Raw genomic sequence first — 57,671 nt, forward strand, 5'->3', positions numbered from 1 at the left:
ACATAATATTATATACTTTTCGAGAATAATGACACTTCAACCAAAATATCAAAGTTCAAAATATCTTAAAATGTTAAAGATAGTGAGATTTGAATTGCATCAATTTATAAGGGACACAGAAAATAGAATGAAGTCATTTTGAATCGATAAAATTGTTGAAGTTGTATAGGTTTAGACAAATGTTTACTATGGTTAGTTCGAAGAGTATTGGAAATCTATAAAGAAATCTAAATGAGTAAAAAAGTAACAATTATTAAGGATTGATGCTAGATAAAAAATTTTGATTGAAAATAAATATATAAAAGAGGATGTCAGTAATTACTTAATAATAAAAAAGGGTATAAGTATGAGTTTTAATACTGAAAACAGAACAATTAAGGATATATTTCAACGAGCAGCTGAATATAAAGTACCAAGATACCAAAGAACTTATGTATGGAAAGAAAATAATTGGTCAGAGCTTTTAACAGATGTTACTTTTACAATTAACACAGATTCTGACGCTAATTGGTCTCACTTTCTTGGAACAATAGTTTTAAATGATAAAAATAAAAATTTGGGAACAGCTAAGGATCCAGGGGTGGATTATTATGAGATTATTGATGGTCAACAACGTTTGACTACAATCTTTGTTATTTTTGCAGTTATTGTAAAACACTTAAATGATATGGATAATGAAGAAGCTGAAAACCGTGCTAAATTTATAAAAAATACTTATTTAACAACTTTAAAATCGACTAATGAAACAATTTCTAAAATTAACAATCCAGATCTTCATTCGTCACTCCTTTCAATCTTAGATTATATAAGCAAAGACTCAAAAGTAAAGCTAGAAAAGAGCAACAACACTCTGTATCATGTTTTTAACTACTTTGATGATTATATAAAAGAGAAAAGCTTTGAAGAAACAGACATGTTCTTAAACCAACTACTAAAGATTAATATTGTCGAAATTGTATCTGGAGAAGAAGAGGAAATTTATAACATTTTCGAAGTGTTAAATGCTAGGGGACAAAAGTTGAAACAAATGGAGTTACTAAAGAATCATATAATGAAATATGTCCACCCTAGAACGGATGATTTTATTGATCACTCAAAAAACAAGTGGAATGATTTAATAGAAATCACCAAAAATTTATCGGATATTGACAGTTTGATTAATCATTTTTCAAAATGCTATATAAAAAAAGAGCAGAAAATATAAACTCTGTATACAAATTAATAAAAGAAGAAGTTAGCATAGATAAACTTTCTGGTCTGTTAGATGATTTACATGAATTTGCAAAATCTTATATGGAAGTTAATAAGGTAGAAAAATCTAATACGGCAGTTGAATATTTTAATATCAAAAGAAATCAACAGATTCGTTCTCTTTTAGCAGCAATAAATCTTCTGAAGAATATAATAGATACAAAAAGTTATTGGAAGAGGTTGAAAAGTAAAATTAAAACCTGTATAAAACCTAAAATAATGAAAAAGAAACTAAGAGAGCCCTCAATGCACTGAGGCTCTCTTTTACATTTATTCAACTATATTTTAATCATTATAAGAATCACTAGTAGAGGTTAAAATGTTGGTCCTTTGGTTATTTCGATACGCCAGTCATTTCCTGTGCCAATATGATAGAGTTTAGAAAATGAATTTTGGTTGACCGCAACGCCTATATTAACGAGTGAGTTAATATAAACTAAAGGTTCACCAATGTTGACGTCCGCAAAAGAACGTACGAATTTCATGATGTTTTGATAGACTTTGTTTTCACGGTTATAAATGGTCACAATCAGGTTATCTCCATGATGAATATCATTCTCTTTAAAGTAGGAAAGTGGAATGTTGGTCCATAGAGAGCCGAAGCGGATATCTAAGACATCAATATAACCGATGAGTGTATCGCCTTCTTGTCTAGAATCGTTGATTGGAAGTTGTTTGATTGAGTCTAAATCAATAGACTGGCCTAAATCTTCAAATTCAATTTGACCGGCAGCTAAGCGTGCACCATTATAGGCATAAATATCACGACCATGGAAAGTATGGCTTTCTTCAGAATGCGGTAAACGACTTTTGACTTCATCTATCGCAATGACTGATTCAATGCCTTCATAATGCAGTATATGTGTCAGTGAACCGTTATCTGGTGTAATGATATAGTGACCTGTTTTGGTCAAGCAAGCAATACTTCTGCGATCACTGCCTACACCAGGATCAACGACAGAAACAAAGACTGTGCCTTTTGGCCAGTATTTCACAGTTTGATAGAGACGATAGGAAGCTACCCAAATATCATAAGGTGGAATGTCATGTGTTAAATCACTGATGAAGATATTGTCACTGACCATACGTGCAACACCTTTCATTGCGCTGACTGCACCGTCTTCTATACCAAAATCTGATTGTAAAATTAAGTTGTTACTCATCTTTATTCTCTCCTCTAATGTGTGATTCTTCAGATGACGGACTTATTATTTAAAAAATCTGAAAACTTTAAACGTATGCCTATATTATGCCCTTTTCATATGAAAGTCAATATCCTTTTAAAATACTAGGAATTCAATATAAAAATACGCTTAGTATTTAAATTTTCTCAGCTTTAAAACTGAGGAGGCGTTTAACTTTAATTGGTAATATTAATTTTAGTAGTATGTATAGGCTCAATAAAAAATCGATGAAAACACTTAAGGTTTTCACCGATCTTTTATTTGAGACTTGATTTATTACTTGTTTTTTAACTCGTTTACATATCGCCGATAGATAAATATTTCGTTTCTAAATATGGCTGAATACCTTCAATGCCACCTTCTCTGCCATAACCACTTTCTTTCATACCGCCGAATGGGGCATGTGCAGCAGAAGGGCCGCCATCGTTCCATCCAATAACACCATAATCTAAATTATTATAGATGTAGAAACCAGTTTTATAATTATTAGTAAAGAAATAAGCAGCTAAACCGAATTCAGTGTCATTCGCCATTTTGATTGCGTCATCTAAATCAGCATAAGCCATAACAGGCGCTACAGGACCAAATGTTTCTTTATGCATAATTTCCATATCTTGATTCGCATTTGAAATGACGACTGGTTTTAAGAAATTGCCGCCTAGTGATTCAATTTCATCCAATGAACGAGATAATTGTCCGCCTTTAGCTTCTGCATCTTTAATTTGATGAACGACTTTATCTACTCCATCTTGGTTAATTAATGGGCCAACGTCTACTCCTTTATCTAAACCGTTACCTACTTTTAATTCATGTACTTTTTGTATTAATTTATCTACATACGTATCGACAATATCCTCATGTACATAAATACGGTTGGCACAAATACATGTTTGACCAGCATTTCTGAATTTAGTTGCGATTGTTTGATCGACAGCATCATCAATATTTGCGTCTTTGTGCACAATTACGGGTGCTAGACCACCGAGTTCCATAGTGACATTCTTAACAGAACTAGCTGCGCCTTCAATCAATTTCTTGCCGACAGGTGTAGAACCTGTAAAGGTAATCTTTTGAATGATTGGACTTTCAGTAAAAATACGTCCAGCATCTTTACCAGATATAATAACGTATTGAATAGCGTCTTTTGGGATGCCTGCTTCATGTGCTAGTTCTACTAAACGGATTGTAGTCAGTGGTGTTTGTACTGCTGGTTTACATACAATCGTACAACCTGCAGCTAAAGCAGGTGCCATTTTACGAGTAATCATTGCTGCAGGGAAGTTCCAAGGTGTAATCGCACCGACCACTCCGACAGGGAAAGATTGAACAATGATCTTTTTTGAAGTGGAATTTGCTGGAATAGTACGTCCATATAGACGTTTTGCTTCTTCTGCATACCAATCAACGTAGGAACGTGCATAATCAACTTCACCTAGAGCTTCTTTTAAAGGTTTGCCGCCTTCTTTTGTAATCAGTTCAGCAAGTTCCTCTTTATGTTCATCAATTAATTTTGACCAAGCCCATAGTTTCTCAGAACGTGTATGGGCATCTACTTCACGCCAAGATAGAAAGGCATCATGTGCTTTTTCTATTTGCTTATTCATTGTAGCTTCATCCGTATACTCAAGTGTTTCAATCACTTCATTCGTTGCTGGGTTCAAAACTTCTAATTTTGTCATTTTCTATCACCTTATTTTTCCTTTTTTGTACATAATATAAAATCGCTGCAATTCCATACCAAACAAAGACAATTAGCCATTCAGAAGGCCATATTAATGAAGATGGCATTCCTGGCAAGTAAATAATGATGAACGATAAACTTAAAATAATTGCGATGACACCTATTGCTTTACCATTCTTGATTTTATAAGGTCGTTTTAAATCTGGTGCTGCTTTTCTTAACTTTAAGAAAGAGAGTGCAACCAATAAATAACCAATTACTACTCCAATACCCCCAGCGTCCACAATCCACACTAAAGCTGGACGACCAAGCAGGGGAGAAACAAATGCAAGTATTCCTAAGAAAATAATACCATGTGTAGGTGTTTTATATTTTGGATGGATATAAGCAAACCACTTTGGAATCATCCCATTATTCGCCATAGCATATAAAATACGGCTGCCTCCGATAATAAATGCATTCCAACTGGTAATAATACCGGCTACTCCTCCAAGTACAAGAAGGATACCAAAGCCGCTACTTCCAAATAAATTAACCATTGCATCAGCAGTAGCTAAACTACTCGTGTTTAATTCTTTAGGAGTTAACCCAGTTGCTACTCCAAATACGATAAGTAAGTAGAAAAACACAGATGCAATAATAGAGATAATTAATATTTTACCAATCTTTTGAGATGGCGCTTTAACTTCTTCAGCAATTTGCGGAATAACATCAAACCCTACAAATAAAAATGGAATCATTATCAAGATGGACATTGTGCCACCGAAGCCATCGACAAATAATGGCTTTAAGTTTTGAAAGTTACCGTTTACTCCAGCACCACCAACTAACAATAGACCTACTGCAACAATGAAAACAGTAAAAACTGTTTGTGTGATTGCAGCTGGTTTAATACCAAAATAATTAAGCGATGTTAAAACAACACTGCCAATTGATCCGATTAATACCCAAGTTAAATAGACGTCCCATCCTTGAATATTCCATAAGAAACCGGAATGTTTAAATGGTATGACATAGTCTATAACGGTTGGTAAAGCAACAGCTTCGAATGTAATAACAGATACATACCCAAATAATACAGACCAACCAGAAATAAAAGCGATACCTGGTGCAAAGGCCTTTTTAACAAATACAAATCCTCCGCCAGTTTCTGGAAAGGCTGACGCGAGTTCTGCATATGTGAGACCAATAAATATAACGAATAATCCTCCGATTAAAAATGCTACGATGCTGCCTAAAAACCCTGCTGTAGAAACCCATTCTCCTGATAGTACCACCCATCCCCATCCGAGCATGGCACCAATTGCTAAAAACAAAACATCCATTATACTCATGGATTTACTGAAATGTGATTTCATAACGCATACCCCATTTAATTATTTATCTATTTTTAAACGTTTCTGCAAACATCTTCTAAAATTTCTAACCCTTTGTTTAATTCATCATCCGTGATGACAAGTGGTGTTAAGAAGCGGATGACATTTCCTTTAAGTCCAGCCGATAATAAGAGTAATCCCTTTTTATTTGCTTGTTTTACAATTTCTGTAGTTTTCTCTTTATCTGGCTTTCCTGTGTCAGGATCTACAATTTCCACTGCCACCATTGCACCTAAGCCTCTAATATCTCCAATAAAATCAACTTTTTGCGATAAGCTGTTTAATTTTGCTTTAATAACAGTGCCCACTTTTTCTGACTTATCATTTAAATTCTCTTCATCAATAATTTCTATTACTTTTAAGGCTGCTTCGCAGGCGATCGGATTACCACAATACGTACCGCCTAATTCTCCAGGATTAGAACTGTCCATCATTTCCGCTTTACCAATTACACCACTGAGTGGGAATCCTGCAGCTAATGATTTAGATACAGTCACCAAGTCAGGTACAACATCGAAGTGTTCGATTGCGAACATCTTTCCAGTACGTGCAAACCCAGATTGGATCTCATCAGCAACAAATACAATGCCATGTTGATTACAAATCTCTCTTACAGCTTGAACAAATTTTTTATCTGGTATAATAAATCCGCCTTCGCCTTGAACAGGTTCCATTACGACGCAAGCTACTGTTTCAGGATCAACTGCAGAAATAAAGAAATCGTTTAATTGTTGAATGATATAATCTACGTATTCTTCATCGCTTAAGTTGTCAGGTTTTTCTGATAAATTAGGGTATGGTGCTTGATATACATCAGAAGCAAAAGGACCAAATCCTAATTTATACGGACGTACTTTACTTGTCATCGACATTGTTAAATTTGTTCGCCCATGAAAACCGCGTACAAACGATACAACACCTGTTCTTCCAGTATGCTTTCTAGCAATTTTCACTGCATTTTCTACAGCTTCGGCGCCAGAGTTTAATAATATTACTTTTTTATCAAAATCACCTGGCGTAAGGTGAGCGAGCTTTTCTGCAAGCTTCAAGTAGCTTTCATACATAATGACATTAAATCCTGGATGAATGAAGTTTTCTACTTTTTCTTGAATATGTTTTACAATCTTTGGATGGCTATGACCTACATTCAAAGTGCCGATGGCGGCTGCGAAATCAATATATTTATTATCTTCGATATCTGTAACTGTAGCACCCTGTGCATATTTTGCAACATTTAAGTTACCGTTGCCGACCCCACGTGCAACATATTGATTTCTCAAATCGATAAATGCCTCGTTACTTACTTCTCTATTTGCTTGGTTATCTCTTAATGTCATAATAATCCCCTCCAGTTTTGTTGATTAGAAGTATCATACGCTAAATATTGGTACAATGAAAAGAACCAGAACAATAAAAAGTATGGTACCAGAGGTGTAAAATATGACAAAAACAAAAGATTTTATATATAGAAGAATCTATAGACAACTGAAAAAAGATATCTTAGATCATAAGTATGAAAGTCATGAAAAGCTTCCGTCTAAAAGGGCTTTAGCGAAAGAAATGAATGTAAGTATTAACAGCGTAAAAACGGCATATGAACAATTGATTGCTGAGGGATATATTTACACCAAAGAAAGACAAGGTTATTTTATTGAATCATTGAACCAACTCATTATAGAATCTAATCAACAAATTGAAGGAAATGTATTTAAAGAGAAAAAAGAAGATAAAACAAAATATCATTTCACTTTGTCACATATGTCGACAAATTTATCAAAATTTCCTATTGATACATGGGGAAAATTGCAGAAACAAGTTTTTAAAGAGTCACGTTCGATTTTATCTGAAGTACCGTATATTAAAGGACCTATTCAATTAAGGCAATCTATTGCAAAGTTAGTTTCATTTAAGCGCGGTATTCACTGTGATACGGAGCAAATTATCATTGGTTCAGGTACAAATGCGTTACTGTTGTATATATTAAAGTTATTTAAACAATCGTCATTAATTGGAATTGAAAACCCTGGGTATTCTCGAATGCGTAATTTAATTCAACAGCAAAACTTCAAAATCTTAGATATTCCATTAGACAATAAAGGGGCATCTTTTCGTGCGATAAAAAAGAACAATCCACACCTCATGTTAACTACACCTTCTCACCAATTTCCAATTGGAACGATAATGCCAGTTTCTAGAAGGATTGAATTATTGAACTGGGCCACTCGAACGGAACATTTTATTATAGAAGACGATTATGACAGTGAATATAAATACGGTACTGACAATATCCCTTCTTTATTCAGTTTAGATAAAAATAATAGGGTGATTTATTTAGGAACATTTTCCAAAACGTTGCTACCAGGGTTAAGAATCAGTTATATGATTTTACCCAAACCAATTGTAGAAGTGTTTGATAACTATTTTAAAGACTCTGTTTCAGAAATCAGTACTTTAAATGCACTGACTTTATCCAAGTTTATAGATGAAGGTCACTATGAAAAATATATACGGAAGATGAGTCATATTTACGAAGAAAAAAGGAAGAAGCTTGTGCGTATATTAAAAAATAAATTGCGCGAAACTATTACTATAAAAAATATTAAAGCCGGCCTGCATTTTGTTATCTATGTAAATTCTCCCTACACTTATAAACAAATTGAAGAAAGAGCGAACTATTTTAAGCTTGAATTATACACATTGCGAAGATTCATAGCAGAGGATATTTCTCAACAACTTGCGGAAGTAATTATTATTGGATTCGCGAATATTGAAGATGAAAAAATGGAAGAGACAGTAGAAATATTAGATGAGGTCTTGTTTGGAAAACAATAGAATTTGTAATTACTCTTCAGAAAAGCCTTCAAATGATTAAAATTGAAGAATTCATATTCCAATATAAATAAAGTAAAGAAGCTATCAACTCGGAAAAGATGATAGCTTCTTCTTTGTTATTAAAAGAATTAGTAGTACCTCGATCTTGCACTAAAACTTTTAAAAGTTATTTTATTTGCGATGTAACATAGGCTTTGAAGTTTTCAGCTTCATCTTGTTTGAAATCAGTTAATTTAAATGTGCCAATTTCAAATGTCAGACTTAATGTGTTTTCTGTGAGTTCAATCGCTTTAATTTCATTGTATGCGATGTTGCGATAATAGAACTCTCCAGCCATATCTACGTTTAAAATCAAACGTTCATTCGTGGCGATGTAAGCTGCTTCAAAGATTTTAATTTCACCGTTCATTGGATAACCCATTTTGCCTAATACTGAAGCTTGTTGTGACTCGGTTGGAAATAGGTCATTTGGGTTCACTTTATCTAATATCATAAATAAGCTACCTCTTCTTTATATATTGCCTAGGAAATAATCGGCTTAGTCTTCAGCATTTAAATCAATACTGTTAATGTCGATACCCATTGCTTTTGCGACACCTTTACCATACTCAGGATCTGCTTTATAGCAATGACGGATATGACGTTCTTTTACTTCTAATGTTACGCCTTCCATTTCATTTGCTGTGTTTTGGAAGATGCGTTCTTGTTGTTCAGGAGTTTGTAATCTGAACAATTTACCTGGTTGTTCGAAGTAGTTGTCGTCATCTTCACGGTAGTCGTATTCATAAGCTGGACCATCTACGACATCCATTGGTGGACGTTTGTAACCTGGTTGGCTTTCCATTGCGCCTGTGCTGTTAGGGTAGTAATGTGTTTTACCGCCTTGGTTGCCGTCTAAGAAGCGACCTTGACCATCACGTGCGAATGGACATAAGTTTTCAACACCTACACCTTTAGGTTGGTTGACTGGGATTTGCCAGTGGTTAACACCTAAACGGTAACGTTGAGCATCTCCATAAGAGAATAAGCGGCCTTGCAACATTTTATCTGGTGAGAAGTCGATACCAGGTACAATATTAGTTGGTGCGAATGCTGCTTGTTCAACATCCATGAAGTAGTTGTCAGGGTTGCGGTTTAATTCGAACTCACCGACTTCAATTAATGGATATTCATCTTTAAACCAAACTTTAGTTAGGTCGAATGGATTGTCTTTGTGGTTACGTGCTTGTTCTTCTGTCATGACTTGAATGTACATTTTCCATTTAGGGAAGTTGCCTTCTTCGATAGCTTCGAATAAGTCACGTTGAGATGATTCACGATCTTTCGCAATCACTTGTTCTGCTTCTTCTGGTGAGAAGTTTTCAATACCTTGTTGTGTACGGAAGTGGAATTTCACCCATACACGTTCGTTATCTTTATTTAATAAAGAATAAGTATGTGAGCCGAAACCGTGCATGTGTCTATAGCCACGAGGAATACCACGGTCAGACATTAAGATTGTCACTTGATGTAATGCTTCAGGTAATGAAGTCCAGAAGTCCCAGTTGTTTTGTGCACTACGCATGTTTGTACGTGGGTCACGTTTAACTGCGTGGTTTAAACTTGGGAATAATTTAGGGTCTCTGAAGAAGAAGACAGGTGTATTGTTACCTACAAGGTCCCAGTTACCTTCATCTGTATAGAATTTTAATGCGAAGCCACGGATGTCACGTTCAGCATCAGCTGCACCGCGTTCACCAGCTACTGTAGAGAAACGTGCAAACATAGGTGTTTGTTTACCGACTTCTGCGAAGATGCTCGCATCTGTGTATTGTGTAATATCATTAGTTACTGTAAATGTCCCGAATGCACCTGAACCTTTAGCGTGCATACGTCGTTCAGGGATAACTTCACGATCGAAGTGTGCTAATAATTCTAAGAAATATACGTCTTGCATTAGCAATGGACCACGTGGACCTGCTGTTGCTGAGTTTTCACGATCTCCTACGGGGTGGCCGAAAAGACCTGTTAATTTTGATTTGTCTTTACTCATATTCAACTCTCCTTATTTAGAATGATTCTAATCTATCTATAATGATTGTAGCATGACGCATAAAAAAACTGTTAAAGAATAGCACTCGTTCTTTGAAAAAATTAATAACTGTTCTTGAAGAATTTGTGAACTCTTTATAAAAGTCGTTTCAATGAATTAAAACAGAGTACAATATAAATGTAAGCATTAAATCAAGGAGGGTTTTAAAATGACTTATAATTTTGAAGACCAAGGTAACAAACCAGTAGTAGATAATATCGAAGGTATGACATTGGAAAATCAAAACTATCGTACTACCATTTGGACTGGTTCAAATATTCAAGTTACATTAATGACAATTCAACCAGGAGATGACATCGGTTTAGAAATCCACCATGGTATTGAACAATTCCTACGTGTTGAACAAGGTAAAGGTTTATGCCAAATGGGTCCAACAGAAGACAATTTGAATTTCGAAAAAGAAGTCAATCCTGACGATGCGATTATCGTTCCTGCAGATACATGGCATAACGTCACAAACAAAGGTGACGAACCATTAAAACTTTACTCAATCTACGGTGGTCCAGACCATAAATTCGGTACTGTACACAAAACACACCAAGATGCAGAAAATGATCCGAACGAACATTAATAATACACATCATCATATATAGGGAAAACGACATTTCTTGAAAGAGGAGTGTCGCTTTTTAATTTGAATTTCGAGAATGAAAGAGAGTTTGATAGTATAAAGATAAATCTATTGTTATGTATTGAGGAGCTGCTGAAATGAAACAGAAAGTATTAAATCTCATGGGTACACGAATTACTTTACAGATTGAACACCCTAAAGCAGAAGTACTATTAAATCACGCTGAAGAGATGTTGAAAGACTATGAAAAACGCTTTAGCGCAAATGATGATAAATCAGATTTAATGCACGTAAATCAAAATGCGGGCATTAAACCTGTACAAGTAGATGAAGATTTATTTGAATTGATTGCACAGGCACATGCGGTCAGTCTGTCTTCTGATTCTAAGTTTAATCTGACGATTGGGCCATTAGTTAAATTATGGAAAATCGGCTTTAAAGATGCTCAATTACCAAATGAATCTGACATTCAAGAGCGTTTACAAAAAATCCGACCAGAAAATGTAGTATTAGATCATGAAGCGTATACGGTTTATTTAAAAGTATCTGGTATGGAAATTGATTTAGGAGCCATTGCGAAAGGTTACTTTGCGGATCGATTAAAAGATTACTTTGTCTCACAAGGTGTACAAACAGGCATTATTGATTTAGGTGGTAATGTCTTAACGATTGGCCGTCCGTTAGACAAGGATAAGTGGACAGTAGGAATTCAACAACCTGATTCTGAACGTGGAGGATTAGTAGGTGTTGTGGAAATCGCAGGTCAATCTGTAGTGACTTCTGGTATTTATGAACGATACTTCTATAAAAATGGCAAACTGTATCATCATATTTTAGATTCAAAAACAGGTTATTCAGTAGAAGGGGACATTGCTAGTATAACGATTGTTTCTGATCAATCTATTGATGGAGAGATTTGGACAACTGTATGTTTTGCGATGTCAATTGATCAAGCGATTACGGTGTTGAATGAAATTCCTGGTATTGAAGCAGTGATTATCAGTAAAGATGGTGAAGTCTTCACAACACAGCGTATGACGCATCTCACTTTGATTTGATTTTACATAGATATTAAATTATACCGAAATGTAAAAGGAAAGTTGAATATAATTTAATAAACATATAGAAGTGTGTTACTCATGTACATTATAATGAACACAAGAAAATAATTGTGAGGTAATTATAAACATGAAATATTGTACAAACTGTGGGAAACCTTTAGCACCAGATGAACACTATTGCACAAATTGCGGTAAAGAAAACAGAGATTATCATGAATTTTCACGTTCTGAAATTCTACACGAGCGTACATCAGTTTCACCTTGGAAAGTCATCGGTTGGAGTCTGTTAGGCTTAGTTATCTTAGCTTTAATCATAGGCGGCGCTTATCTTGCTTTTTATTTCTATAGCGGAGGTTCAGGAAACCACCAGCAAAGCGCAAATAATCATGAACAAGCAACGCATCATAACTTGCCAGACACAGATAAAATCTCAGTCAATGTGAATTCAACGGAGTTTAGTCAAAACTTTATGAAATCATCGAATACACATGGCTATAAAGGCTTTGAAATTGGTCAATCTAAATCAGATGTACAAAGTACGTTCGGCAAATCAGAAGGTACAAAAGAAGTTCGTGGAAACAAAGTTGAATTATATGACGATATGGGTGTCAGCTATGATAATGACAATAAAATTGACCATGTCTTTGTGATCCCATCTCATATGTCTGAAACTGAGTTTACAAGTTTTCATAACGCACCTGATATAAATCATGGAAGTATTTGGTATTACGATACGCTGAAAGATAATGGATTCAGTATTAAGGTATATACAAAAGACAATATGATTGAAGCCATTGAAAATATTCCGCAAATTTAATGAATCATAATTATTAATTTAACCGGGGGTGGGTTGATTGAGTCATTTAGTACAAAATACCTTATCAGCTTGGGCGCTCATTGAAACATTGCAACCAGGTGAAGTTGAGGGTATTGATGATTATTTAGATAAGAAAATTTTTGAAGCACAGTATAAACAAAAAGTGATGCATAACTTTGAAGTATTCAAGCCTATATGGGAATAAGATGATTATAAATTAAAAGAGTACGCAGCTAAACAAGGGCAATTACAATTTCAAATGTATCGCCATTGTTTTAAGTTTGCGGAAATTGAGAAAGCATTGCGTCAAATGTTTAAAGAGGAAGAAGTTTATAACGAAAGCCAAAAGGATTGCTATGGCTACACTTTCATGGTAGACAAACAAGGTAATGTCTTAACAGACACCATTTATGTTCCAATGCTTATGAGTGCAATGAAGGGTCTCAAAAAGAATCAAAATGCTGATATAGAATCAGAATATGAACATAATATGGAACGCTTTAGATTAGAGTGTGAAGGTATTTTAGGTGATAATCCATTAACAGAAGCACGTTTAAATAAAATGGACAAATTGTATACGAAGTATTTTGAGCGCTATGAAACGCAGTATTCTAGATTCTTTAAACATGCAATCGCAATCAGATATGTTACGCCAGAAGAAGAAATGGATGAATTAAACAGCTTTTTCTTAAGTGATATTGAAGCAGCTAAAGCTTCTCCAAACGCAACATTAACACAGTACATAGAAGGGGTTGCTGATACAGAGAAGACTGAAATAGATGAAAACAGAGCGTTGATTGAAGAAATATTACAGCCTAAATATTATCCTGACGGTAGATGGCCTTCTTTAGTTGAACACCGTCTCTCATTGATGCAACAAGTTGCGGTAAATCGTATCACAAGTGGTACTAGTAAGGTGAATTCAGTTAATGGACCACCAGGAACTGGAAAAACCACTTTGCTCAAAGATATTTTTGCACATAACATCGTGGAAAGAGCGAAAGAGATGATAAAGCTTTCTAGTCCATATAAAGCTTTTGATAAGCGAAAGATACATGAAACAGATAGATTTGATACGCACTTCCTTAATGAAAATATTGCTCAATTTAAAATGGTTGTGGCCTCAAGTAACAATGGTGCAGTAGAAAATATTACCAAAGACTTACCAAAAGTAGACGAGATAATTCGTAAAGACGGCGATTCTAAATTTCCAGAATATGAACGTGCTTATCAAGATGAAGCAGAAAAATTAGCAGGGTTCGCTAATATTGCTGAGAAAATCATCGAGGAACCTGCTTGGGGAATGTTCTCAGTTGCACTTGGTAAAAAGAAAAATATCGATCTTGCAAATAAGTATGCCGTCATCAGTAAAGAAGAGGGTTTAACCAGCTATTTAAGTGAACAAAAAGAAAACACTGACTATAAAGATTGGAAAGAAGCTAAAAAAGCATTTAAACAAACATTAGATAAAATTAATGAGCTAAAAACAGAGATTGAAAAAGGAGTTCAGTTAAATGCTCATTATCAAAATGCTGAATCCAAAGTTCGCCAATTAGAGAAAGAAAGTGTTCAAAATGCCAGAATTGTTGAAAAGTTAAATGAAGAACTTAATCGATTAAAAACTTTAAAAGTGGAAGTTGATAAAGAATTAGATGAAAGTTCGGATGAAATTAAATTGCTAAATCATACGATGGATCAAGAGAAAAACAAAGGGCTTTTCGGTAAAGTGGCACAATTGTTCAATGGTGACAATCAAACTTCTTCTAATCATAATTTAAGCGAAAAAGCGGCAAAGTTGATGGATGAGAGAGAACAACTTAAAGCCAAGCGTAAAGATATTAAAGAAAAAGAAACAGAGTTCGAAAAACATAAACGTGATGCAGAAGGACGTCTTAAGGAAGATGAGAAAACGTTAGAAAAATTAAAAGCTGACTTACAGAAATTTAGCGAATTCAAAAAACAACATGATAATGTTCAATTTTCGGATGATGCTTTCTGGGCAAAAACTAATTATGATGAGAGACAAGAGAAAGTATTGAATACGTCAGATGAACTCCAATTCTACAGAGGCCTCTTGTTTATACAAGCAATGGTACTGCATAAAATTTTGTTAATCTTGAACTATAAATCTGTACAGTCAGGGCTATGGGACTTTGTGAAACGTCATGAATATATTAAAGATAAGTATGAAAAAGTAGAGAATGCTTGGAATATATTACATTTAGTTTATCCAGTAGTGAGTACAACGTTTGCAAGCTTTAGAAATATGTATCGTGATATGTCGAAAGATTTTATTGATTATTTATATATCGATGAAGCAGGACAAGCTGTACCACAAGCGGCAGTCGGTGCCTTACAGCGTTCTCGAAAGGTTGTTGCAGTGGGAGATCCAATACAGATTGAACCTGTAGTTACGCTAGATCCGTATCTTATTAATTCTGTACGTAAAGCTTATAATGTACCAGAACGACTCGTGAGTGTGGAAGCTTCTGTTCAAAGTCTCGCAGATAATGCGAATGCTTATGGTTATTGGAAAGGTACTGACACTGATGAAAAAGAATGGATTGGTATTCCGTTGAGGGTACACAGAAGATGCTTAAATCCAATGTTTGATATTAGTAATATTATCGCTTATGAAGAAAAAATGGTGTTGCCGCCTTATATTAAGAAAAAACCAGGACAAGCTGCTTGGTTAGATATCAAGGGTAAAGCAGGTCCAAAACAATATGTTAAAGAACAAGGTGAAGCAGTTGTTCAGCATTTATTAGAAGATTGGAAGCAAGCCAAAGCAAGTGGTGAGGAAATACCAAGTGTGTTTGTGATTTCACCCTTTACTAAAGTGAAAAGTGAAATTCAAAAGGCAGTAAGTAATCGCTTGAAAGATAGCTTTGATATGACTTGGAGAGAAGCGAGAAGTTGGGCTAATAAATCTATCGGTACTGTGCATACGTTCCAAGGGAAAGAAGCGGATAAGGTTTATTTTGTGACAGGAACAGATGAAACACAAAACGGCGCAATTCAATGGTCGTGTCAAAAACCTAATTTAATTAATGTTGCGGTAACACGTGCAAAGAAAGCATTTGTTATTGTAGGTGACAAAGAGAGAATCAGTAAACTCGAAAATTATGATGTTGTCGCAAACAATGTAGATTAATCATGCTTTGTTAATATAACAAATATTAAAATAATATATATTGGATATTTAGTAACGCTCCTCTATAGCTCGATTTAATATGTAGTGATAGAGGAGCCTTGTTATATCAAGGGATAGGGAGATTGTCGATTATTTCTGTATATTTATTTCAGTAAGAAATATACAAATAAATATAGATGGAAATTTTAAAAGTGTGAAAGCTATGTAAAACTTATTTAAACATCTCTTTGTTAACTATTTCACAAACTTTCTTTCTATGTTATACTTTCAGTGAATCAAAGGTAAATATAAAAAATGAATCACTTGATACTCGTTAACTTCTCATATGCTAGGTATGAGAAAAAAATTTTGCGGTATCATGTGAAAATATTCACAAAGGAGAAGAGGGTATGACAAAGTCATTATTTGAAAAGGTTAAATTAGCTTCAGGAGCTGAATTAGATAATAGGATTACAATGGCACCTATGACCATCCAATCAGCTTACTTTGATGGATCAGTAACGGCAGAGATGATTGATTACTATAAACACCGCTCTGGTAAAGTGGGTGCGATTATTGTAGAAAGTTGTTTCGTAATGGACAACGGCCGTGGCTTCCCAGGTGCTATCGGCATAGATACAGATGAAAAGATTCCAGGTTTAAAACGTTTAGCAGATGCGATTCACGAAAACGGATCTAAAGCAATTTTACAGTTATATCATGCAGGGAGAATGGCTGATCCTAAATTAAACGGGGGTGCGACTCCAATTTCAGCGAGTCCGGTTGCGGCGCTTCGTCCAAATGCGGCAGTACCTCGTGAAATGACAGCATTACAAGTTGAAGATATGATTCACCAATTCGGTGAAGCAACAAGAAGAGCAATTGAAGCGGGTTATGATGGTGTTGAAATTCATGGTGCGAACACATACCTCTTACAACAATTCTTCTCACCTCACAGTAACCGTAGAACAGATGAGTGGGGAGGAAGCAGACAAAAACGTACGAATTTCCCAATGGCTGTATTGAAAGAAGTGCAAAAAGCAGCAAAAGATAATGGTGCTGAAAACTTCATTATCGGTTACCGTTTCTCACCAGAAGAATTAGAAGAACCAGGTATCCGTTTTGACGATACAATGTATCTTTTAAATACTTTAGCAGAAGCACATCCAGATTACTTCCATATTTCTGTGAACAGCTATAAACGTACATCTATTGTAGATACAGCGGATAAAGAACCATTAATTTCAAAATATTTAAAACTTCAAAGCGATACGTTAGCTGACATTCCAATTATGGGTGTAGGTAGTATCGGTCAACGTGAAGATGCTGAAGAAGCATTAGAACTTGGATACGACTTAGTCAGCGTAGGTAAAGCTTATTTAGTTGAACCACACTGGGCTGAAAAGATTGAAAAGAATGAAAAAGTTGAAGATTTCGTAGATATTCATGATCAACGTTTATTACACATTCCATCTCCGTTATGGAAAGTAATGGACTTCATGATTGTCGATAAAGAAGAAGAACAACGTAAATATGAACGCTTAAAAGCGTTACAAAATAAAAAGGTTAAATATAACCCAGGTACGTATGAAGTCTTCGCACAAGGACACAATGCGAACTTACCAATGAAAGTTGTGTTCTCTGAAGATGAAATCGTGTCTATTGAAGTAGATGACAGTAATGAATCAGAAGGTATCGCAAACCCAGCGTTTGAACGTTTACCAAATGAAATCATTAATGGTCAAACATTGAACGTAGATGTGATTTCTGGTGCGACAGTGACATGTGAAGCGGTTATTGAAGGTGTGGCAGAAGCGATTAAACAAGCAGGCGAAAATCCAGACATCTTACGTGCGCGTCCAAAACCAGTTGTAGAATGGTCAGACGAAACTATCGAAGAAACAACAGATGTTGTAGTCATCGGTACAGGTGGTGCTGGTTTAAGTGCAGCAGCTTCAGTCTTAGAACAAGGCAAAGAAGTGATTATGCTTGAGAAATTCGCAGCTATTGGTGGTAACACAATCCGTACAGGTGGCCAAGTGAACGCGCCTGAACCTTCATGGCAAAATACATTCCCATCATTACATGGTGAACAAGAAACACTAGAAGCGTTAATGAACCATGATGAAAATGACATTGAGGAAGAATACCTTGAAGACTTCCGTACATTAAAACAACAAATCAAAGAATATTTAGAAACACAAAAAGAAGGACAAGATTACTTGTTCGACTCTATTGAATTACACCGTATCCAAACGTACCTTGGCGGACGTCGTGCGGATAGAAACGGTAAAGTCATCACAGGTCAATACGACTTAGTTAAGACATTAACAGACAATGTCTTAGAATCAGTGAAATGGTTAACTGAAAAAGGCGTACACTTCGATAGAACAATTGTAGATATGCCTGTAGGTGCTTTATGGAGACGTGGACATAAACCAATGAAAGCTCAAGGTTTAGAGTTCATTGAATCACTAAGTGACTATGTTCGTAAGAACCATGGTCAAATCATGACTGAAACAACAGCGGATCGTCTGATTAAAGAAGACGGTAAAATTGTCGGTGTAGAAGCAACGAAACATAATGGTGCGAAAGTTAGAATCCATACACGTTATGGTGTGGTTATCGCCGCAGGCGGATTCGGTGCGAATACACAAATGATTCAACAATATAACACATATTGGGATAACATTCCTGATGATATTAAAACAACAAACTCACCAGCAATCACAGGTGACGGTATTAAATTAGGTGTTCAAGTAGGTGCTGACTTAGTCGGCATGGGCTTCTCACAAATGATGCCGATTTCTGACCCTAAAACAGGTGCATTATTCACAGGCTTAATTGTGACACCATCTAACTTCGTCTTCGTCAACAAAGACGGTGACCGTTTCGTCAACGAATTTGAAAGCCGTGACGTCTTATCTAAAGCAGCATTAGACCAAAAAGATGGCTTGTTCTACATCATTGCTGATGAAAATATTAAAGAACTTGCGATGAACACATCTCAAGAAAAAATTGATAAAGAAATTGAAGAAAAAGTGCTTTATAAAGCAGATACGCTTGAAGATTTAGCAAGACAATTAAATATGGATCCAGACCACTTTGTGAAAACAATTGAACGTTATAACGACTTCGTGGATAAAGGTCATGATGATGACTTCAGTAAGAACGCATTCGATCTTAAGATTGAACGTGCACCGTTCTACGCTACACCACGTAAACCAGCAGTTCACCATACAATGGGCGGTCTGAAAATCGATACAACTGCACAAGTCATTGATATCGATAACAACCCAATCAAAGGTTTATACGCAGCAGGTGAAGTTGCGGGCGGTATCCACGCGGGTAACCGTTTAGGTGGTAACGCACTTGCGGACATCTTCACTTACGGTCGTATCGCAGGTCAAAGCATTATTAAAAATCACTAAATGAGGAGGAACAAGTAATGGCACAAAATAAGAAACAACATCAAACATTTAAACCGGGTACACAGCTCATCGTTGCGATTATCTTATCCATCCTCACGTATTGGTTATTCGCGCAATCCTTCTTGAACATCGCACCGCATGTTCAAAAAGATTACAACATTGATATGACTGTCGTGAATATCGCAGTAAGTTTAACTTCACTATTCACAGGTATCTTCATTGTTGTAGCAGGTGGCTTAGCGGATAAGCTAGGTCGTGTGAAAATGACACGTGTCGGAATTATCTTGAGTATTGTCGGATCTATTTCCGTCATTATCTCAAGTATTCCTGCACTGTTGATTATCGGCCGTGTCTTACAAGGTTTATCAGCCGCATGTTTAATGCCGGCAACGATTGCGATTATTAATCAGTTCTATCATGACGAAGAACGTCAAAAAGCGTTAAGTTTCTGGTCATTCGGATCATATGGCGGAACAGGTATCGCGTCATTCTTCGCAGGACTTGTCGCAACATTCTTTGGATGGAAATGGATTTTCGTATTATCAATTATCCTATCTTTCGTCGCGCTCTACTTATTTAGAGGAGTTCCAGAATCAAAAGAGCCTGGCGCTAAAAATATGAAGTTCGACGTTGTAGGGATTGCTATCTTCTTAATTATGATGTTAAGTATCAACGTAGTTACAACACAAGGAACGAGATTAGGTTGGTTGAACCCGATTACTTTAACACTCGATGCGATTTTCGTTATTTCAGTCTTTGTCTTCTACTTCTATGAAAGACAAAAACATCAACCGTTTATCGACTTCAGTGTATTCTCAAATAAAACGTATATCGGTACAGTATCAGCGAACTTCTTGTTAAATACAGTAATCGGATCACTCGCATTATTTAATATCTATGCACAAGCAGGATTAGGTTTCTCAGGATTAAAAGCAGGTTTCGTCACAATTACTTACTTAATTGGAAGCTTATCTATGATTCGTATTGGTGAACGTTACTTACAACGTAAAGGACCAAGATTCCCAATGCTTGCAGGACCGATTTCTATCGCAGTAGGTATACTGCTTATCTCAACAGTATTCTTACCAGATGTAGTTTATATCATCGTATCAGTCATCGGATTCTTATTCATTGGACTTGGACTTGGTTTCTTCGCGACACCAGTTCTTGATACAGCATTAACGAGTGTTCCAGCTGAAAAAGTAGGGGTTGCCTCAGGTATCATTAAAATGTCATCAACACTCGGTGCCGCATTCGGTATCGCAATCCTGACAACAGTCTACTCATCACTCGCACCAAACCATACACCAGAATTCTCAGCAGGTATTGCCTTCGTTGTAGGTGCAGCCGTAATGCTTAGCGCATTCGTCGCATCCTTTGTGACAATACCGAAAGGAAAAATGGAGAAACAATAAAATAATATGACACAAGAACTGCTAATCTATACAGGTTAGTGGTTCTTTTTTAATGCGAATAACTCAATTTTATACGGCCGTCATACTCACTTCAGACAAGCGTGAGACTGCCTTGTATGGTTGAGTTTATTCGTTTATAAATATTGTTGTTAAGTGGACATGCACTGTCCTAATCATATGGTTTAATAGAGCTAATTGATTAGGCTTTTAGTATCGATTATAAAAACAAAGTGATAGGATGAGGCAAAATTGGATAACAATAAATTTGAAGAAACTATTTTAAAGCATGATGTTTTAGATCGTGATGAATTTTTGGACAAATATAATCCATGGCAAACTGAGCGAGGTAAAAAAGTTATACAAAACTTTGCTGATATTATAAATGGGAAAACATCATCTGATGAAACTAATGAAGAGAATTTTTCTTGGTTAGCTATAGAAGAAGTTTTTGAAAAAGAGTTTTTATCAGATAAAACACGTGAATTCAGAATTCCAGCAAATATTGATTTTGGTTTACCTAATCATGTTAAAGGTGATATAGATAACTCGAATTTATTTATTTGTTTAACGAACCCTAATATTCAAGTTGAAGATAAACACGTTGTTAGAGCATATTATAAGAAGAGGAAATTCAAAGATTTCATAGAGTCATTAACTCACTACTTTGATGTTTTTACTTCTGATGCAGATATAAGCTCAAAAAAAGAAAACTTCCCTAGTGAAGCTGAAGTAAGCAAACATATTATTGATTTCGATGAAAATATTTTAATGTCTGAGTTCAGGTCGCTTTTAGATGATAGTTTGAAAGGAAGGTCTACAGATATATTAAGGGGTGTGGATGTTTTATCAGAACATTATTACTACCTAGGTAAGTATTTTTACCCTTTATTTGGTGAATATAATAAGGAAACTACATTTCGTAAACTTCAATCTAAACTTTCTGAAAGCTTAACAAATGAAGATGCTGATGAGTTAGAAGAAAAAATTAAAAAGGCTTCTATTTGTAATGTTGAATCATTTCCGTTTCGTTCAGGAAATCCTCAACTAGGAGATGATGAAGAAGCGAATTTTGGCAGGGAGTTATTGAGTTATAAAAATAATACAACTTTATTTAGTGCACGTATTATTTTAAGAAGAATAGCATTAAGCTTAAAAGAAAACTCTAAAGAAACCCCAGCATTTATTTTCAGAAGATTTGATAGAGCTTGGAAGAATCAATTGATTGAAGTCTTGAAAAAAGATTATAAAGTCAATAATGATGAAATAAATGAGTATATAAATTGGCTTGAGAAACGTTATTTTTATACTTTTGGAAACCGGGATGTTAATAATATGAGTTCTGCACTTATAAACGAGAGCATACAAAAACAAGACAAACCAATAGGTAAAAAATTCGAAGAACTAAAATATAAAGCTAATGCCATTATTTTTACCAAAAATTAACGATAAAAATCATCAATAAAAAAGCTGCATGCCCTTAATTTCAAGGTTATGCAGCTTTAATAGTTATATGAAATTATTTTCCGTAACCAGAGTCGATTTCTTCGCCGTCTTCATCATATTTAGTGACGTATTTGTCTGGTTCAATGATGTAAGATCCGGCAAGGTCACCGTCTTTATCTGTGAATGAGAATCCCCAGTCGTCTCCATCTTTTTCTGGTTCTTTATATGTGTATGTGTCTGTATCAAGTGTGCTGCCTTCGAATGATTCTACAACGTCGATGACGTTTTCACGTGTGACTTTTTCGTCTGAGCTTTCGTCATCATCGTCATCTTTGCTCATTTCTTTTTCTAATGCTTTATCGATTTGTTTATCGATTGCATTGTCATCGAAAGAAAGTTTTACTGTTTCTGGACTTTCTGAATCACCTTCGAATTTCACTACTTGTTTGTCTGAAGTGAAGTTCTTACCTTCAACATCAGCTACTGCGTAGACTTCAACTTTCTCATCTGGCGGATATGGACCATAATCAGTAGAAGAGTCGAAGTCATGTGGTTTGTTGTTGATGTAAAGCGTTGTATCTTCTTCGTTAATACTGTAATTATCTAACTCGACATTGAATTTGATTTGATCAAAGTTTGAGTGAGCAAGACTAGAATGTTGTGATGCATAGATTTGAAGTTGTCCTTTATAGTCTTTGTCGTTAACTTTCTTCGTAGCTTTTAACTCATAAAGACCAAGTGGGAACGAGCCGATATGACCATTACTATCTACTTTGTGTTTCTTGCCTTCGTATTCATAAGTAATTGTGCCACCGTCTGAAATATCATCCATACTAATAGAGTAGTTTGGAATATCAAATTTATAATCATCAAAGAAGAGCCATTTCTTTCCATCTTGGTCGATGTTCATAATTGTTTCGCTATCATATTTAACAGTATCACTGTACTTATGATTACGTTTCATGCTTTCGCCTTTTTCCTTAACTTCATTACCGACGGTTTTATAAAGTTTTCCACCTTCTAAGATATCAAGAAAAGCTTTAGCCTCATCTTTACTTAGCTTTTTACCGTCTGACGTGACATACTTTTTAACTTTATTTGGGTCTTTATCTTTAATCGCGTCTGCGACTTGATCTGCTTGATGTGTGACACTTGCTTGTTGTTTACCGATAAAGAAGAGTATCAGTAAAACAATAATGATTGCGGCAATAATACCGATGATTACCCACATCTTTTTAGATTGTGGTTGGCGTGGTGCTGAGTGATAGTTTTGATTAGAGCGCTTAGGTGTTTGATTCGTGGGTGTTCCGCATTGTGGGCAAACTTTCTGTCCCTCTTTAAGTTTGTGTCCGCAATTACGACAGAACTTCACTAGAAACCACCTCCAAATCTAAACAGGTCTTCAAGCATACTTCCAAAGATATCTACAAATGTATTTCGAAGCATTTCACCGTAGATTGATAGTACGATAAATTGAACGACAATATAGATGATGATACCGAAGAATACTGGAATACGTAATGTATGGTAACTAGAGTATTTCGTGATGAGATAAACGGCTGATGCATAGAAACTGACAATTCCTAGTAATAATAGGAATGAACCGATTGAATAAATTTCCCCTCGTAGTAACAGTAATCCTAAAATGAAGAAAATGAATGAGAAAGTATTAATGAATACAAAGTCAGACAGAATCTTCGCAAAACTGATGTTGTCTTTAACTACCAGGCGTGTCACACCAGCAAGTAATCCATAAGAAATAACTAAGAACAATAAAATACCGAAGAATGATTTTGTGACAATACCTGATTTCGTAACGCCATATCCAATGTAGTTGACTTCGCTTGGAACGAAGATAGCTAAAACAATCAGTGTCAAAATTAAAAATACTGCAGAGAGTATGCCGATAAATTTAAGTGAGAAAGATTTAGTACCTGCAATCACATTGTCGTGTGATTTGAAGAGTTGTGAAAAGAAACTCGTCCCTTCGTGTTTAATTTCATTCGCATGTTGATTAAATTTTTCTTTGTCGAAACTAGGTTGTTGATTAGAGTGTGTTGGTTCATTTTCATTGTGGTTATGTAATGCTTGAGATGATTCTGATTCAGTAGAATTTTGTGAGGAAACAGCTGATACTTTAGTTAAATCGATTCCGCATTCTCCGCAGAAACGATCGTCTTGTTCAACAGGTGCTCCGCATTTTGGACATTTCATGTTAATCCCCCTTAACTTTTAATTAAATATAAAAAATAATACACAACATTTTATGTGATTAATGTCATAGTAGCACACTCATTTTTCAATATCTATAACACAATTAAAGTTATTGAAATAATTTTCAAAAAGACAAAAAATGTACTATAAATTCAAATAACAAGATGTATAATTGAAGTACATTATCAAGTTGTGAAAACTGTAAAGGTGATAGTTTGTACTTAAAATAACGGCATCTATGTCATCTGAATATAGAAAGGAGTTTAACTTTGAAGTACTGTACAAATTGTGGAAAGAAATTAGAACCTGATGAACTCTTCTGTACAAACTGCGGTGCAAAAGTGCCGCAAAAAGACAGGCGTGATTCAGCACAATCAAAACCTACAAACGACACACACAGCATACAGTCATCTAAAAAGAAATTATCAAAAGGTTGGATTATCGTGATTAGTCTTATTATCCTCGTTTTGGTTGCTGCGTTGATTTTCGCTATCTCTCACTTTATGAGTATCCGTGAAGATAACGACAAAAAAGCAGCACAAAACGATACAACACAAGAACAAGCAACAACATCAAAACAAGAAACAAAAACAGTTAAAGTTGAAGTAAACTCAGATGACTTCAGCGCTAACTTTATGAACGCAGATAACTCTTCAGGTTATAAAGGATTCCATATTGGAGATACTAAGAAAAAGATTGAAAAGAAATATGGAGAGCCAGAAGAAAGTCTAGATATTAACGGTCATGACGCTAATAAATATGGCAATATTGCCGTAAGTTATGACAATGACAACAAAGTAGATCATGTCTTCGTTGTTCCTTCTAACGTCACAACAAGAGAGTTCACCGACTTCCATAACGTACCAAATGAAAAACGTGGAGATACTTGGTACTACGATAAAAATAAAGACAATGACTACACCATCAAAGTCTATACAAATGGACAATACATCAAAGCTATTGAAAACATTGATCAAATATAAGTAAAAGGAGTCTAGGAAGCTTGAGAAGTAAGCCTGGACTCCTTTTATTTTGGTTTGAATATCGAACTAAAAATGTAAATTAAAAACTATAGAAAATATTACTCACACCATTTTTCAAGTTTAGCTAAATCCACATATCAACACGATACAGATATAAGAATTGGAGAGTGTGTTGTGCAACTATATAAAGTTTTTACTTTCACATAAATGGGCAACATCATCCAGAAAAATTGTAAAGTTGTTGAAAATAACACATATGAGTATGTGAAACTGTTAAATGGATTATTCATTAATATAACTTTTATTGTAAAATTAAATAGTAAGTATTAAGATTTGAAATGTTTAGAGGAGATTGGATAATGAAAATAAATAAAGTTATAATTAGAGGTTTCAAAAAATTCAGTGAAATCGAAATAGAGTTTAATGATGATTACTCAGTATTAATTGGGGACAATGAAAGTGGTAAATCTACTATATTATCTGCAATCGATATCGTATTGAATCAAATGTTTTTTCAGCGTAATGAATCATCTTTATCAAGGTACATTAATAAAGAAATGGCAAATTACTTTTTTAATAATCCTTCCGTTGATACTTTGCCAAGTATAGAAATAGAGCTCTTTATTGATATGCAACGAATACCTAAAGAAGCAATGTTTAATGGATTGCATTATTCTAATCACAATAATCAATTAGAAACTGGTATTAAATTTAAGTATGAATTCAATAGAGAATTTCAAAATCAAATAGATTTAATAGACTTTGCTTCCCATAAAATACTGCCTATTGAATTTTACAATGCTTCATGGACTACCTTTCAAGGCAAAAGTTATGTAAGGAAAATGATGCCATTAAAATTTATACATTTAGACAATTCAACTAGAAAAAATGATTTATTTGGGAATTACGCCAAAAATATTTATGAAAGTAAAGTTACAGAGCAAGACAGCATGTATCTATCTGCTGATTTTAACAAGGTTCTATCAAGATTTGTAGATAATCATATAAAAGAATTAAGTATAAATGACGGAAAGAACATAGGGTTTGATGCGAATAAAACAGAAATTAGCAGAATATTAGATATTTACGAAAACGAAATTTCATTAAAAGACATGGGAAAAGGTAAAGAAAATATTGTACGTACTGAGTTAGCAATAAGTAATAATTTATTTGATTTAATTTTAATAGATGAACCAGAAAGTCATTTAAGTTATACAAACACAAGAAAGTTAGTTGAAGAAATCAAAGCAGTTTCAAATGCACAAATAATTATAGCTTCTCATAGTTCACTTATAGTGAGTAGATTAAACTTAAAAAACACATTGTTTGTTTCAGGAAATAATATTAGTTCACTACAGAGTCTATCAGATGACACTAATAATTATTTTAAGAAATCAGATAATCTTGATATATTACGATTTATAGTAGCAGAGAAGGTTATTTTAGTGGAAGGTACAGCAGAATATATAGTGATTCCTGCTATATATAAAAAGATTTTTAATGAAGATTTAGAAAAAGACAACATCGATATAATATCTATGGGATCTATATCTTATAAACGGTACTTTGAAGTAAACAGTAATCTAAAGGGGAAAAAAGTGTTAGTGTTTACAGATAATGATAAAAAAGAAGATAATAATTTTGAAGAAACAAGTCACTTTAAGGTTTTCACTGATGCAAGCATTGAAAACTGGACGCTAGAGGTAGCATTCTATAACATTAACAAAAAATTCTTTGATGAGGAATATAAGGAAAAACGTACAGTTCCTACTTATAATAATGAATCGATGGAGCTGGCAAAAGCGCACATGCTGAAAAACAAGACTGAAAACGCTTTGGTTATTGAAGAAAAAATAGATGAAATTACTATTCCCGAATATATTAGGGAGGGTTTGAAATGGATAAGAGAATAATTTTAGCTGTAGCTGGTTCTGGTAAAACACATTATATTGCTAATGACTTTGAAGAAAAACAAAGGGTTTTATTGATATCATTCACCAATTCGAATGTTAATAATATTAAAAAAGAGTTGGTTAATAGATTTGGTGAAGTAGATTTTAAAAATATATTATACATGACTTTCGATTCTTTTGTCTTAAATTTTTTAGTTAAACCTATGGAAACGGAATATCCAATACTTAAAGGTCAAAGAAGTGAGGGAATCAATATTGTTGATATTCCTGTTGATGATTCTAGAAAGCCTAAATATATTAAAATAGATGATAAACGTCACTATATGGATGCAAATAATAAATTGTATATATCTCGAATTTCCAAACTCTTTAATAAACAATCAAGCGGGCTGAAGAAACGGATAGTTCAGAGGATTTCTATGTTTTTTGATGCAATATATTTTGATGAATTTCAAGATTATAAAGCTAATGATTTTAAAGCAATGAAGTATGTTTTCGAAAAAGTAGAATGCAAAGTTGAAGCGGTAGGTGATATATTTCAAAGTCAATTAACCCCAACTCGAGAGTTTACCAGCAATGGAGAATTTCCATTCAAAATAATCAATTGCAAAGAAGATTTACAAAAGCACTTTAAAAGAATAGAAATAGTTGATAATTTATTGGATAAAAGTCGTAGAGTTTCACCAGAGGTATGTGAATTTATAAGGAAAAATTTAAACATTGATATTTACTCCGATCTAGAAAATGCATTGAATGGAAAAATAAAATTTTTGAGCAGTTTAGAAGATATAGACAAGATTATGAAAGATAAAACTATACCTAAATTAATATGGAATAAAACAGTAGCACATGTGAATGGTGAAAATTTTATAAATTGGTCCTATTCTAAAGGTGATACCTATAAACAAACATGTGTTATATTAACAAAAAACTTAGACCAGTTAGAAAAATGGCAGTCTATTTCAGGTAAAACCAAAAATGGATTATACGTAGCTTTGACACGTGCAGAAACTAATGTATATATTATTAAAGATACTGACTATAAAAAATGGAAAAAAGAACAATGAGAAGAAAGGCATTCAGGTAATGTATAACAATAAAATGCTGAATAGAGTGGAGGGAGACTATGTCATACCAGAGTGAACATGCTTTAGAAGAAGAAGTAATGCAACAACTTAACAACTTAGGTTATGAACGTGTAAAGATTCATAACACAGAACAGTTAGAAAATAATTTCCGCCAGATTCTAAATGAACGTAATGCTGATCGGTTAATGGGCGAACCGTTATCAGATACAGAGTTCAAACGATTAATGGTGGATATTTCGGATAAGTCCGTGTTTGATAGTGCGATGAAATTACGAGATAAATATGAATTAGTTAGAGACGACAGTACTATCGCTTATTTGGAGTTCTTCAATAAAGAAAAATGGTGTCAAAATAAGTTTCAAGTGACCAACCAAGTCACTGTTAAAGATAAACATAAAAGCCGTTATGATGTGACGATTCTAATTAACGGTTTACCATTGGTTCAAATTGAATTGAAGAGAAGCGGTGTCGCAATTACTGAAGCCTTTAATCAAGTTGAGCGTTATCAACGCTATAACTATACGGGCTTGTTTAAGTACATACAAATATTGGTTATCAGTAATAAATTACAGACACGCTATCTTGCTAATAATGATAAGCAATTATTGAAGAGTCATATGTTCTATTGGACAGATAAAGAAAATGAACGTATTACACATTTACGTGACTTCATTGATGATTTCTTGGAACCATGTCAAATCGCTAAGATGATTAGTCGTTATATGGTTATCAATCAAACTGAAGGTATCTTGATGGCCTTGCGGCCATACCAGGTTTATGCCGTGGAAGAAATTTTAAACCAAGCAACTGAAACAAATAATAATGGTTATATTTGGCATACAACCGGAAGTGGTAAAACACTGACATCATTTAAAGTCAGTCAGTTGCTTGCTGAAAAAGATGATATCAAAAAAGTGATTTTCTTAGTTGACCGTCAAGATTTAGACAGTCAAACCATATCAGAATTTAATAAATTCGATAAGGGATCCGTAGATACGACAGAAAATACGAGAACTTTATTAAAACAACTAGGGTCAGATGAAAATAAACTCATCGTAACGACAATGCAGAAAATGGCTAAAGCTGTTAACTCTGGTAATAAAGTAATGGACCGTTATGAGACAGATAAAGTCATTTTCATTATCGATGAATGTCATCGTTCACAATTCGGAAGTATGCATGGTGATGTGAAGAAACACTTTAAAAATGCACAGTATTTTGGTTTTACAGGTACACCACGCTTTGAAGTGAATAAAAGCCAAGATGGCCGCAGTACAGCTGATATCTTTGGTCGTTGCTTACATCATTACTTAATTAAAGATGCTATTAGAGATAATAACGTACTGGGCTTCTCAGTAGACTATGTTAAAGTTGCGCATCTTAAAAAGCATATGAATGATGGAGAAGTTAAAGATATTGATAGACCAGAATATTATGGCTATAAAGAGCGTCATGAAATCATAGTAGATGATATTATCGAAAACTATAAAAAGAAAACATACGATGGTAAATACACATCAATCTTTACAGTAGATAGTATTGAAAGGGCAATGGAATACTTTCGTGTCTTTAAAGAGAAAGAAGAAGCAGGAGAACATAACCTGAAAGTATCATCAATCTTTACAAGTTCTGATCCAAATGAGGACACGAAAGAAAAAGAAGATCATGTATATGTACGTGACGAATTAGAATATGTCATGAGAGACTATAACCAAAAGTTCGGTACTAACTTTGATACCTATAACTATGCAGGTTATTTTTCAGATGTTTCTAAACGTATGAAGAAAGTAATACCAGGTGAAAAGATAGATATCTTAATTGTGGTTAATATCTTCTTAACTGGTTTTGACAGTAAGTTATTAAATACACTATACGTTGATAGAAACTTATATCATCATGGCTTAATTCAAGCATTCTCAAGAACTAACCGTGTTGAAAAAGAAACAAAGCCATATGGGAATATCGTATGCTATCGTAACTTGAAAGCGAACACTGATAAAGCAATAGAAATATTCTCTAAAACAGATAATACAGATGTAGTGTTAAGCCCGCCTTATCACGTGTTATTACAACGTTTCCAAAAAGCGTTAGCTGCAGTTTATGATATAGCGCCGCTAGCGGAAACGATTCAACAATTAGAACGTGATGAAGACAAAGAAAAATTTGTTAAAGCATTTAGAGACTTAACATTCCTATTAGTCAAAATTAAACCATTCCCAGAATTCGAGTTTACGTTAGATGAAATCGGTATTGATCATCAGGAATATGAGGATTACCTCGGTCAATATAAAGAAATCTATCGACAAGTACAACTACGAAAACAACAAAGAGAAGAAAATGCTGGGGAAAAAGCGTCTATTTTAGAAGATATCGATTTCTCAATTGAATTGATGCGTAATGATGTTATCAATGTGGATTACATTTTAGACTTGCTTGCACGTATTAACTTGAGAGATAAAAAAGCACAACAAGAAGATACAGATGAAATACGTAAGTTACTCGATAAAGCAGATGATGAACATTTAAGATTGAAATCTGACTTAATCCGTGAATTCTTAGATGATGTTATCCCGACATTAAGCGTAGACGCAGATATTAGAGAAATGTACTATCGTTTTGAAGAGCGTAAGAAAAGAGAAGAAATAAAATCGTTTGCAATTGCTAAAGCGTTCTCCGCTAAACTGTTAGAGCGCTTCATTAATGAATATGAATATAGCGGACAAATCAATAAATCAGAGATAGATAAAGAAACAAAAGGCAGTTTGTTATTACGAAACAAAACAGTGAACCAAATCGCTACGTTTATTAAAAACACAGTTAATAAATTCACAAGCATAAGCTAGATATCAAAAGCAGACCTGAGAATAAGAGGTCTGCTTTTTCACATAATAAAAATGTATTAAAAGAGAAAGATAACAAGTGCTGGATAGACAATAAAAAGGTTGAACAAGTTTAAAAACGTACTCACATAAAAGTAGTTATTAATTCTATCATCTCTATTAAAACGAACACTTAATACAAGCAAAGTAGCCAACAAAGCTAAAGTAAATGTGAGAAATAATGTAATAATATTTGGGCCCTGTTCTGAAACATGATCAGTAAAAACAGAAATGCTAATCAAACCGATTAAAAGAAGATAATTCAGTATATTGATAATCCACACAATAGCTTTCAAATGCACACGACCTTTCATGATGTAATAAAAACAAGTAGAACTTCACACACTCAAATTAGAAAATATTATTAATATAAATGTATAATATAAAAAGAAAATCGGTTAAAACTTAGGTGAATTGTAAAAAGCTATGACGATTTTAAAGAATGGACTTTTTAAGGTATAATGAGAACAAACGTTTGTATTCTAGCTTTACTATACGAGGTAAATGAGCTATATTTAATGTAGTAATGAAAAAATACATAATAGTGAGGTGGATGTCATTAATTTTATAGAGGATTATCGAAGCGGTTCATTATTAAACCGATTAAAGACAGTTGGTAAGGCAGAAGGTATCTGTCGCATTGTTTATGATCAAAGTATGATGAATGAAGACTTAGGATACTATCTTTCAGAATCACACCAACCTACCACCTTATATTTAAAAGAAGATAATAATGCGACCTATGTCTATGAAAACCAGATTGTAGTGAATATGATGAATGCTGAATGTGTGTTAATCAGTCACAAGCATTCAGGTGCGCTATTACCTTATAACTATACGCAGATAGAGATAGATAGAAATAAGATTTATCCAGCGTATTTTGTTTATTGGTTTAACGAATCACCGGAATCATTAAAACAACTGAATCTGTTTAGACAAGGCGGAAGTTTAGTTAAGAAAATTACTGCTAAACAACTTCAACAAATGAAAATCACTTTACCACCTTACAAAAGACAAAAATTAATAGGTGACATTGCAGAAAAAAGAAGACGACTTAAATATTTAAAACAAAAACGTGAAAAGCTTATGGATTGTTATTTAAAAGAAACATTACTCAGGGGGAATCATTAATGTCAACGACTGAAAAACAACGTCAACAAACAGCGGAATTACAAAAGAAACTATGGGATATTGCGAATGACTTACGCGGTAATATGGATGCGAGTGAATTTAGAAATTATATCCTAGGTTTAATCTTCTATCGTTTCTTATCTGAAAAAACAGAAGAACAAGTAGATATTTTACTTAGAGAAGATGATATTACATACGAAGAGGCATGGGAAAACGATGAATATCGTGAAGTGCTTAAAGACGCTTTAACAGACCGTATTGGTTTCTTTGTGAAACCTGAATTCTTATTTAGTAAGTTTGTGAAAGATGCACGTAATAATCAATTTGAATTAGACAAACTAGCTGAAGCAATTCAAGAAGTAGAGAAGTCTACCCAAGGTGAAGATAGTCATGATGATTTTATTAACTTATTTGATGACATGGACTTAAGATCTTCAAGACTAGGTAGAACGTTTAAAGAAAAATCAGATTTAATCGCAAAAGTAGTAAAGAATATTGCGGAATTACCATTTATGCATGCTGACATTGAAATCGATATGTTAGGTGACGCATATGAATACTTAATTGGACAATTTGCGGCGACTGCAGGTAAGAAAGCAGGAGAATTCTATACGCCCCAACAAGTGTCTAAGATTTTAGCTAAGATAGTCACAACTGGTAAGACTGACTTACGTAGTGTATATGACCCAACATGTGGATCTGGTTCATTATTATTACGTGTTGGACGCGAAGCTAATGTGCGTAATTATTATGGGCAAGAGTTTAATAGTACGACGTTTAACTTAGCACGAATGAACATGTTACTACATGATGTGAACTATACACGTTTCCAAATTGAAAATGGAGATACATTAGAAAATCCAGCTGCGAATGAAGAGAAGTTTGAAGCGGTTGTGGCTAACCCGCCATATAGTGCTAAATGGAGTGCGGATAAAAAGTTCTTAGATGATGAGCGTTTCAGTAGCTATGGTAAATTAGCACCTAAATCTAAGGCGGATTTTGCGTTTATTCAACATATGATTTATCACTTAGATGATAAAGGTACAATGGCTGTTGTCTTACCGCATGGTGTGTTATTCCGTGGTGCAGCTGAAGGTACAATTCGTCGTTACTTAATTGAAGAGAAAAACTATTTAGACGCAGTTATTGGTTTACCAGCGAACTTATTCTTCGGTACAAGTATTCCAACAGCGATCTTAGTTTTCAAAAAATGTCGTCAATCAGATGATGATGTCTTATTTATCGATGCATCTCAATCATTTGAAAAAGGTAAAAACCAAAATCATCTTTCAGATGAAGATGTAGATAAAATTGTCGACACATACAGAAATAGAGAAGAAATAGATAAATTCAGTCACAAAGCTACCCTTGAAGAAATCGAAGAAAATGATTATAACTTAAACATTCCACGTTACGTTGACACATTCGAAGAAGAGCCTGTAGACCTTGATCAAGTCCAAAAAGACATCGCAGACATCGATAAAGAAATAGCCCAACTCGAAGAAGAAATCAACGGCTACTTAAAAGAATTGGGAGTGTATAAAAATGAGTAAGCAAAACCAACACAAACCAAATGTTCCTGAACTACGCTTCCCAGAGTTTAGTGGGGAGTGGGAAGAATTTACTTTGGGTGAAAAAACGAGCTTATTAAAAGATGGAACGCATGGAACACATAAAGATGTTACCTGTGGTCCTTGGTTATTAAGTGCCAAAAATATAAAAAATAATAAAGTATATATTGATGAAAGTGATAGAAAAATCTCAATAGAGGACTACAATCGTATATATAAAAATTACTCCCTTGAGGTCAATGATATTTTATTATCTATAGTTGGAACAATTGGTAGATTGGCTTTAGTAAAAAACAATAAAAATATAGCCTTTCAAAGAAGTGTCGCTATAATCAGAATGAATGATGAAATAAAAAGTGACTTTTTAATTTTTCTAATGCAAGCTAAAAAGTTTCAAAATGAATTAAAGAAAAAGCAAGTAGTATCAGCTCAACCTGGAATATACCTAGGAGATTTAGCAAAAATAAAAATTAATTATCCGAATATAGAGGAACAACAAAAAATTAGTGATTTCTTTAGTAAGCTAGATCGACAAATTGAATTAGAAGAAGAGAAATTAGCATTGTTAGAAGAACAGAAGAAGGGTTATATGCAAAAGATATTCTCTCAAGAATTGCGATTTAAAGATGAGAATGGAAATGAGTATCCTGAGTGGGAAGAGAAAAGATTAGGAGAAATTGCTGAAGTAACTATGGGACAAAGCCCAAAAAGTAAAAACTATACTAATGATTCAAATTACATGGTATTAGTGCAAGGAAATGCCGATTTGAAAGATGGGAAAGTATATCCTAGGTTGTTTACTAAAGAAAAAACAAAAATAACAAATACAAACGATATATTATTAACTGTAAGGGCACCAGTGGGAGAAATCGGAATATCACAGCTTCCAGTTGTTATTGGCAGAGGTGTTTGTAGCATTAAGAGTTCAAAGTTCATTTACTTTTATTTAGAATACTTAAAAGAAGTAAATTGGTGGAGTAGAATCTCTCAAGGTAGCACTTTCGAATCAATATCTGGAAAAGAAATTAGAGAGTTAGTAGTTCGATTACCTATAGATGCTAATGAGCAATATAAAATTATAACAATATTTAATAAAATTAACGATAAAATAAGTGATTTAAAGCGGAAAATTGAATTGATAAGAGAAAGAAAAAAAACGTTACTGCGTAAGGTGTTCATATGAGTAAAAAAGATATAAGAAAAGAAAAATTAAATGATGTTCCAGTTGGAAGTTCTAACAAGAGCTATCAAAATGCAAACTGCTTGATACGGTGTATGAAAAAAATTGATTATCTGCTCGGAGATTTGAGAAAAATGGGAATGTCTCCTAGATTCTATATAGAAGATTTTGATTATTTAGATATACAATTTCATGAAAAAATGTGAATAAAATAGCAATACCTATGCTTTGTTTTTGTGATATACCCTTAAAACAACTAAAGAATCATTACGGTACCTATGGAAACCATGGTATAGCTTTATCAAAAGAATGGGGAGAAAACAAAAAAATATCTCCTGTTCATTATTTATTTAAAAACTCGGATGTTTTTGAAGAGTTTCGAGAATTATTTAAGTATGCTAATGAAAAAGAAGATAGGGTTATACAAAATTACATTTTCAACAGACTAATGTTCACTAAACCAAAATCGGGTTACCAAGATGGTAGTATTAAATTTTTTACAGATGAACAAGAGCATAGATATATACCGAATTTGTTTGAGAATGAAGAACTAAGTCAATTTTATATTAACCCTACTTTTGAATTGGACGATTTAAATCATTCAATCGCTTTAGATGAAAAACATTTGTTATCGTTTGCTACAATAGATGTGAAATATATCATTGTGTCAACAAATCGTGAAAAAAATGTTGTTGCTAATGAAATTGCAAACAACAAAAAGCTAACACAAAGTGAACAAATTGAATTAATCACTAAAATTATTTCAAAAGAAGAAATAGAGGATGATTTCTGATGAAAATAAATTTTGAAAAAAATAATAAATATCCAGAGAAGTTAGAAGAATATTACAGTGATGAATTGTTAGAGGAATTATTAAGAAGAGAAACTAACGCCAGATATAAGTATGATTCAACGATGGACAAATTAAAATTAACAAGTGATCATGATATGACTTTTAATATTAATATACCCAAAAGTAATCTGCCTGATGATGTTAATAACATTAATGATTTAGATAATTACTTGTACAATTCTCAAAGTGAAATAAAATTAGATGAGGTTAATAATAAAGCGTTTATAGAGGGCCATCAAATATATTTACATCAATTAGTAATTAATAAAAATGGAAAGCCTGAAGATTATGAATTGATTATAGCACCTTCTCCATTTGATAAAAATGATGTTGTTGATTGGAAGCTAAGTTATGATGGTAAGGAGAAAAATATAATTTTAAAAAGAGTACCTAATAAAAAGAGTGCGTATACAAAAAAGTATGGATATGATAAAGATGGCTTACAAATTGAATTGTTTATAAAGAAAAATGATATTTCACTGGCAATGAGAACTAATGAAGAAAAGAATACTCAGACGTGTGTTTCTCACATTCTAGATACTTACGCGATTCAATATGCCTTTTTAACAAAAGTTCTACTTATAAATGGTATTAATTTAAATAAATATAAAAAAGATGAACATGAGTACAACCAAGATAAGGTGTTAACTGTACTTAAACGAAAGAATTTTTGGATGAAAGTAAAAAAGATAGAAAACCTTCTTGGAGTTAAATTTAATGTTTTGCTTCCAATAACAAATGAGCAAAATGAAATTTTGGATAAACTAATAGTCTCTTTGTTATTTAATGAAAGCATTAGAGAACAGGGAAGTATAACAAGTGTTGAACTCAATTTTTCTAATAATAAAGAATTAGAAGAGATGAAAAATAAATTAAAAAATGAAAAAGGTATATCAACGTTCGCTTGGAAGGAAAAAAAGCAGATAGAGCTTTTCAAACAAACATTAAATTTATTTCAATTCTTCTCGACAAGTAACATAAAAATTAAAGAATTTGAAGAATTAAATGATAATACTTTAAAGATATTCATTAAAGAAAGAAATGATGATGGCATGATAGTGTCATCGAAATTCTATCTTATGAATGATAATGAAGATATAAAAATTGATCAAAAAGCAAAATACTTACAAGAATATTGGGAAAAGATATATTCAAATAGCTAATGTTTTTGCTGTTTCTAAAGCACCTTTTAAAAGGGTGCTTTTTGCTATGCAATTTTTCGGATTCTTCCATGCAATAGATTGCACATCTACATAGTTAAGAAATCGCTTACAATAAAGATATAGGGAGGCTATTAACTTGTTGAGTAATAGACAAATGAATATGTTACATCTTCTCATTGAGAAAGATGAGTATAAAACGATTGGGGAGTTAGCTGAACGGTTTGATGTATCTCAACGTACTATCCAATATGATTTGGAAGGTATTGAAGATCATGCAAATCGTTTTAATTATCGTGTATATCGTAATAAATCATCAGGAGTGAAGGTTGAAGCATTAGATAATTATTTGTTGGATGATGCTTCTCATACATTATGTGTGCATTATACAAAAGAAGAACGTGTTTTAAATATTACTTTGAAATTATTTGAGTCTGAAACACCGATTTCTTCTAATACATTGGCTGAAATGGTTAACGTTTCTAGAAGGACAATCGTTGAAGACTTAAAGGTCGTTCAAGAATGGTTAAATGCTTACCACTTGGAGTTAAACTACATTAAGAATAAAGGTTTTAACATTCAGGGACATGAAGAAGATTATCGTAAAGCATATGCACATCAGATTCGCGCTTATTTTCGTAATGCTGTTCCTTTTGCACGTTCTGGATTGTTTTCTGAAGATGAACTCATGAGAGTGAGACAAACTGTAGTAGATACTTTGAAGAATGAACATTATCACTTAGTACAATCAGCGACCGACGGTCTGATCTATCATGTGTTAATTGCCTTGCAACGCTTAAAGGAAGACTTCTCTTTTGATATTCCAGAAGATGAAGTTAAACGATTATCTCAAACATCTCAATATGAAATTGCTACAAAGATGAAAGAGAACCTAGAAAAAGAATTCAAAATCGAGTTTCCAAAATCAGAAGCCATTTTTATTACTTTACACCTATTAGGTTCAAAAGTTTCAGATGATGATAACCCAGGAAATAATTCTGAATTACAAACGTGGGTCACAGAGTTAATTAAACAAGTCAGCATCATATTATGTATCGATTTAACAAACGATCATAAACTACTCAACAACTTAATGATCCATATGAAGCCAGCAATACATCGTTTGAAGTTTGATATGACCCAAAAGAATCCCTTAAAAGACGAAATATATCAACGTTATCCTAACATTATAGAAGCGATTGAAAGTCATATTGATATCTTGGAAGAACCGCTTCACATCACCTTCTCCCAAGACGAACTCGCCTTCATCGCGATTCACTTCGCATCTAGCATTGAACGCGTCTCAACACACGACAACAACAAAATCAAAGTCGTTCTATTATGCGGTTCAGGTATTGGCACCTCCCAACTACTCAAAAGTAAACTCGCCAATACTTACCCGGAACTAGACATCGCAGATGCGTACTCAGTTTATCAAATTAACGAACAACAACTATTAAACGAAAAAGTAGATTACATCATCTCTACAGTTTCTTTTAATATCGACAGCATTCCAGTCATCCACGTGGATCCATTCCTAAACAAAAATTCACGAGATAAACTGAATCACATGATTAATCAAGCAAGAGAACAACGCATAGCGATGATGAACGAGATGGGTGACGACTTACGTGCTTTACTACCAAAGCATCGTATTTCAATAAATAATGAGGCATTAAACAAATCACAAGCGATTGATGTCTCAGTTCAATCACTTGTTGAAGATAGTATTGTAAAACCAGCATATGCGAAAGAAATTAAAATGCAGTTTGAAAAATTCGGTTCATACATGGTGATTAGTCCACATATCGCATTGATACATGCGAGTACAGAACAAGTGATACAAGGTGCAGGGTTTGCGCTGACCTACTTTAAGCATGGTATTACATTTGGAAATCCAAATCATGACCCAGTGCATGTAGTTATTACCTTAGCGACGAAATCACCTAAGATTCACTTGAAAGCATTAGGACAACTTAGTGAATTACTGATGAACAAAGATTCTCAAGCAGCATTTCTAAAAGGAAACGTAAGTGAAATAAATGAATATATTAACCAAGTGAGTATGAAAGGGGAGTAACACGTGGCACTCGACATTTTGACTAAAGATAAAATCAAAGTGCAAGACCAAGTCCCAGACTGGTCACAAGCGATTACTGAAGCAGCACAACCTTTGTTAGAACAAGATTACATCGAGACAGGCTATATAGACGCGATGATTGACAGCGTTAAAGAATTAGGACCTTACATTGTGATTGCGCCAGAGATTGCGATTGCGCATGCGAGACCAGAAGATAATGTGAATAAAGTAGGTTTAAGCCTACTGAAGTTAAATGAATCTATCAATTTTGCTGAAGATAGTCATTACGCCTCATTAATCTTTGTATTAAGTGCGACAGATAATACATCACACTTAAATGTCTTACAAAGTTTAGCAGGTCTCTTAGGTAATAAAGAAGTTGTAAATCAATTATTAGCATCAAAAAATAGCGACGAAATTATCGAAATTATAAAGGAGAATGATTAAGATGAAAATTTTAGTAGTATGCGGACACGGATTAGGAAGTAGTTTCATGGTAGAAATGAATGCACAAGAGGCGTTAAGAAATATTAATGCACCATCAGATATTGAAGTTGAACACAGTGACATTATGACAGCTAGTCCAGATATGGCAGACTTATTTATCTGCGGTCGTGACTTAGAAGAAAACGCAGAACGTTTAGGTAACGTGTTAGTACTGGATAACATTCTTGATAAAGATGAATTACAAGAAAAATTAGAAGCTAAATTAAAAGAAGATAACCTTATCTAATTGAAGGGGAGGGATAAGCCATGCAAGCGATCTTAGATTTTATTGTCGATATACTCAGTCAACCTGCAATTCTTGTTGCGCTTATTGCACTGGTAGGTTTAATTGTTCAAAAGAAATCCGCTTCACAAATTACTACAGGTACAATTAAGACAATTTTAGGTTTCTTAATCTTAAGTGCTGGTGCAGATGTTGTAGTAAAATCATTAGAACCATTCGGTAAGATTTTCCAACATGCTTTTGGTGTACAAGGGGTCGTACCAAATAACGAAGCGATTATTTCATTAGCATTAAAAGACTATGGTACAACAGCTGCATTAATCATGGTATGTGGTATGTTAGTGAACATCTTAATTGCACGTTTCACTAACTTGAAATACATTTTCTTAACAGGTCACCATACATTCTATATGGCAGCATTCTTAGCAATCTTACTTACAGTAGGTCATATTAAAGGTTCATTAACAGTAATTATTGGGGCTATCATTTTAGGTTTAATTATGGCAGTCTTCCCAGCATTGCTTCAACCGACAATGCGTAAGATTACAGGTAATGATCAAGTCGCATTAGGACACTTTGGTTCTATTAGTTACTGGGCAGCAGGTGCTGTAGGTAAATTGTTTAGTGGTAAATCTAAATCAACGGAAGATATTAAATTCCCTAAAGGGTTAAGTTTCTTACGTGAAAGTACTATCAGTATTTCATTAACAATGATTGCATTGTACATTATCGCTTGTCTGTTTGCGGGACCTGGTTATGTACATAGTGAAATCAGTGATGGTCAAAGCTTTATTGTATTCTCATTAATCCAAGGTGTAACATTCGCAGCAGGTGTATTCATCATCTTAACTGGTGTACGTTTAATCTTGGCTGAAATTGTACCTGCATTCAAAGGAATTTCAGAGAAATTGGTACCGAACTCTAAACCAGCTTTAGACTGTCCGATTGTCTTCCCATATGCACAAAACGCAGTATTAATTGGGTTCTTCGTAAGTTTCATCACTGGTGTATTAGGTATGTTCATCATGTTCCTAATTGGTGGTGTAGTTATCTTACCAGGTGTAGTTCCTCACTTCTTCTTAGGTGCTACAGCAGGTGTATTCGGTAACGCACGAGGTGGTATTAAAGGTGCAGTTGCAGGGGCAGTCATTAATGGTTTATTAATCACATTCTTACCATTACTGTTCTTACCGTTCCTAGGAGATTTAGGCGTAGCTGCAACAACATTCTCAGATACAGACTTCTTAGTTGTAGGTATTGTCTTTGGTAATATCGTTAAATTCTTAGGACTAATTGGCGCTATCATTGCGATTGTAGTCATTGGTGCTGCAGCATTTATCTTACAAGGCAGAGCGAATAAAAAAGCAGAAAGTAAATAACATAATTTTAAGAACCAGCTATTCAGAGTAGAGTAGCTGGTTCTTTATATTTAATAATAAATAGAGATTCCTTAGAAAATGGAAAAAGAAAGAACAAAAAATGACAATTAAGGTATATTTAACATTATTATAAAATAATATTATATTTTGATAATAATTACATAATAAAGTTTTATAAATATTACTAACGAGGAAGATATTTATGTTGAGATTCTTATTGCTGTTGGTTGTTGTAGGTTTGATCTATGTGATTGTTAAGTACCTGTATATAGTTGTTTCCAAATTTTTGAAACATTATCCGTATACTAAGGATAACTATATAGTTAAAAACATCCTTCTTGTTTCTGACACGAAGTATAGCTTTATCGATTTCATTATTATTATGACTTTAGTTTATCTGGCTTTTTATAGTAACTTTTTCAAAATTACATAGATTTAATTCAACTTTCTTTAGTATAATAAAGTGGTTGTTATAACCAAATCAAATAGGGACGGTGCAGCATGAGAGAACAAGCAAGTTTTGGTCAGTGTTTCGGGTTATTTTTGAAAAACTATTTTAATTTTAAAGGATGTACATCAAGGCAAGAATATTGGTACACGATCGCATGGGTAGCTATCTTAACTACACCAATTACAATAGGTGGCTTTTTCAGTTTTCTAGGGTATGTGTCTGGAATGATGTATTTTGCGGGAATGGCAGGTATGTTCATTCTGACAATGTTTACGTTTATTCTTTCTTTATTAGTAAGACGATTTCATGATAATGGAAAATCAATGTTCATCCCGATTCTTTTTATGGTAATGTCAATGACTATTCCATATCTTCCGGATTTAACATTCAATCAGTTTGGTACAGGTCATCCAAACTTTATTACAGTAATTATGCTTATTATTCATATTTCATTTATACCGGTTACACTTGGATTAGGTATCTATTGCTTTGTAATTACATTGTTACCAAGCAAAGTTGTGAATAATAAATATCGTAAAGATAAAGTTGAACCAAAGCCTGAAGAGAAACAAGAAGTTAAGTCATTTTCAAAGACGTTATAAAACAAGAAATCCACCTCAAATGCTGCTTAAAAGTGATGGAGGTGGATTTTATTTACGATATTTTTAATTTTTCAAATGCCATAATATGAATGTTTTCTTGGTTTAGGAATTGTTCAATCTTTGCTTGTTCTTTGCCATTAACTGATTTGGCAGATTGTTGTAAAGCTTTGATTTCTTCTTTAGGTAATTTGCTGTTTTTAATTTTGTCAGATGAGTTTTCAATACTTTTATCAAGGTTCATCATAACTTTGTTATTAGATTGGGTGAATTTGCTTATACGGTCTGCATTAGATTGATAGTTGTTAGGTAACTTATTGTTTTGAATATAATTTGAGAAGTTTTGATCATTCTCTTTTTTATATGACTGGCTTTCTTTATTTTATCGATGTCTTTTTGAGTTAATTCTTTTTCTGGATTAGAGAGTACTTCATAGTAATTACCTGCCTTTGTTAATTTTTTATCACTATCTAAATACAGTTGAATATCTTTTTTCATTTGTGACTTTGAAATGGTAGATTGAGTAGCTTTCTTATCAAAGTATTGAGTAGGAATACTTGCTGTTTTAACTGTCTTCTCTTTTTCTTCGCTTTCTGTTTTATTTGTGCTGCATCAAACAACAAATAAAATGACAGTGAGTATTAAAACAATATTTGATAGTTTTTCATGAAAATTCTCCTCTTGTTGATTTTTTGTTTTTTGTTCATCAGTTTCAAATTACTAACATGCTTTAATTCAAGATAAAGCTACCGATCTTCTTTGGTTTTAAATACAAGGAACATAATTAAGGTAACCACTAAAGGAAGTAGGAAGGCATCAGATAAGTCTATCTTTTTGTCGAAGATAAACATCATCGAGTTGTAAATAATCAAGGCTAGTATGTAGAATAGTATGAATCTCACAATCCCCTTCATAGAATCACCTCTCAAAAGTTCTTGTTATTTAATAATTATAACAAACAATAATAATTTGTTTTAGTGTTGATTTTAAAGGTTTATAAAATCATTGGTTAACTCACTGTTTTTACATGACTTATAGTAAAATAAAAAAGAAAACTATCAAGATATACATAAGGGTGAGACGTGAAAATGGCTGATATTAAATTATTTGATGTGAATGGTGACGATGTAAGGGAATTAACAGGGCAATCAGTGACAATTGAGAAGGAACTTCAAACGATGATTGAGAATCATTTGGAGACTTTTTTAGGAGTTAAATTTCTCGCAAGTGAGTATACAACAGGAAGAAGACATGGCGGACGTATAGATACATTAGGCATTGATGAAAATAATGTACCTGTGATTATTGAATATAAACGTACGACTAATGAAAATGTGATTAACCAAGGCTTATTTTATTTGGATTGGTTGCTTGATCATAAAGGTGAATTTCAAATGAAAGTAATGCAACAACTAGGTAGAACAGCATCTGAAGAGATTGATTGGTCGAATCCACGTTTGGTTTGTATCGCTGGTAACTTTACTAAGTATGATGAACATGCGGTGCAATTGATTGATCGTAATATTGAGTTATATCGATACAGCTATTATGATAATCGCTACTTATTATTAGAACTTGTAAATGTGAATACACCGCAAGTGAAACCAGTTGTACAATCGACAAGTCATCATAAAGCGAGTCATAAAAGTTTGTTTTTAATAAATGTTGAGTTAGCTTCAGATGAACTAACACAGTTATACGATGATTTATATAACTATGTTATGAGCTTAGGGGATGACGTGCAGTTTAAAGCACAAAAGTTCTATGGTGCCTTTAAACGTATTAAGAACTTTGTGTGCGTTGAAATGTTGCCGAAGAAAGGTATTATTCTTATGTATGTCAGAATAGACACGACAGATATAGAATGGGAACCAGGATTTAGTAAAGATATGACACACATAGGTCATTATGGCACTGGTAATGTCGCCTTAACATTGAGAAACAAAAAGGATTTAGAAAAGGCTAAGTCATTTATTGAAGCGAGTTATGAGAATAACTAATGAATGGTACGTATATAATGATGTACATGTGTTAAAATGATAGGCAATTGATAGTAGGGTGGAACTGTTGATGACTCAGCAGTTCTCTTTTTTAATAGGGCAAGAAAAATTGAAATTTTTTCAAAAAAAGTAATGACAGCCCTTACAAACTCAATTATAATAAAAGTGGTTATAACCAGAGGTGATAAAAATGAATAACTCTAAAGCTCCGTTATATTTCCAAGTGTATGAAGATATAAAGACTCGGATTGTAAACGGTGAATATGAGGAAGGAGCAAAATTACCATCTGAAAGAAAATTATGTGATTTGTATGATGTGAGTCGTATTACGATTCGTGAGTCACTGGATCGTTTGGAACAGGAACAAATGATCAGACGTGAACATGGAAAGGGCTCGATTGTACTAGGAAATCATTATACACAAGTGTTAAACAGTCTTTATAGTTTCAAAGATGAGATTGAGAAGAATGGAAAGCAGGCAAGTACGAAAGTAATCAGTATGGAACGTATTGATGCGACGCCATTCTTACAAGAGAAAATGGGCTTAAAATCATTTCACTCAGTGTACCGTTTAATACGTTTAAGGCTCGCAAATGACCAGCCGATGATTTATGAAATTACATATTTACCAGTAAGATTATGTGAAGGGTTGGATAAATTCGATTTTAACCATCACTCACTCTATGAAACATTAGATCAGTATTATGATATTCAGATTGATAATGCATATGAAAGATTAAGTGCGATTAAATTGAATAAGAGTATTGCGGATTTATTGAATGAAAGCATTAACGCAAGTTGTATGTTCATTGAACGTGTCAGTTACGTTAAAGGTGAAATCATTGAGTATACGCAATCTTATGCAGGTGGTAATAATTACAAATACACAGTGCAGCTGCTTTAAGCTCTGTGTATTCATAATACAACTGGTTATGACAACATAACAACATAGTAGGAGGTAGAATCATTTTGAAGACAACAGATACTTATAGAGAAATACAACAACAGCCTTCTGTGTGGAAGAAAACGTTCGATATTGTAAATGATGTTTCAGCGGATTTCAAACGATTCATTGAAGCCATTGAACATAATGAATCGACTGACAAATTTAAAGTTATTTTCACTGGCGCAGGTTCAAGTGCATATGTCGGCGACATTGCGCGTTTGGCCGTGGATAATAATAAATTCCCGAAATGGAGCTTTGAATCTGTACCGACAACACACTTTGTGACAAATCCGGGCACATATATCGACGATGCAACAACATACTTAGTGGTTTCCTTCGCAAGATCAGGTAATAGCCCTGAAACGCAAGGCACAGTAGAATTATTTAACCAATTGTCACAACACGTTTATCACGTTTTCATCACAAACAATAAAGAAGGATTCTTAGGACGTTACGCAGATACTGAGAATGCATTCAAAGTTATCTTGCCAGATGAAACGAATGATAAATCACTCGCAATGACATCAAGTTTCTCAACTATGTTATTGGCAGCATGCTTATTATTCAGTTCAGAAGAAATCGATGAAGCTTACTTTAAACGTGTCGAACAGAACTTCAGTTGGATTGATGCACATGCAAGAGAAGTTGCAGCGCAACCGTTCAAGAAAATCTTTTATGCCGGCACAGGCATGCAAGGTGAGTTGACCAAAGAAGTCAGCTTGAAACTAAACGAGTTGACTGCAGGTGCGATTGAAATTGCGAAAGAAACTACACTTGGATTCAGACACGGTCCTAAAGCAGGTTTGAATGACAATGCATTATTCATCATGTTGAGAGGCGCAAATGACTATCAACGTCGTTATGAAGCAGATGTGATTCATGAAATCGATATGCCAGAACGTAACTATCAAATCTTAGTGTTAGACGGTAAAACAAGTGATGATGCATTCACATTTACTTTCCCAAATGCTGAACATGACAGTGATTTAGAGTTGACGCTTGCGTATTTGATTTTCGGACAGTTATTAGCGTTTTATAAATCTGTTCAATTAGGATTGAATCCAGATAATCCAAGTCCAAATGGATTTATCAACCGTGTCGTTAAAGGTGTCACGATTTATCCATTTGAAGCTTAAGACACAATATTCAAGGAGGCGAGCTTGTTGAGTAAATTCACAGTGGAAGAAGAATTTATGTTAGATGGAAAGCCTTTGAAGATTTTGTCAGGTGCGATTCATTATTTCAGAGTGTTGCCTGAAGACTGGGAACATTCTTTGTACAACTTGAAAGCCTTGGGCTTTAACGCCGTTGAGACATACGTACCGTGGAATTTTCACGAAACCGTTGAAGGTGAGTTCGACTTTTCTGGGACGAAAGATATCAAACGTTTCATTCATACGGCTGAAGCTATTGGTCTTTATGTCATCATCAGACCTTCTCCATACATTTGTGCAGAATGGGAATTCGGTGGTTTGCCAGCGTGGTTGTTAACAAAACCAAACTTACGTGTGCGTTCGCGTGATCCGCAATTCTTAGAGTATGTGGAGTGTTATTACGACCGCTTATTTGAAATCTTAACACCGCTTCAAATCGACCATCACGGCCTCATCCTCATGATGCAAGTCGAAAATGAATACGGCTCTTATGGTGAAGACAAGACCTACCTCAGTGCACTCGCCCGCATGATGCGAGACCGCGGTGTAACAGTACCGCTATTCACATCAGACGGCTCATGGCAACAATGTTTAGAGGCCGGCAGTCTCGCTGAAGCAGACATCATACCGACAGGCAACTTCGGTTCGAAATCACAAAAGCGTTTAGACAACCTGCACAAGTTCCATCAACAATTCGGCAAAACGTGGCCGTTAATGAGTATGGAATTTTGGGATGGCTGGTTCAACCGCTGGGGCGACCGCATTATTACACGTCAAAGCGATGAACTGATTGATGAAATCGGTGAAGTATTAAAATGCGGTTCCATTAATCTCTATATGTTTCATGGCGGCACGAATTTCGGATTTTGGAATGGTTGTTCTGCACGAGGACGTATCGATTTACCACAAGTGACATCTTATGATTACGATGCGCCTTTAGATGAAGCAGGCAATCCAACCGTGAAGTACTACAAAATTCAACAGCTGGTACACAAGCTTCATCCAGAGATTCAACAAACAACACCGAAAGTGAAACCGTTGATGTCTAAAGAGCATATCACGCTAACTGATAAAGTCAGCTTGTTTAACATCCTAGAAGATATCAGCCATCACAGCGAAAGCTTCTATCCAGAATCCATGGAGACTGCTGGTACAGGCTATGGTTACATGGTTTATCGTACACAGTTGAAACGAGCGACTAGACAAGAGTATCTAAGAATCGTGGATGCGAGAGACCGTGTCCAATTGTTCTTAGACAATGAAAAAGTCTATACCGCCTATCAAGAAGAAATCGGCGACAAGTTTGAGGTGGCATTAAAACAACCTGTCGTTCAAGCAGATGTGCTAGTCGAACACATGGGACGTGTCAATTATGGATATAAACTCGTCGCGCCTACACAACGCAAAGGTCTTGGTCAAGGTTTGATGCAAGACCTGCATTTTGTACAACAATGGGAACAATTCGCTATTGATTTTGACTTGTTAGAAGACAAGCACTTTGAACAAGCATGGGAAGCAGACCAACCAAATTTCTACAGATATCAATTTGACATAGAAACACCTGAAAGTACTTACTTAGATGTAAGCGGTTTCGGTAAAGGTGTTGTATTAGTGAACGGTTTTAACATAGGTCGTTACTGGAACATAGGCCCGACACTTTCTTTGTATATCCCAGGTGCATTATTGAAACCAGGTCAAAATGACATCATTATTTTCGAAACAGAAGGACAGTACTCAGAGGAAATCCGCTTATTACAAGCACCTCAATATATAGCCTCAAAACGTAAGGAGAGAACATCATGATTATAGCAAACAGAATTGACGGCCGTTTAATTCACGGTCAAGTCGCAAACTTATGGGCAACGAAACTGAATATCACACGTTTTATGGTAATTGATGATGAAGTCGCTCAAAGCACAATTGACAAGCAAGGCTTGAAATTAGCAACACCTGCAGGTGTGCGTTTAAGTGTCTTGCCTGTAGCAAAAGCAGCTGAAAATATTTTAGCAGGCAGATACGATTCACAACGCTTAATGGTCATTGCGAAGAAACCAGATCGTTTCTTAGAACTGATCAATCAAGGTGTTGACCTTGATGTATTAAACGTAGGTAATATGTCTCAAACAGATGAAACAAAGTCTATTACCCGTTCAATCAATGTAACGGATAAAGATATTAACGACTTTAAAGCAATTCAACAAAAAGGCGTTAAGATAACTGCTCAAATGGTTCCAAACGATAAAGCAGAAGATTTTATGACATTAATTAAGGGATAGTCAGGAGTGAAGACAACATGGAAATACTTTGGTGGCAGATTTTATTATTAACCTTGTATGCAGGGTATCAAATCCTAGATGAAATCCAAATTTATTCATCTTTAAGCCAACCTGTATTTGCGGGATTAATCGCCGGTTTGATTATGGGCGATGTGACAACAGGGTTGATTATCGGCGGTAGTATGCAATTAACGATTTTAGGTGTAGGGACATTCGGGGGTGCATCAAGAATTGATGCCAACTCTGGTACCTTACTTGCGGTCGCATTCTCAGTAGCACTTGGAATGAACCCGCAACAAGCTTTAGCAACATTGGCCGTGCCGGTTGCGAGCTTAATGATTCAAACAGATATTTTAGCACGTTTTGCTAACACATTCTTTGCGCATAGAATCGATGCGAAAATCGAATCATTTGATTACAAAGCAATTGAAAGAAACTATTTATACGGTATGATCCCTTGGTCATTATCAAGAATGATTCCAGTATTCTTAGCATTAGCTTTTGGTGGCGGCGTAGTTAAAGCCGTTGTAAATTACTTGAACTCAGATTTGAAATGGTTAGGTGATGGTTTAACTGTTGCCGGTGCCGTTTTACCAGCTGTAGGTTTCGCAATCCTTTTACGTTATCTACCTATTAAAAAACATTTCCCATACTTCATTTTAGGTTTCGTATTAACAGCGTTATTCGTAACTGTATTTGATGGTATGACTGGACTTGGTACAGCAGTAGCTGGCTTAGATAAACACTTCGGTATTAAATTCACTGGTTTATCAATGTTAGGTATCGCATTGATCGGTTTCGCGTTTGCCGCAATTGAATACAAACGTACATCAGAAAGCCGTCCAGTACCGCAGTATGGTGGCGCAGCTCAGAATAATAACAGCGAAGGAGAGATTGAGGATGACGAACTCTAATAATCAAAACGGCACATCTTATAAATTAACCAAAAAAGATTTTAATCAAATCAATCGCCGTAGCTTATTTGCCTATCAATTAGGGTGGAACTATGAACGTATGCAAGCCTCTGGTTATTTGTATACTATCCTTCCGCAATTAAGAAAGATTTATGGCGACGGCACACCAGAACTTAAAGAAATGATGAAAACTCATACACAATTCTTTAACACAAGTAACTTCTTCAATACCATCATCATGGGTATTGATATCGCAATGGAAGAGAAAGAAAAAGTAAAAGCTAAAGACTCAGTACAAGGTTTGAAAGTTGGTTTAATGGGACCATTCGCCGCAATCGGTGACTCAATCTTTGCCTCATTAATCCCGACAATCTTCGGTGCTTTAGCTGCCAACATGGCAATCAACGGTAACCCGATCGGCGCATTTATCTGGTTAGCAGCTCAAATCGCCGTTATGGTATTCAGATGGAAACAATTAGAATTCGCGTATAAAGAAGGGGTATCCCTTGTTACGACAATGCAACACAGACTTGAGAACTTAACGAACGCAGCGACATTGCTCGGGGTCTTCATGGTCGGAGCTCTCGTCGCCACGATGATTAAAGTGAAGTTCGCTTGGATGCCGCACATCGGTAAATTGACAATTGATGTTCAAAACAATATCGATATGATCTTACCTAAATTATTACCACTTGGTATCGTATTAGCGATTTACTGGTTACTTGGACGCAATAAAATGAGTTCAACTAAAGCCATCTTTATCGTATTAGTGGTATCAATTATCTTATCTGCATTAGGCATTATCGGTAAAGCTTAATTCAAAGGTGGAAACAAAGAGATGAAAAAATTAATATTAATCAGTCATGGCGCATTTTGTGAAGGTTTAAAAGAAAGTGCAGAAATGATTTTAGGTGAACAACCTGATATCGTTCCTGTCCCGTTATTACCAGAAGAAAGTGCAGAAGACTTCCAAGCAAAATTACTTGCGGAAATGGCCAAAGAAGACGGCTTTACAGTCTTTGCGGATTTAATGGGCGGGACACCTGCCAATGTTGCGGCTAAATTATTAATGCAAGGTCAGCAGTTTGATTTATATGCTGGTATGAACTTGCCGATGATTGTCGCATATGTAAATGGTGAACTCTTAGGAGAAGCACAAGATATCGTTGGAAAAACGAAAGAGTATATTGTGAAAGTAAACGATTTATTATTATAGATTACGAATAAGAAGGTAGAAACATGTCAGAATATGTAATTAGCAACGCTAAGATTTACAGTGAAGATCAAGTGATTGAATCAGGATATGTCCATATTAAAGACGGTAAAATTGAAGCAGTCGAAAGTGGTGTGTATACAGGCCCGCTTACTCAACATGATGCGGAAGGTAAAATTTTACTTCCAGGATTTATAGATATTCATATCCACGGTGGATATGGCAATGATGCGATGGATGCATCTGTTGAAGGGTTGCAACACTTAGCTGAGAATTTACTAAGCGAAGGGACTACTTCTTTCTTAGCGACAACAATGACACAATCTGAAGAAAATATTAATAAAGCGTTAGAATCAATTGTTGCGTATAAAGCAACACAAAACAGCTATAATGCTGCGGAAATTGTCGGTATCCATTTAGAAGGACCGTTTATTTCAGAACATAAAATCGGTGCACAAAATCCAGCCTACGTGCAACAACCAAGTGTTGAGAAACTGAAACATTTCCAAGAAACAGCAGATCATAATATCAAAATTCTCACTTTCGCTCCCGAAGTGGAAGGTGCTGATGTTATGTTAGAAGCATTTAAAGATGAGATTATCTTCTCTATCGGCCATACGACAGCAGACTTCGACCAAGTCAATGCCGCTGTAGCCAAAGGCGCAAAACACATTACTCATCTATACAATGCAGGTACACCATTCTTACACCGTGCCCCTGGTGATTTCGGTGCTGCCTGGACGAATGATGATTTAAGTACAGAATTGATTGTAGACGGTGTACACTCTCATCCGGCATCTATTAAAATTGCCTATAAAATGAAAGGTAATGAACACTTTTATGTGATTACAGATGCGATGCGCGCGAAAGGTATGTCAGAAGGCGAATACGACCTTGGCGGCCAAACTGTCGTAGTGAAAGGAAAAGAAGCAAGATTAAAAACAGGTTCTCTTGCGGGTAGTATATTAAGAATGAATCAAGGACTTAAAAACCTACTTGATTTTACAGGTGACACTTTAGAAAACGCATGGAGAACAACGAGTTTGAACCAAGCGAAAGCACTCAAAATAGATAATCAAAAAGGCAGTATCAAACCAGGCAAAGATGCAGACCTCATTTTAGTAGATGAAGACATCAACGTTTTGACTGCCATTAAAAAAGGAAAAATCCATTCCTTTAGTTAAAAAATAATCCAATAAAACCCCAACCCCCTAGTGAATATAAGATGATTCATCAACAATCATCACAGTACCCGGTTCCTAAGTAGTCATAGGAGCCGGGTTTATTGTATTTTGTAAATGTAAGCCTTTACATTTATGCTAGGATACATTAAAATAAGAATCAGTTTTAACTTAAACGTTTAAGGAAGTAATCAATATGAACAATAATCCAACACTTCACGACGTCGCAAAAGCAGCAGGTGTTTCTGTAGCAACCGTTTCAAATGTGATGAATGGTAAAAAAGGACAAGTCAGCGAAAAAACGAAAGCGAAAGTAGAAGCAGCTGTTGAGTCGCTAGGTTATCAACCAAATACGTATGCCCGTCAGTTAAAAAGCGGCCAGAGTAACTTAGTTGCCTTTATTGTCCCTGACCAAAACCCATTCTTTACGGATATTTTGAACGGTTTAACTACAGTGTGTTTAGAACACAACTTGCAAGTGATTGTGATTTCGTCAGAAGAAAGTGAACAACGACAAAATGAATTGATAGATTTATTTGTGAAACAACGTGTCAATGCGATTGTGTTAGCACCTGTTTCGTCGCACCTGACATTAAAAGATGAATGGAAAAAGACACCAATTGTGACAGTAGACAGAACGATAGAAGCGAGTGATGTGCCAAGTGTCACGGTGAATAACCAAGCAGCTGGTTATCAAGCAACTAAACACTTATTGGAATTAGGCCACGCGTCTATTGCGATTTTACTGGCAAATCCTAATATCAGTACAACTACCCATAGACAAGCAGGATATGAACAAGCGTTAATGGATAACCAGTTAACAGTTGATGCGCGTTTAATGAGTTTTAGTGATGATAAATTGGGGACTGAGGCTCAGATAAGAAGCGGGTATCTTGCGACTAAGCAATGGCTGACTTCAAAAGATGCGCCAAGTGCGTTAATCGCAACGAACTATTTATTGATGATCGGTGCGTTACAAGCCTTTAAAGAACTGGATATTCAAATCGGCAAAGACATTTCATTTATCGGTTTTGATAATAGTCATTGGAACGAAATTTATTCACCAGCCATTACGGTCGTAGAACAACCAGCAAGTAAACTCGGTGAATGTGCAGCACAATTAATCATTGAAATGAACAACGATGAACCTGCAACTTCGGTAGAGTTATCAACGCATTTAGCCATAAGAGCATCGTGCGCTAAGAAAAATGAACGCTAGTTCGTTCTTTTTTCTTAACGTCAAACTTAAACGTTTAAGTTAGTTATAAATGAGGGGGAAATCTATAATGACGATAGAGAAAAATAGAAAGTTATGGATGGGAATACCAACAGTTGTATTCTTAGGTATTATCGCAATCTTTATTTTTATGACAGGAGACGGTATTGAACAAGCCTTCTTGTCTAAATACATCGTAGATATTGGATTCAGCAAAAGCCAAGCATCATTAGTCTTTGCGGTATATGGTGTGATGGTAGTAGTGGGTTCATGGTTAGCGGCAGTCTTATCTGACGTATATGGACCAAGAAAAGTAATGACAAGCGGTGTTGTATTATGGATTGTCTTCCATGTACTCTTCTTGACGTTTGGTTTGCAAGTTGAAAATTACAACATGATGTTATTGATGTACGGTATCAGAGGTATCGCATACCCATTATTCTTATACGGTTTCTTAGTATGGGTGACATACATTACAAATAAAGCACGACTTGCGACAGCAATCGGTTGGTTCTGGGCGATGTTCTCAGTAGGTATGGGTGTCGTAGGTTCATACTTACCAAGTTTCACAATTCCATATATGGGCTTCATGGGAACACTATGGCTATCTATCGTATGGATTATGATTGGCGGTATTATTGCTTATATCGCAGTAGGTAAAGACAATGTGAAACCTAACGCAGATTTAGCAGTAAGTGATCGTTATAAGAAGGTGCTTAAAGATATCGGTGTGGTTTATAAGAACCCTGAAATTATTAAAGTATTCATTGTAAGAATTATTAACCAACTATCACTCTTTGGATTAGTGATTATCTTCCCAGTTTTATTTACAGATGAAATCGGCTTTACGATGCAACAATGGTTATGGATCTGGGGTACAATGCACGTCACTTGTATTGTTGGTGACGTATTCTGGGGTATTACTGCAGACAAAATCGGTTGGAAACGCCAAGTCATGTGGTTCGGTTGTGTCGGTTGCGGTATCACAACACTGACATTCTATTACTTACCGATGATTAGCGGAGACGTATTCTTGATCGGCGTATTATGTGCTGTGTTATTCGGTATTACACAATCAGCATTCGTTCCGATTTTCGCGATTTTCACAGCGTTAGAACCAAATCATATCGGTGCGACATTATCTTCACATAACTTAGCAGCTGGTTTAAGTAACTTCTTACCATCTGTGATTGCGACAGTATTATTACCAGTCTTCAATGAAATCGGTGTGGTATGGGCATTCGCATTATTATACTTCTTTGGTGCCGTATTGACGTACTTCATCAAAGTACATCAACCAGGATTAAAAGAAAAACCACGTAAAGTAATCCAACCTAAACCGGATAATGTAAATATTTAAAAAGGCAGATGAAACATATTGAAACCACTTGTTTTAGGTATAGATTTAGGAACAAGCTCAGTTAAAGTGATTGCGGTTGACCAACAAGGTTCGATTGTGACATCAAGCAGTGAACCTATCAGTATTTCACAACCGCAAAATGGTTATAGTGAACAAAACCCAGATGAATGGGTACAAGCAACAAAACAAGCAATTCAAACACTGACAGATCAGTTAGACGACAGTCAGTACCAAATAGAAGGCATGTCTTTCTCAGGCCAAATGCATGGCTTAGTGTTATTAGACAAAGACAATCATCCTATTCGCCCGGCAATCTTATGGAACGATACTAGAAATACTGAACAATGTGATGAAATTAAAGCACAGTTCGGAGATAAATTACTGGGCAATCCTATTCTAGAAGGCTTCACGTTACCAAAATTATTATGGGTGAAAGCACATGAACCACAACACTTTGAGAAAGCTGAAACATTTATTCTTCCAAAGGATTATGTCAGATATGCATTAACTGGCAAGGTTCAAATGGAGAAATCTGATGCATCCGGTACACTGCTTTACAACAGTGAAAGTGAAGCGTGGGATAAGGAAACGAGCAAGTATTATGAGCTTACACATTTACTTCCGGAACTCGTTAATTCAACAGATGTAGTGGGTGAAGTAACTGAAACAGTTGCACAGGAATTAAACTTACCAACTTCAACAAAAGTGATAGCGGGTGGTGCTGACGGTGCACTCGGTGCCGGTATTATCGGTGAAGGAGACGCGATGTGCAGTATCGGTACGTCTGGTGTAGTACTCGTTTGTCAGAAAGATTATAGTGATTATCAAAACAACATTCACTACTTTAAACATGTCACACCGGATATCTCTTATGCGATGGGGGTTACACTTGCTGCAGGCTTCAGTTTAGACTGGTATAAACGTAATTTCTATGCAGAACAAAGTTTTGAAGACATTACGAAAGATGCGGAAAGTTCATCACCAGGTGCGAATGGTTTAGTATTCACGTCATACTTAATGGGAGAACGTACACCACATGGCGATGCAAAAATTCGTGGCAGCTTTATCGGTATCAGTGGTAAACAAACACGTGCAGATTTCTCACGTGCAGTGATTGAAGGCATCACGTATTCGCTTTATGAATCATTAGATTATATCAGACAGTTTTATCCAGCGATCCACACCATCACTTCAATTGGCGGCGGCGCTAAAAGTGATTTCTGGTTACAACTTCAAGCAGATGTCTTTAACTTAGAAGTGAAGAAATTAAAACACGAAGAAGGACCAAGTATGGGTGCAGCAATTCTAGCTGCATATGGTGTTGGTTGGTTCGATTCATTAAAAGACTGTGTTGAAACCTTTATTCAGTACGACACGACTTTCAAACCAAACACACAAAAACATGAAACTTATGAACGTTACTTCAAAGTGTATCAAGACGTTTATCGAAATACGAAACAGATGACAGCGGATCTGTTATCAATTCAACAAAATCACGGGGGTTATACAGATGACAAATAATATTCCTGAAAAAATGCAGATAGCTTTATTAAATAAACCATTCGATATTGAAATTAAAGAAGTCGATGTACCTAAATTAGGACCGAAGGAAGTCTTAGTTAAAATGATGGCAGTGGGTGTTTGCGGTTCTGACGTCCATTACTATGAACATGGTAAAATCGGTGATTTCATTGTCAAAGAACCATTAATCTTAGGTCACGAATGTGCCGGTATGGTTGCGGCAGTTGGTGAAGATGTGACGAAGTTTTCAGTAGGTGACAGAGTCGCGGTAGAACCAGGTGTACCTTGTGGTAAATGTGAACAATGTCAAAAAGGGCAATACAACTTATGTCAAGATGTTGAGTTTCTAGCAACACCACCGATTGATGGTGCATTCGCACAGTACATTGCACATCCAGAAGACTTCTTATTCCCAATTCCAGATTCATTATCTTATGAACAAGCATCATTAAACGAACCATTCTCAGTAGGTATTCAAGCTTGTAAACGTGCAGGTGTTCAACCAGGTTCAACAGTCGTGATTACAGGCATGGGTCCAGTTGGTTTAATGGCGGTTGTGGCAGCTAAAGCATTTGGTGCGACACGTATTATCGTAACTGACTTAGCAGATATTCGTTTAGAAGAAGCGTTAAAACTTGGTGCGACTGAAACAATTAATATCTCTAAAGAAGATCCAGTAGAACGTATCCAAGAAATTACAAACGGTAAAGGTGCAGACTATGCCTTTGAAACAGCAGGTCATCCAGCAGCACTACAATCAGCTGTACAATCTCTAGCAGTAGGCGGCAGCTTATCTATCGTTGGTCTACCACAACAAGAGGAAATTGCGTTAAACATTCCATTCATTGGTAACCGTGAATTAAATATCTATGGTGTTTTCCGTTACGCAAACACTTATCCAATGGGTATTGAAATGTTAAACAATACAGACGCAGATTTAGACTCAATGTTCACAGATTCATATGAGCTTAAAGATACAAAAGCAGCATTAGAAAGAGCACTCAACAACAAACAAGGTTCATTAAAAGTGATGGTTTATCCTAACGGTTTCTTAGACTAATATAAAGATTAAATAGCCTCGTCCAAAAAACGGACGAGGCTATTTTTATATCTATCTATCTTCATCATTATTCTTCGCAAAAAACCTTAATATTACTGCCAACACTAATAATACTATAGTTACAACAGCTTTAATGAATGTGCTGATAGGCAAGAATAAAACAATCAAAATTATAACGAATCCTATGAGATAAAGTGTTTCTTTCTTTTTGGTATTCAAGTGGCATTCACCTCAGTAGTTTTATTTTTCAAAGATAGGTGCACAGGCGCCTACAATTGTTGCGATACCGAAGAAATCTAATAAAGCTTCTTTAACATCTGGTCCAGCCGCTT

General features: G+C 34.9%; 48 protein-coding genes (1 of these 48 running past the window's edge). 38 read left to right on the forward strand and 10 right to left on the reverse strand.

The features are described 5' to 3' along the window. The first annotated feature begins 346 nt into the window (after positions 1-346). Positions 347-1,204, forward strand: a complete 858-nt coding sequence (locus tag CD112_RS08915) for a DUF262 domain-containing protein (RefSeq protein WP_103364184.1) — start codon at positions 347-349, stop codon at positions 1,202-1,204. Between the two features lie 361 nt (positions 1,205-1,565). Here CD112_RS08915 and CD112_RS08925 read toward each other — a convergent pair whose 3' ends face one another. The 4 genes from CD112_RS08925 to gabT form a co-directional block, all read right to left on the reverse strand. After that, complete coding sequence (locus CD112_RS08925; RefSeq protein ID WP_057510650.1) at positions 1,566-2,414, reverse strand: SAM hydrolase/SAM-dependent halogenase family protein; 849 nt, start codon at positions 2,412-2,414, stop codon at positions 1,566-1,568. Between the two features lie 317 nt (positions 2,415-2,731). Next, positions 2,732-4,114, reverse strand: coding sequence for an NAD-dependent succinate-semialdehyde dehydrogenase (locus CD112_RS08930; protein WP_103364185.1), 1,383 nt, complete (start codon positions 4,112-4,114; stop codon positions 2,732-2,734). Beyond that, positions 4,077-5,474 carry an APC family permease gene (locus CD112_RS08935; RefSeq protein WP_070463044.1) on the reverse strand — a complete coding sequence of 466 codons (1,398 nt, stop codon included), beginning with the start codon at positions 5,472-5,474 and terminating at the stop codon, positions 4,077-4,079. Before CD112_RS08935 ends, CD112_RS08930 begins: the two co-directional genes overlap by 38 nt. A 32-nt stretch (positions 5,475-5,506) precedes the next feature. Continuing rightward, positions 5,507-6,829 (reverse strand): 4-aminobutyrate--2-oxoglutarate transaminase, encoded by a 1,323-nt coding sequence (gene gabT, locus CD112_RS08940; RefSeq protein ID WP_070463041.1) that lies wholly within the window; start codon positions 6,827-6,829, stop codon positions 5,507-5,509. A 103-nt stretch (positions 6,830-6,932) separates the two neighbouring features. On the opposite strand from gabT, the gene gabR reads away from it, so the two are divergent. After that, positions 6,933-8,324: a MocR-like transcriptional regulator GabR gene (gene gabR / locus CD112_RS08945; RefSeq protein WP_061055050.1), complete on the forward strand. Its 1,392-nt coding sequence runs from the start codon at positions 6,933-6,935 to the stop codon at positions 8,322-8,324. Positions 8,325-8,490: 166 nt separating this feature from the next. Here the strand turns inward: gabR and CD112_RS08950 are convergent, their stop codons facing one another. Beyond that, entirely contained in the window at positions 8,491-8,817 is a 327-nt protein-coding gene (locus CD112_RS08950; protein ID WP_070463035.1) for a hypothetical protein, read from the reverse strand. A 45-nt stretch (positions 8,818-8,862) separates the two neighbouring features. Then, positions 8,863-10,356 carry a catalase gene (locus CD112_RS08955; protein ID WP_002480188.1) on the reverse strand — a complete coding sequence of 498 codons (1,494 nt, stop codon included), beginning with the start codon at positions 10,354-10,356 and terminating at the stop codon, positions 8,863-8,865. A gap of 208 nt (positions 10,357-10,564) precedes the next feature. Here CD112_RS08955 and CD112_RS08960 point away from each other — a divergent pair, with 208 nt between their 5' ends. From CD112_RS08960 to CD112_RS08990, 8 genes are all read left to right on the forward strand, one after another. Then, positions 10,565-10,987 carry a cupin domain-containing protein gene (locus CD112_RS08960; RefSeq protein WP_103364186.1) on the forward strand — a complete coding sequence of 141 codons (423 nt, stop codon included), beginning with the start codon at positions 10,565-10,567 and terminating at the stop codon, positions 10,985-10,987. 137 nt (positions 10,988-11,124) lie between these two features. Beyond that, positions 11,125-12,045, forward strand: a complete 921-nt coding sequence (locus tag CD112_RS08965) for an FAD:protein FMN transferase (protein WP_103364187.1) — start codon at positions 11,125-11,127, stop codon at positions 12,043-12,045. A 130-nt stretch (positions 12,046-12,175) separates the two neighbouring features. Beyond that, positions 12,176-12,865, forward strand: coding sequence for a zinc-ribbon domain-containing protein (locus CD112_RS08970; protein WP_070463024.1), 690 nt, complete (start codon positions 12,176-12,178; stop codon positions 12,863-12,865). 37 nt (positions 12,866-12,902) lie between these two features. Then, positions 12,903-13,070, forward strand: coding sequence for a hypothetical protein (locus CD112_RS13620; RefSeq protein ID WP_159081724.1), 168 nt, complete (start codon positions 12,903-12,905; stop codon positions 13,068-13,070). A 105-nt stretch (positions 13,071-13,175) separates the two neighbouring features. Continuing rightward, positions 13,176-16,019, forward strand: coding sequence for a DEAD/DEAH box helicase (locus CD112_RS08975; RefSeq protein ID WP_170121948.1), 2,844 nt, complete (start codon positions 13,176-13,178; stop codon positions 16,017-16,019). Positions 16,020-16,408: 389 nt separating this feature from the next. Further along, positions 16,409-19,429 (forward strand): NADH-dependent flavin oxidoreductase, encoded by a 3,021-nt coding sequence (locus CD112_RS08980; RefSeq protein ID WP_103364188.1) that lies wholly within the window; start codon positions 16,409-16,411, stop codon positions 19,427-19,429. A 17-nt stretch (positions 19,430-19,446) separates the two neighbouring features. Then, entirely contained in the window at positions 19,447-20,844 is a 1,398-nt protein-coding gene (locus CD112_RS08985) for an MFS transporter (RefSeq protein WP_103364189.1), read from the forward strand. 249 nt (positions 20,845-21,093) lie between these two features. Further along, positions 21,094-22,287, forward strand: coding sequence for a hypothetical protein (locus tag CD112_RS08990; RefSeq protein ID WP_103364190.1), 1,194 nt, complete (start codon positions 21,094-21,096; stop codon positions 22,285-22,287). A gap of 73 nt (positions 22,288-22,360) precedes the next feature. Here the strand turns inward: CD112_RS08990 and CD112_RS08995 are convergent, their stop codons facing one another. Then, positions 22,361-23,659, reverse strand: a complete 1,299-nt coding sequence (locus tag CD112_RS08995) for a TcaA second domain-containing protein (RefSeq protein ID WP_070463016.1) — start codon at positions 23,657-23,659, stop codon at positions 22,361-22,363. Continuing rightward, entirely contained in the window at positions 23,659-24,501 is an 843-nt protein-coding gene (locus tag CD112_RS09000; protein WP_070463013.1) for a zinc ribbon domain-containing protein, read from the reverse strand. Before CD112_RS09000 ends, CD112_RS08995 begins: the two co-directional genes overlap by 1 nt. A 269-nt stretch (positions 24,502-24,770) precedes the next feature. Between CD112_RS09000 and CD112_RS09005 the strand changes: the two genes are divergently transcribed. The 15 genes from CD112_RS09005 to CD112_RS09080 all read left to right on the forward strand — a co-directional run bounded on the left by CD112_RS09005 (position 24,771) and on the right by CD112_RS09080 (position 42,501). Then, positions 24,771-25,484: a zinc ribbon domain-containing protein gene (locus CD112_RS09005; protein ID WP_070463010.1), complete on the forward strand. Its 714-nt coding sequence runs from the start codon at positions 24,771-24,773 to the stop codon at positions 25,482-25,484. A 359-nt stretch (positions 25,485-25,843) separates the two neighbouring features. After that, positions 25,844-27,397 carry an ATP-dependent nuclease gene (locus CD112_RS09010; protein WP_023014789.1) on the forward strand — a complete coding sequence of 518 codons (1,554 nt, stop codon included), beginning with the start codon at positions 25,844-25,846 and terminating at the stop codon, positions 27,395-27,397. Next, complete coding sequence (locus CD112_RS09015; RefSeq protein WP_023014788.1) at positions 27,382-28,464, forward strand: UvrD-helicase domain-containing protein; 1,083 nt, start codon at positions 27,382-27,384, stop codon at positions 28,462-28,464. The genes CD112_RS09010 and CD112_RS09015 overlap by 16 nt, the downstream gene beginning before the upstream one ends. Before the next feature lie 59 nt (positions 28,465-28,523). After that, positions 28,524-31,328 carry a type I restriction endonuclease subunit R gene (locus CD112_RS09020; RefSeq protein WP_070625583.1) on the forward strand — a complete coding sequence of 935 codons (2,805 nt, stop codon included), beginning with the start codon at positions 28,524-28,526 and terminating at the stop codon, positions 31,326-31,328. Between the two features lie 585 nt (positions 31,329-31,913). After that, entirely contained in the window at positions 31,914-32,495 is a 582-nt protein-coding gene (locus CD112_RS09025) for a restriction endonuclease subunit S (protein WP_070463003.1), read from the forward strand. Next, positions 32,495-34,048: a type I restriction-modification system subunit M gene (locus CD112_RS09030; RefSeq protein ID WP_103364191.1), complete on the forward strand. Its 1,554-nt coding sequence runs from the start codon at positions 32,495-32,497 to the stop codon at positions 34,046-34,048. The genes CD112_RS09025 and CD112_RS09030 overlap by 1 nt, the downstream gene beginning before the upstream one ends. Beyond that, complete coding sequence (locus tag CD112_RS09035; protein ID WP_103364192.1) at positions 34,041-35,249, forward strand: restriction endonuclease subunit S; 1,209 nt, start codon at positions 34,041-34,043, stop codon at positions 35,247-35,249. Before CD112_RS09030 ends, CD112_RS09035 begins: the two co-directional genes overlap by 8 nt. Beyond that, positions 35,246-35,452 (forward strand): hypothetical protein, encoded by a 207-nt coding sequence (locus CD112_RS09040; RefSeq protein ID WP_103364193.1) that lies wholly within the window; start codon positions 35,246-35,248, stop codon positions 35,450-35,452. The genes CD112_RS09035 and CD112_RS09040 overlap by 4 nt, the downstream gene beginning before the upstream one ends. Then, on the forward strand, positions 35,449-36,039 hold the full coding sequence (locus CD112_RS09045) for an abortive infection system antitoxin AbiGi family protein (protein WP_103364194.1): 591 nt from the start codon (positions 35,449-35,451) through the stop codon (positions 36,037-36,039). Before CD112_RS09040 ends, CD112_RS09045 begins: the two co-directional genes overlap by 4 nt. Then, positions 36,039-37,262: an abortive infection system toxin AbiGii family protein gene (locus CD112_RS09050; RefSeq protein WP_070462993.1), complete on the forward strand. Its 1,224-nt coding sequence runs from the start codon at positions 36,039-36,041 to the stop codon at positions 37,260-37,262. The genes CD112_RS09045 and CD112_RS09050 overlap by 1 nt, the downstream gene beginning before the upstream one ends. Before the next feature lie 136 nt (positions 37,263-37,398). Next, positions 37,399-39,339 carry a BglG family transcription antiterminator gene (locus tag CD112_RS09055; protein ID WP_070462990.1) on the forward strand — a complete coding sequence of 647 codons (1,941 nt, stop codon included), beginning with the start codon at positions 37,399-37,401 and terminating at the stop codon, positions 39,337-39,339. A 3-nt stretch (positions 39,340-39,342) separates the two neighbouring features. Next, positions 39,343-39,786 carry a PTS sugar transporter subunit IIA gene (locus tag CD112_RS09060; RefSeq protein WP_103364195.1) on the forward strand — a complete coding sequence of 148 codons (444 nt, stop codon included), beginning with the start codon at positions 39,343-39,345 and terminating at the stop codon, positions 39,784-39,786. Position 39,787: 1 nt separating this feature from the next. Further along, positions 39,788-40,072: a PTS sugar transporter subunit IIB gene (locus CD112_RS09065; protein WP_002480169.1), complete on the forward strand. Its 285-nt coding sequence runs from the start codon at positions 39,788-39,790 to the stop codon at positions 40,070-40,072. A gap of 20 nt (positions 40,073-40,092) precedes the next feature. Then, positions 40,093-41,448, forward strand: coding sequence for a PTS ascorbate transporter subunit IIC (gene ulaA, locus CD112_RS09070; RefSeq protein WP_002480168.1), 1,356 nt, complete (start codon positions 40,093-40,095; stop codon positions 41,446-41,448). A gap of 501 nt (positions 41,449-41,949) precedes the next feature. Further along, positions 41,950-42,501, forward strand: a complete 552-nt coding sequence (locus CD112_RS09080; RefSeq protein ID WP_103364196.1) for a DUF805 domain-containing protein — start codon at positions 41,950-41,952, stop codon at positions 42,499-42,501. A 52-nt stretch (positions 42,502-42,553) separates the two neighbouring features. On the opposite strand, the gene CD112_RS09085 is transcribed toward CD112_RS09080, so the two are convergent. Further along, complete coding sequence (locus CD112_RS09085) at positions 42,554-42,826, reverse strand: NDxxF motif lipoprotein (protein ID WP_103364197.1); 273 nt, start codon at positions 42,824-42,826, stop codon at positions 42,554-42,556. Positions 42,827-43,586: 760 nt separating this feature from the next. Here CD112_RS09085 and CD112_RS09095 point away from each other — a divergent pair. From CD112_RS09095 to gutB, 13 genes are all read left to right on the forward strand, one after another. Then, positions 43,587-44,498, forward strand: a complete 912-nt coding sequence (locus tag CD112_RS09095; protein WP_070462982.1) for a DUF5655 domain-containing protein — start codon at positions 43,587-43,589, stop codon at positions 44,496-44,498. Positions 44,499-44,688: 190 nt separating this feature from the next. Beyond that, positions 44,689-45,402 carry a GntR family transcriptional regulator gene (locus tag CD112_RS09100; protein ID WP_103364198.1) on the forward strand — a complete coding sequence of 238 codons (714 nt, stop codon included), beginning with the start codon at positions 44,689-44,691 and terminating at the stop codon, positions 45,400-45,402. Between the two features lie 62 nt (positions 45,403-45,464). After that, complete coding sequence (locus CD112_RS09105) at positions 45,465-46,580, forward strand: SIS domain-containing protein (RefSeq protein ID WP_070462975.1); 1,116 nt, start codon at positions 45,465-45,467, stop codon at positions 46,578-46,580. Between the two features lie 27 nt (positions 46,581-46,607). Next, the gene (locus CD112_RS09110; RefSeq protein WP_103364199.1) at positions 46,608-48,401 is read left to right on the forward strand and encodes a glycoside hydrolase family 35 protein; all 1,794 of its coding nucleotides are present in this window, start codon (positions 46,608-46,610) and stop codon (positions 48,399-48,401) included. Further along, on the forward strand, positions 48,395-48,874 hold the full coding sequence (locus CD112_RS09115; protein WP_031262332.1) for a PTS sugar transporter subunit IIB: 480 nt from the start codon (positions 48,395-48,397) through the stop codon (positions 48,872-48,874). The genes CD112_RS09110 and CD112_RS09115 overlap by 7 nt, the downstream gene beginning before the upstream one ends. A 17-nt stretch (positions 48,875-48,891) precedes the next feature. Then, positions 48,892-49,788, forward strand: a complete 897-nt coding sequence (locus CD112_RS09120) for a PTS mannose/fructose/sorbose/N-acetylgalactosamine transporter subunit IIC (RefSeq protein ID WP_002480158.1) — start codon at positions 48,892-48,894, stop codon at positions 49,786-49,788. Beyond that, a complete protein-coding gene (locus tag CD112_RS09125) occupies positions 49,775-50,605 on the forward strand; it encodes a PTS system mannose/fructose/sorbose family transporter subunit IID (protein WP_023014770.1) in 831 nt (276 codons plus the stop codon). Before CD112_RS09120 ends, CD112_RS09125 begins: the two co-directional genes overlap by 14 nt. A 21-nt stretch (positions 50,606-50,626) precedes the next feature. Further along, on the forward strand, positions 50,627-51,004 hold the full coding sequence (locus tag CD112_RS09130; RefSeq protein ID WP_002480156.1) for a PTS sugar transporter subunit IIA: 378 nt from the start codon (positions 50,627-50,629) through the stop codon (positions 51,002-51,004). 23 nt (positions 51,005-51,027) lie between these two features. Then, the gene (gene nagA, locus CD112_RS09135; RefSeq protein ID WP_070462965.1) at positions 51,028-52,185 is read left to right on the forward strand and encodes an N-acetylglucosamine-6-phosphate deacetylase; all 1,158 of its coding nucleotides are present in this window, start codon (positions 51,028-51,030) and stop codon (positions 52,183-52,185) included. A 193-nt stretch (positions 52,186-52,378) separates the two neighbouring features. Next, positions 52,379-53,401: a LacI family DNA-binding transcriptional regulator gene (locus tag CD112_RS09140; RefSeq protein WP_070462962.1), complete on the forward strand. Its 1,023-nt coding sequence runs from the start codon at positions 52,379-52,381 to the stop codon at positions 53,399-53,401. Positions 53,402-53,468: 67 nt separating this feature from the next. Continuing rightward, a complete protein-coding gene (locus CD112_RS09145; RefSeq protein WP_002480153.1) occupies positions 53,469-54,758 on the forward strand; it encodes an MFS transporter in 1,290 nt (429 codons plus the stop codon). Between the two features lie 15 nt (positions 54,759-54,773). Beyond that, a complete protein-coding gene (gene xylB / locus CD112_RS09150) occupies positions 54,774-56,279 on the forward strand; it encodes a xylulokinase (RefSeq protein ID WP_174165804.1) in 1,506 nt (501 codons plus the stop codon). Then, the gene (gene gutB / locus CD112_RS09155; protein WP_070462956.1) at positions 56,269-57,339 is read left to right on the forward strand and encodes a sorbitol/xylitol/iditol dehydrogenase GutB; all 1,071 of its coding nucleotides are present in this window, start codon (positions 56,269-56,271) and stop codon (positions 57,337-57,339) included. The genes xylB and gutB overlap by 11 nt, the downstream gene beginning before the upstream one ends. Before the next feature lie 240 nt (positions 57,340-57,579). On the opposite strand, the gene CD112_RS09160 is transcribed toward gutB, so the two are convergent. Next, positions 57,580-57,671 carry the final stretch of a hypothetical protein gene (locus tag CD112_RS09160; protein ID WP_103364201.1) on the reverse strand. The gene runs 340 nt beyond the window's last position, so only the last 92 of its 432 coding nucleotides appear in the window; the start codon falls outside the window, past its right edge; its stop codon occupies positions 57,580-57,582.

It is taken from the genome of Staphylococcus simulans (assembly GCF_002902285.1).
GTDB classification, from domain to species: Bacteria; Bacillota; Bacilli; order Staphylococcales; family Staphylococcaceae; genus Staphylococcus; species Staphylococcus simulans.

What these genes read in the sequence shown, in the direction of transcription:
- CD112_RS09140 (WP_070462962.1), top strand. Translation starts at nt 52,379, where the DNA reads ATGAACAATAATCCAACACTTCACGACGTCGCAAAAGCAGCAGGTGTT.
- CD112_RS09065 (WP_002480169.1), top strand. Translation starts at nt 39,788, where the DNA reads ATGAAAATTTTAGTAGTATGCGGACACGGATTAGGAAGTAGTTTCATG.
- CD112_RS09100 (WP_103364198.1), top strand. Translation starts at nt 44,689, where the DNA reads ATGAATAACTCTAAAGCTCCGTTATATTTCCAAGTGTATGAAGATATA.
- CD112_RS08955 (WP_002480188.1), bottom strand. Translation starts at nt 10,356, where the DNA reads ATGAGTAAAGACAAATCAAAATTAACAGGTCTTTTCGGCCACCCCGTA.
- CD112_RS09130 (WP_002480156.1), top strand. Translation starts at nt 50,627, where the DNA reads ATGAAAAAATTAATATTAATCAGTCATGGCGCATTTTGTGAAGGTTTA.
- CD112_RS09000 (WP_070463013.1), bottom strand. Translation starts at nt 24,501, where the DNA reads ATGAAATGTCCAAAATGCGGAGCACCTGTTGAACAAGACGATCGTTTC.
- CD112_RS09020 (WP_070625583.1), top strand. Translation starts at nt 28,524, where the DNA reads ATGTCATACCAGAGTGAACATGCTTTAGAAGAAGAAGTAATGCAACAA.
- CD112_RS08980 (WP_103364188.1), top strand. Translation starts at nt 16,409, where the DNA reads ATGACAAAGTCATTATTTGAAAAGGTTAAATTAGCTTCAGGAGCTGAA.
- CD112_RS08925 (WP_057510650.1), bottom strand. Translation starts at nt 2,414, where the DNA reads ATGAGTAACAACTTAATTTTACAATCAGATTTTGGTATAGAAGACGGT.
- CD112_RS09050 (WP_070462993.1), top strand. Translation starts at nt 36,039, where the DNA reads ATGAAAATAAATTTTGAAAAAAATAATAAATATCCAGAGAAGTTAGAA.
- CD112_RS08975 (WP_170121948.1), top strand. Translation starts at nt 13,176, where the DNA reads ATGTTTAAAGAGGAAGAAGTTTATAACGAAAGCCAAAAGGATTGCTAT.
- CD112_RS09145 (WP_002480153.1), top strand. Translation starts at nt 53,469, where the DNA reads ATGACGATAGAGAAAAATAGAAAGTTATGGATGGGAATACCAACAGTT.
- gabT (WP_070463041.1), bottom strand. Translation starts at nt 6,829, where the DNA reads ATGACATTAAGAGATAACCAAGCAAATAGAGAAGTAAGTAACGAGGCA.
- CD112_RS09030 (WP_103364191.1), top strand. Translation starts at nt 32,495, where the DNA reads ATGTCAACGACTGAAAAACAACGTCAACAAACAGCGGAATTACAAAAG.
- CD112_RS09125 (WP_023014770.1), top strand. Translation starts at nt 49,775, where the DNA reads ATGACGAACTCTAATAATCAAAACGGCACATCTTATAAATTAACCAAA.
- CD112_RS09015 (WP_023014788.1), top strand. Translation starts at nt 27,382, where the DNA reads ATGGATAAGAGAATAATTTTAGCTGTAGCTGGTTCTGGTAAAACACAT.
- CD112_RS08970 (WP_070463024.1), top strand. Translation starts at nt 12,176, where the DNA reads ATGAAATATTGTACAAACTGTGGGAAACCTTTAGCACCAGATGAACAC.
- CD112_RS08985 (WP_103364189.1), top strand. Translation starts at nt 19,447, where the DNA reads ATGGCACAAAATAAGAAACAACATCAAACATTTAAACCGGGTACACAG.
- CD112_RS08950 (WP_070463035.1), bottom strand. Translation starts at nt 8,817, where the DNA reads ATGATATTAGATAAAGTGAACCCAAATGACCTATTTCCAACCGAGTCA.
- CD112_RS09040 (WP_103364193.1), top strand. Translation starts at nt 35,246, where the DNA reads ATGAGTAAAAAAGATATAAGAAAAGAAAAATTAAATGATGTTCCAGTT.
- gabR (WP_061055050.1), top strand. Translation starts at nt 6,933, where the DNA reads ATGACAAAAACAAAAGATTTTATATATAGAAGAATCTATAGACAACTG.
- ulaA (WP_002480168.1), top strand. Translation starts at nt 40,093, where the DNA reads ATGCAAGCGATCTTAGATTTTATTGTCGATATACTCAGTCAACCTGCA.
- gutB (WP_070462956.1), top strand. Translation starts at nt 56,269, where the DNA reads ATGACAAATAATATTCCTGAAAAAATGCAGATAGCTTTATTAAATAAA.
- CD112_RS08930 (WP_103364185.1), bottom strand. Translation starts at nt 4,114, where the DNA reads ATGACAAAATTAGAAGTTTTGAACCCAGCAACGAATGAAGTGATTGAA.
- CD112_RS08960 (WP_103364186.1), top strand. Translation starts at nt 10,565, where the DNA reads ATGACTTATAATTTTGAAGACCAAGGTAACAAACCAGTAGTAGATAAT.
- CD112_RS09080 (WP_103364196.1), top strand. Translation starts at nt 41,950, where the DNA reads ATGAGAGAACAAGCAAGTTTTGGTCAGTGTTTCGGGTTATTTTTGAAA.
- CD112_RS09010 (WP_023014789.1), top strand. Translation starts at nt 25,844, where the DNA reads ATGAAAATAAATAAAGTTATAATTAGAGGTTTCAAAAAATTCAGTGAA.
- CD112_RS09035 (WP_103364192.1), top strand. Translation starts at nt 34,041, where the DNA reads ATGAGTAAGCAAAACCAACACAAACCAAATGTTCCTGAACTACGCTTC.
- CD112_RS08915 (WP_103364184.1), top strand. Translation starts at nt 347, where the DNA reads ATGAGTTTTAATACTGAAAACAGAACAATTAAGGATATATTTCAACGA.
- CD112_RS09120 (WP_002480158.1), top strand. Translation starts at nt 48,892, where the DNA reads ATGGAAATACTTTGGTGGCAGATTTTATTATTAACCTTGTATGCAGGG.
- CD112_RS08935 (WP_070463044.1), bottom strand. Translation starts at nt 5,474, where the DNA reads ATGAAATCACATTTCAGTAAATCCATGAGTATAATGGATGTTTTGTTT.
- CD112_RS09095 (WP_070462982.1), top strand. Translation starts at nt 43,587, where the DNA reads ATGGCTGATATTAAATTATTTGATGTGAATGGTGACGATGTAAGGGAA.
- nagA (WP_070462965.1), top strand. Translation starts at nt 51,028, where the DNA reads ATGTCAGAATATGTAATTAGCAACGCTAAGATTTACAGTGAAGATCAA.
- CD112_RS08965 (WP_103364187.1), top strand. Translation starts at nt 11,125, where the DNA reads ATGAAACAGAAAGTATTAAATCTCATGGGTACACGAATTACTTTACAG.